A 56982-nucleotide genomic window follows, 5' to 3' on the forward strand; every position below is an offset into this window, starting at 1 on the left:
CGCGCGCGATCATTGCGGCACTGCGTGCGTCGTGGTCGAGCATCCAGGAGGCGAGACCCGCGGGCGAATCCACGAGTCCGTAGAGCGTCTGCGGCCGGTTCGACATCTCGATCGCGTAGCCGAGACCATGCTTGTAGAAATCGTCGAGCTGGTCGTAGGCGATGCGCTCGTCGGTCGAGAGATCCGGCGGCCGCACGCCGCCCGGCTGAAGTGCCTTGGCGATGTCGTCGGGGACGGTCGCGGGCATGTTGGTGTGAATGCCGAGCAGCTCGGGCGGTGCGATCAGCGCCATCTGCTCGGTGACGGCATTACCCCAGTCGCCGCCTTGTGCGACATAGCGGCTGTAGCCGAGCCGCTTCATCAGCTCGATCCACGCGCGCGCGATACGCTGGGGATCCCAGCCGAGCTCCGTCGGCTTGCCCGAGAAGCCGTGCCCTGGAAGCGAGGGGATCACCAGATCGAACGCGTCCGCGGCGCTGGCGCCGTGCGCGGTCGGATCGGTGAGCGGGCCGACGATCTTCATCTGCTCGATGATCGAGCCGGGCCAGCCATGTGTGACGATCATCGGCAGCGCATTCTCGTGCCGCGAGCGGACGTGAATGAAATGGATGTCGACACCGTCGATGTCGGTGAGGAATTGCGGCAGCGCGTTCAGCCGCGCCTCGATCCTGCGCCAGTCGTAGTCGCTCTGCCAGTAACGCACGAGCGCCTGCACCGTCTTCAGCTGCACGCCCTGCGATTGATCGGTGACGATCTCGCGATCGGGCCAGCGTGTGGCCGAGAGACGACGGCGAAGGTCGAGCAGATCCGCCTCGGGCACGTCGACGCGGAAGGGGCGGATTGCGCCGCTCGCAGCCGCTTTTGCCGGCTGCAGCGGCAGCAGGCTCGACACGCTGGCGGCAACCGCGACCATCGCGGCCTGGCTCAGCAACTGACGGCGGTCTGGTTTGAGGATGTCGGGCCGGATTTGGGTCGTCATTTCTGGATCTCCCTTGCTTCGACCGGTGTCGTTTCGAGCGCGACACGTCGGTTCGTCCTGTGCAAGACGTTGGCACGGGCCATTCCGATTTGCGCGTTATGGCTCGTTAGGCCGCGTTAGCCCTTGCGAGTCCGCGCGATGAACCAGAACGGGCGATACCGATGTGGCACGGCGCGCGACGACGTCAGTCGTCGCGCGCCGTATCGGCCAAGTCAGGAGATGCGCTGGCTGCAATTCACGACGGCAACGGCTGGCCAGCCTGCTCGCGGACGATATAGTCGGCATACCAGTCCGGCCAGTTCTCGTCGTGTCCGCCGGTCCGCGTCTCGTGCTCGCCATGCGCGGCCGCCGCGCGGCGCAGCGCCGCCGCCAGATCGGTCGTCGAAGCGAATGTCGTGGCGCCGCTCGCGATGCGCCCGGGCAGTCGTGTCGTGACCTCCTGGAACAGCCAGCCATTGCCGTCGGGGTCGCTGAACGATGCGAACGAGCTGTAGCTGCCGCGCTTCGGATCGGCCCCGCCGACCCGAACGCTGCCGAACAGATACGGCTCGTCGCGCCCGGCATGAACGTCGCCGGCACCGTGGAATGGCGCGCTGACCTCGACACCGCGGTCGAGCAGGTCCTGCCGGGCGGCTTCGAGATCGGAGACGATCAGGTACAGGCCTCGCGCCGAGCCGGGCGCTGCGGCCGTCACGTTCCTGCCGAAGATCACCGAGCAGGCCGAGCCCGGCGGCGTGAACTGGATCACGCGCCAGTCCTCGCCCGACGAGAAATCGGCGTCCAGCCGCCAGCCGAGGCGCGCGTAGAACGCCTTGGCACGGTCGACGTCGGACACTGGGATCACGACGACCTCGAGCTTCAAGTCAACGCTGCGCGATGTCGAGGGCCTGGTCCCGGTTTCGCGATCGATTTCGATGGCTGTCATGTTGAACTCCCTGATGTGAGACGCGGTTGCAGACGCTGAAGGGCTCATGGGACAGTCGGCATCACGATCGTCACCCGCGTGCCGCCCTGCCCCGCCTCGCCGTGCAGTCGCGCGTGGATGCTGCGTGCGAGCCCTTCGAGGATCCGGCTGCCGGTGCCCTGAAGCGGGCCGGTCGCACCAATGCCGTTGTCGGCCACCGTGCAGAGCCATGCGCCGTCGCGGTTCGCCAATTCGATGCGGATCAGCGCATCGGTTCTGTTCGGGAAAGCGTGCTTTGCCGCGTTGGTGACCAGCTCGGTGAGCATCAGCGCGAGCCGATGACATTGAGCGGCCGGCAGCCCGCCGCTCTCGATCGCGGCTTCGCAACAAATGCCTGCCGGCTCCAGCACCGCTTCGGAGAGGGCTCCACACAGGTTTTCGAAGAACGGCTCCACGGCGACCGCCGATGGATCATCGTTGTCGGACAGGAGCTGATAGAGCCGGCCGAAGGCGACGATGCGCCGCTCGAGCCGGTCCACCGCCTGCGACACATCCTTTTTACTTGCGCGCGTGAAGTCGCGGCGGACCGACGCACCGAGCAGCGTCAGCGTGTTCTTCATGCGATGGTGGGACTCGCGCAGCACGAGTTCCCAATCACGCGACTGATCATCGAGACTGGGCACGAATTGAGGTCGAACGACGTGGTCGTTCGGTCGAGCACCGATACCGGACATCATAGCCTCCCCGTTGAAACAGGATCTCTCTCGACGGCCATACTGGATGCACCGCGTGCGTTTTGCCCGTTAGACGTTGCAAGATTCTGTTATGATCGGCGGCGCCAGAATCTCGCGGCGGGCACCCGTGCCTCGAGGGTCAGGTGCGCTGACGAATTGTCGCGGTCGCGTCGTAAACTGCTCGCGTTTAAGCAAAATTTGCCACGCACGTCCCGCTGCGATCAGTGGTCGCCACGCGATTTCGCCACTTTCGGCCGGTTTACTGGACGCCTCGATCTGGTAATCAAATTGCAGACTTCAGCTCATTGATTGGAATTGTTGGCCCGTGCCGGACACTAACGAGCAGGATTCGGTTATTGCCTTCGGGCCGTTCCGCCTGTTCGTGAAATCGCGGCTGCTCGAAAAGGACGGCGCCCCGCTTCACCTCGGCGGCCGTGCGCTCGACATCCTGATTTTTCTCGCCGAGCGCGCCGGAGAGGTCATTGACAAGCGGGAGCTGATCAAGCGCATCTGGGCCGACGTGAACGTGGACGAAGGCAGCCTGCGCTTTCACATCACGACGCTGCGCAAGGCTTTGGGCGATGCCGGCGAAAGCTCCCGCTACGTCGTCAACGTCCCCGGGCGCGGCTATTGTTTCGCGGCTCCGCTGCTCCGGCCTGTCGCATCGGAGAGCCGGACGAGCCCGCCCGCCGCTTCGCCTTCCTCGCTGCCCTCGCCGCTCGCGAAGATGATCGGCCGGGACGGTGCGGTCGAGAGGATTTCGGCCGAGCTTGCCCAGCATCGCTTCGTCACGATCGTCGGCCCTGGCGGGATCGGCAAGACGTCGGTCGCACTCGCTGTCGCGCAGGGCGCACTCACGGCGTTCGGCGGCCAGGTGTGTTTCGTCGATTTCGGCGCGCTGACGGATGCCCGGCTCGTCCCCGGCACGATTGCAGCCGCGCTGGGCCTGACCGTCAGTTCGGAGGACCCGATACCGGATCTGCTGACCGTCCTGCGCAGCCGGCGCATCCTGCTGGTGCTCGACAGTTGCGAGCATATCCTCGACGAACTCGCCCCTCTGGCTGAGCGCCTGGTCCGCGAGGTGCCGCAGCTGCATATCCTGGCCACCAGCCGCGAATCCTTTCGCGCAGAAGGTGAACGGGTCCATCGGCTGTTTCCGCTGGATTGCCCGCCGGAGCGCGACGGGCTCGGCATCGCTGACATCCTTGCCTATCCCGCAACCCAGCTCTTCGTGGAACGCATTGCCGAGAGTCTGAGCGAATTCGAACTCCGCGAGGAGGACGCGCCGCTCGTCGCCGAGATCTGCCGGCGATTGGACGGCATTGCGCTCGCGATCGAGCTCGCGGCCGGACGTGTGAACGCCTATGGCATTTCCGGGACCGCCTCGCTGCTGGACAGCCGCTTCTCGCTGCTGTGGCGGGGACGGCGCACCGCAATTCCGCGCCATCAGACCTTGAGCGCGGCGCTGGCCTGGAGCTACGACCTGCTGCCGCCGGCCGAAAGCGCGACGCTGCGCGGATTGTCGGTCTTCGTCGGGCCGTTCACGCTGGAGGCCGCGCTTGCCATCGCGTCCTGCCAGGGGATCAGCGAGCCCGAAGCCACCGAGGCGATTTCGAACCTGCTGTCCAAATCCCTCATCGCGACCTCGCCTGCGGAGCGCAGGCTGCGCTACCGCCTGCTCGACACCACCCGCGCCTTCGCTGCGGACAAGCTCGGCGAGAACGGGGAGGCGGACCGCGTCGCGCGCGCCCACGCCGAATATTTCCGCGACTTCCTGCACGACATCGCCGTCAAATCCAGGGGCATGCAGAGCGCGGGCGGTTTCCTGCCCTATGCCGACCATTTGCCGAATGTCAGGGCCGCGCTGACCTTCAGCTTTTCGGAGAGCGGCGATCGGACGATCGGCGTGGATCTGGCGGCCTCGGCGGCGCAGTTCTTCCTCGAACTGACCTTGCTGACGGAATGCTACCGCTGGACCCGGCAGGCTCTGGCGTCACTCGATATGAGCGCCGTGGACGGCCGCCAGGAGATGACCTTGCAGGCCGCGCTTGGCGTCTCCGTGATGTTCACGCAGGGCAACACCGAAGCGGTCCGGTCGGCGTTCACGCGAAGTCTCCAGCTTGCCCGGGAGCTCGAGGACCTGCACTGGCAGCTCTGGCTGCTGCGCGGATTGCACATCTACCTCACCAGAGTCGGAGATTTTCACGGCGCGCTCGGAATCGGCGAACAGGGCGAGAGCGTCGCGCGAAAACTCAACGACCCCGCCGCCACGTTCAACGTCGAATGGATGCTGGGCGTCGCGCATCATCTGATCGGCAACCAGGACAAGGCGGTTCGGTTCTGCGAGAGCGCGATGGTGCACAATCCCGGCTCGCAACGGCTGAACATCGGCCATCTCGGGTATGACGACCGCATCGTTGCGCTGGTGGCGCTGGCGCGCGGACTCTGGCTCACCGGCCGGCCCGAGCGTGCGGTCGAGGCCGCCAGATACACCGTTCGCGAGGCCGAGTTGCTCGAACAGCCGCTGACCCTCGGCATCTCCCTGGTCTGGACGATTTACGTGTTCCTCTGGGTCGGCGACTGGGACAACGCCGAAATCCTGATCGAGCGGCTGATCGACCATTCGGCGCGGCACTTCCTCGGGCCCTATCACGCGGTCGGCATCGGCCAGAAGGGCGAGCTGTTGCTGCGCCGCGGCGACGTTGCCGCGGGCATCGAGCACCTTCGCCGCAGTCAGGCGACGTTGTACGCGACACGGCACCGGATCATGACGACCGTGTTTGCGACCGCGCTCGCGGAGGGTCTCGCTTCCCAGAATCAGCCCGACGAAGCCTTGCAGACGATCAACGAGGCGATCGCCCAGATCCCCGATCATGGGGAGTCCTTTGACATGCCGGAGATGCTCAGGGTCAAGGGCGACATCCTCGCCCGGTCGGGCAGCGCCGTGGAGGCCGAGAGCTGCTTGCGCGCATCGCTCGATCTGGCGCAGCGACAATGTGCGGTCGGCTGGGAGCTCCGAGGCGCGATCAGCCTCGGCCGCATCTGGCGCCAGGCCGGAAAAGCCGGCGACGCACGCGACTTGCTCGCCCCGCTCGTCGCGCACTACCAGGAGGGGCTCCAGACCCGCGATCTGGTCGCAGCAAAGGGCCTCCTCGCCGCCCTGAATTAACAGCATCTTCAACGAGATACCGCCGACGCACGCGCTCGCAAGTCCTAACAACTTCTAACACGCCAAGCCGCCTGCGCCCCGCCATGGTGGCGATACTTCATGGTGGATATGGCGGGACATGGCGCTTCTTGACGACGTAATCGATGCCAGCGGCGGCTTGGCCCACTGGAACAGCTTGAAGCGGTTTACGCTCCACCTTTCCGTCGGCGGATCGCTGTTCTCCAGCGCCGGACATGCCCGGGAATTCAAGGACGTGACCGCGGAAGGCTCGACCCGCGCGCAGTCGCTCCGGTTCACCGGCATCACCGGGGGCGAACACTCTGGCTCCTTTCAACCCGACGCGATCACGATCGAGAGCCCGGATGGTGAAGTCCTGCGGACCTGGCGCAACCCGAGCCTCGCGTTTGCCGAGGTCGGCCTGCCTGCGCTTGCGGACGAACTGCACCTGGTCTTCTTCTGCGGCGTTGCGATCTGGAACTATCTGACCAGCCCATTCCTGCTCGCCCACCCCGATGTCAAGGTGGAGGAACTGCCGCCCTGGCGTGAGGGCGCCGAAACGTGGCAGCGGCTTCGGGCACAATTTCCCCCGCACCTCATCACGCTCGCGCCCGACCAGGTTTTCTATTTCGACGAGAGCGCCCTGCAACGGCGGACGGACCACGATCTCTTCGGGAACAGAGTCGCGCATTACTCCTGGGCTCATGACAGCTTCGGCGGCATCGTGGTGCCGACACTTCGACGCGCGCAGACGCTGCAGCCTGACGGAACGGTGATCGCCAAGCCCGTGCTGATGGACGTGGAAATCTTCGACGCCGTCTTCGAGTAGAGACGAGCATCCACGGGAGCGGCGACCACTCTGCATCTCAACGCCTAACAATACATAACGAGCCAACACACGGCCTCGGGTGCAGATTGCAGGTGCGAGCAACCAACGACGTGTGCCATCGGAGCAATGACATGAAGGTTCCAGTTACCCTTGCAGTCTCGGCGGCCCTGGCCTGCGCGGCCGTACAGGCCTCGGCACAAGACCTGCGATCGAGCCGGCGTTCGATCAGCTATCATACCGTCGATATCCAGGGCCTCGAGATTTTCTACCGCGAGGCCGGGCCCGCCGACGCGCCGACCGTGCTGCTGCTGCACGGCTTCCCCTCCTCGTCGCGGATGTGGGAGCCTCTGCTGCCGCTGCTCGCCGACAGATATCACGTGATCGCACCTGATTATCCCGGCTTCGGCAACAGCAGCGCGCCGCCGCCGTCCGCTTTCACCTACACGTTCGACAACATCGCCGGCGTGATCGGCGAGCTCACGACGAAGCTCGGTCTCGGCAAATACGTGCTGTTCATGCAGGACTACGGAGGTCCTGTCGGCTTTCGCATGGCGCTGGCGCATCCGGAACGTGTCCGCGGACTCATCATCCAGAACGCGGTGTCGCACGAGCAGGGCTTGAGCCCGCTCTGGGAAGCGCGTCGCAGGTACTGGGCCGATCCGGCACACGAGCTCGAGGCGCTCAAGGCCAATTTCACCTCGCTGACGGCGACGCGTCAGCGGCACCTCGGCTCAACTCCGCACCCCGAACGCTACGACCCCGACACCTGGAGCGACGAATACGCCTTCCTGACGCGTCCCGGCCAGGCCGAGGTCCAGACCACGTTGTTCCTGGATTACCGGACCAACATCGCCTCCTATCCCAAATGGCAGGACTGGTTGCGCAAGACGCGGCCGCCGACGCTGGTGGTCTGGGGCAAATACGATCCGTCCTTCACCGTCGCCGGCGCCATAGCCTATCGCGACGATGTGCCGGAGGCCGAGGTTCACATCCTGGAAGCAGGCCACTTCGCGCTGGATGAAGCCACCGACGAGATCGCCGCGCTCGTTCGCCACTTCCTTGCGCGACTGGCCAACGGCTAGGCCCGGGTTTCGGACCGCGCGTGATCAGGCCGGCTGATCCAGCATCAGCCGTGCCGCCTTGAGATCGGCAGTCTCGAACCCCTCTGAGAAACGGGCGTAGGTGCTGGCGAGCCGCTCAAGCGAATCTGGCGCACCCTGCCGGTCTCGCAGACGCGCCAGCGACATCTCGGTTCGCAACCGCCAGGACAATGCGCCCTGGTGCTCGGCGAGCGTCGCCGACGCGATCAGACTTGCCTCGGCGGCTGCGAGATTCCCGTCATGGGCCTCGAGTTCTCCCCGCAGACGGAGCAGCTCCGGCATGTCGAAGGCTCCGCCTTCCTGCTCGATCCGCGCAACGGTCTCGTCCAACAGCTCCCGCGCTTCCGGCAGCCGTCCGAGTGCCGCCAAACCCTGCGACAGATCGGCGGCGAATGCCGATGCATAGAGTTCGTAGTGATCCGCGTGCAGACGCGGGAGCGCAGTTCGCAACAGATCGATAGCGCCGGTGACCTCGCCGCGGGCCAACATGGTCTGCGCCCGAAAGCCGCTCGCGACGGCTTCATAAGGGACGAGCCCGTGCAGGTTCGCATGCCTTGCAAGGCGGCCGGTCATGGTCTCGACGGAGGACCAGTCGCCAACCCAGCCGAACACCGAGGCGGACCAGCACAATGCGATACAATGCATGACCACGTCGCGCGGCGCTGACGCGCCGACGAGCGGGCGGACACATTCCAGCGCGCGATCGGGAAAGCCGCGCAGCCATAGCACGCGGGCGAGCGGAATCTGAGGCGTGCGCGAATAGGCGAAATGTCCGGGCTGCGTGCCGCGCAGCGCGTCATCGTCGCGCAGTCCCTCGTCGAGATGGGCCCGCGCCTCGAGCTGGTCTCCGGTGAGATGATAGGACACGCCGAGCAGCGCCTTGCTGCCGGCAACGCCCGCGGTATCGCCGATCAGGCGCGCGATCCGCTCGGCGTGACGCGCAGTTGGCACAAGATGCCGATAACCACCCGTCCGCCGGTAGAACATATTCAGCCGCGACAGCAGCCGGAATGTATTGGCATGGTCGGCGAGTGCTTCCGAAATCTCCAGCCCCCGCCTGAGGGCCGCTTCCGCCTGCTCGCCGTTGCGCTCGGTGAACATGAGGGCATGACCAAGCGTCGACTGGAGCTCGAGTTCCCATCTGCCGGCCCGCTCGGCCACGTCGAGCGTTGCGAGTGCCCGATCGGACCATATGCGCGCTTCGCTCAGCAAACTGAGCTCGACGAACAGCCTCGTGCAGCTGCCCGCCAGCGGAACGCGCAGGCCGGCGCCGTCAGCATTGGCGTAGCTCCATGCCAGTGCCGCGCGAGCGTCGGCGAGCAGGCCCGCCCGCTCCTGCGCCCGGGACGCCGGATCGCGGCTGCCCGGCTCCGTCATGCCGGCTTCGAGCATGCGTTGGACATATCCGGCATGGCGGCGCGCGATCGTGTTGGTCTCGCCGCTATCAGCCAGCTTCTGCATGGCATAGGCACGCGTTGCATCCAGCAGGCGATAGCGCCGCGACGCGCCGTCCGGCTGCGCCGACACCAGCGACTTGACCACGAGTTGCTCCAGCGCATGAACGACGCGATCCTCCGTCGTCGCCGCGTCAGCAGCCACCGCGACCGCGCCCTGCAACGTGAAGGGGCCCGCGAAGACGGCGAGACGCCGAAACACGATACGCTCGCTCTCGCCGATCAGACCAAAGCTCCAATCGAGCGTGGCGCCGAGCGTCTGCTGGCGCGGCGGCGCCGTTCGCCGCCCGCGCCATTCGAGCTGGAGATGGCTGTCGAGCAGCACCGCCATCTCGCGCAATCCGTAGAGACCGACGCGCGCGGCAGCCAGCTCGATCGCGAGCGCGATGCCGTCGAGCTTGCCGCAGATCCGGACCAGGACGTCGGCATCCTCGTCCGTGATGGCATCCCGATGGCCCGCCGCGACGGCACGGTCCACGAATAGCCGCGCAGCGGGATAATCCAGCACCTCGCCGACGGTGAGGCGGGCATCCTGCGGCGGGCCGGGCAAGGGCGCCAGCTCGAAGATCTGCTCCCCCTCCACCAGCAGCGATTCGCGGCTGGTCGCGAGAATGGCGACGCCAGGCGCCTCGCGGTAGATGGCTTCTGCGAGACGCGCGACCTCGTCGATGACATGCTCGCAGCTGTCGAGCACGAGAAGCAGCCGTTGGCCGCGCAGAAAATTGACGATGCTGCCTGCGGGGTCGTTGTGATGCACGACGAGGCCCAGCGCGGCGGCAACCGTGCTCGCGACCAGCGCGGCGTCCTGCAGCGGACCTAGTTCGAGGAAATGGACGCTGCCCTCGAACCTGTCGCACATGTCATGAGCGAGCGCGGCCGCAATGGTGGTCTTGCCGATGCCGCCCGGCCCTCGGAGCGTGACGAAGCGATCGCGGAGCAGGCGCGTTGCCAGCTGGGCCACGACGTCGTCCCGCCCCACCATCCGGTCCAGGCGATGCGGCAGAGACGGTGGAGGGGCCGACGTTTCGGGCGACCGCGATGCCGGCACAGGCAGCCCGGCGCGTTCGCCTCGCCGCACCGGCGCAACGAAGCAATAGCCCCGGCTCGGGATGTTGGTGATGTAGCGGACGCCATCCTTGCCGTCGCCGAGCGCCTTGCGCAGCTCCGCGACATGGACCCGCAAGCTGATCTCCTCGACGGAGAGGCCGGACCACGCGTAGCTGAGAATCTCGTTCTTCGGCACCACCTCGCCGGCACGACTGACGAGCAGGCGCAAAATGTCTATCGCCCGGCTGCCTAGCTTGACAGGAACACCGTCCTTCTCCAGCAGCCGCGAGCGGAGCGAGAATGGTCCGAACGAGACGGCATCGAGATCAAGGATGGGGCCCGTGCCGCCACTGGGGCGGCCATGTCCTGCCGAAAGCTCGGTCACATCGCGCTCATCTTGACTGCTTCTTCGAAACGCGGCGCAACTATACAAGGCGCCACTGCGAGGTCCAGCGAAGGCGTTGCAGCGGTCTAGCACCGGCGCGTCGGTCTACGCGATGCGCTCGCCTCAGGCCCCTCCTGTCCGCGCAAATGCATGACAAATTGGTTCTAATCAGCCCGTCTGCGACGAGCTGTCACACCTGATGCACGCCCACAGAATCTAACACTTCCTAATCACCCCTAACGGGCGTCCTGGCCAGCTCACGTTTATCCTCTCAGCATGGAAATCATTGGTTTGCGCGCCTGCCGGCCGTTGCAAGCGACGGCAAAACCAGGAGGGACGACGATGTCGAGCAACTTGCAAGTGGCGCATGCCTGGATTGATCTTCCGGCCTTCCCGCAGGATCATGGTGGTCTTCGCACTACACAGGCGATCGCCCGGGAGAGCCAATGGCGTCAGATCGATCGCGCTCCGGAGGACATGGCCGAAGACATCACGATCTCGCGATGGGATGATCCGCAGGGCACCTCGTCGCACGAAACGACGACACCGGACGATCGCTATTTCGTCGGCATTGCCCTGAAGGCCACGCGCGTGAAGCTGACACGGGATGGCCGGATCCTCTTTGAAGGCGCCATGCCGGCGGGGTCGCTTTACGTCACCGCCCCGTCGAAGCCGCTCGGCGCACAATTCCAGTCGCCGTGCGCATTCCTGCACGTGCACATCTCCACGGACCATCTTCCAGCGCACGCCGACGGGCTGAACGACCTCGTGCTGTTGCGCGACCCGCTCGCTGCCGAGCTCGCCAGGGCGCTGGTCGAACATGGTGATGCGGCGGATCGACAGTTTACGCGCTGCATCGGCCAGACCTTGGCGATGCATCTCACTCGGATGGAGTTGCCGCGCGTCAGGGTCAATGCATTGCCGAAATGGCGCTTGCGTCGCGTCGAGCAATACATCGCCGATCATTTCGACCGCTGCATCAGCCTGTCCGAGCTCGCCAATGTCGCCGGCCTGTCCAGGATGCACTTTGCGGCGCAATTCCGTGCCGCGACCGGTTATCGTCCCCGCGAATATCTGCTCACGCAGCGGGTCGAGCATGCCAAGATGCTGCTCGCGACCACCGAGCGGCCATTGGCGGACATCGCGCTTGCCGTGGGCTTCAGCACACAGGCGCATTTTTCGACCGTGTTCAAGCGCATCAGCGGTCAATCTCCGGCGCGCTGGCGCCTTGCCAATGTGGGCGGGCAGCTCGTGGTCGAAGCGCAGCCGAGGCGGCGCGCGTCTCCGGAGAGGGATTGGATCGCCAGCGCCGCTGCATAGCTGATCCGGCGAGCGACGAACGACGGGGATCCCGAGGCGTGTGCCTCAACTTGTCTGCGGCTCCCGATCTCGTCGCTGCAAATCCTCGTGTCCCGGACGAGCTGCAACGCGCGAGCGTTGCGGCGCAGAGCCGGGACACAGAACACTCCACTGTAGCTTGCGGTGAGATGGGCCCCGGACGCGGCGCATCGTCGAAGAGACGCTGCGCTGCGTCCGGGGCACGAAAGCGCAATACCGACGCCGCTACACCGGATCGAACGCCCGGATCGGCGGCAGATTGCCCGTGAACTTCTCGACCTCGACGGTCGTCAGCTGGCCGGTGCAGCCCTGCGCCAGGGACGAGGTGCCGACGTCGCGGGTCAGCACGTTCGGATTGCCGTGAACGCAAAGCGGCGCCTCGTCTTCGGGATCCATCGGATCGTACCACGCGCCGGTCGGAAGCTGAACCACGCCGGGCGCGATACCGTCGGTGACGTGGACGGCGGCAAGGCACGCGCCGCGCTCGTTGAACAGGCGAATGATGTCGCCATCCTTGATGCCGCGCGCGGCCGCATCAACCGGGTTCATACGCGCGACCTCGCGGCCGCGATGTTTTGCGGCAAGCGAATGTCCGCCGAAATCGAGCTGGCTGTGCAGGCGCGTCACCGGCTGGTTGGCGACGAGGAAGCACGGCGCTCCGGGCTTGGGCGTATCGGTCTTGTCGAGCCAGACCGGATGGCCGGGACAATCCGCATCGCCATGACCTGCGATCTTGGCCGAGAAGATCTCGATCAGCCCGCTCGGCGTCGGCAAAGCGTGATTGACGGGGTCCTCGCGGAAGCGGCGCAGCCGGCCGCCGTCGTCGGGCTGCTGCGGCACGACCAGGCTGCCGCGCGCCCAGAACTCGTCGAAACTTGGCGCCTCGAGGCCGCGCTTGGCCAGCGAGGCGCGGGTCGGCTCGTAGAGATGCTCCAGCCACTGCCGCGACGTGCGTCCTTCGGTGAAGGGTTCGCGCGCCCCGAGGCGTTCGGCAAGATCGGCAAAGATCTCGTAGTCGTCGCGCGCGAGTCCGAACGGCTCGGCGATCCGGTGCATCGCGACCATGAGCGGATCGTTGCTCGAATAGCCGATGTCCTCGCGTTCGAGCGTCATCGTCGAGGGCAGCACGATGTCGGCGTGACGGGCTGTGGCGGTCCATGCAAGCTCGTGCACGACGAATGTGTCTACTTGCGCGAACGCCTTGCGCAAGCGGTTGATGTCCTGGTGGTGATGGAAGGGATTGCCGCCCGCCCAGTAGACCAGACGAATGTCCGGATAGGTGCGCGTCTCGCCGTTATAGCGATACGTCCTGCCGGGATTGAGCAGCATGTCGGCGATGCGCGCCACCGGGATGAAATCGGCAACACCGTTGCGGCCCTGCCCCAGCGTCGGCCCCGGCACGTCGTTGACGCGGCGGCCGTAATAGCCGATCGCACCCAACGAATAGGCGTAGCCGCCGCCGGGAAGGCCGATCTGGCCGAGCGCTGCCGCCAGCACCATCCCCATCCACACCGGCTGCTCGCCATGCTCGGCGCGCTGAAGCGAATGGGAGACGGTGATGAGCGCGCGCTTTCCGGCAAGACGCCGCGCCAGCTTGCGAATCGCATCCGCCTCCACGCCGCAGATTGCGGCGGCCCATTCGGCGTGCTTGGCCTGCCCGTCGTTCTCGCCGGTGAGATAGCGCAGGAAGACCGGCCACCCCTCGGTGTAGCGATCGAGGAAGGCCTGGTCGTGCAGGCTTTCGCTCACGAGCGTGTGGACGATGCCGAGCATCAGCGCAGTATCGGTGCCGGGCACGCAGGTCATCCATTCGGCGCCGGCCTCGACCGGCAGATCGTCGCGGAGGGGGCTGACCAGGACGAATTCGCAGCCGCGCCGGCGCGCAGCCGCCATCGCGCCGCGCTCGACATGCTTGCTGATCGAGCCACCGGCCACCATCGAGTTCTTCAGCGCCATGCCGCCGAATGCCAGCACGACCTCGGTATGATCAGCGATCTGCTCCCAGGTGACGTTGCGCTTGGTAATATCCTCGTAGCCGGCCAGGATCTGCGGCAGCAGTACCGAGGACGCTCCGGAGGAATAGGAGTTGACCGAGCGCACATAGCCGCCCATCGCGGTGTTGAGGAAGCGATGCACCTGGCTCTGGGCGTGATGGAAGCGGCCGGCGCTCGACCAGCCATAGGAGCCGCCGAACACGGCGCCCGGCCCGCGCGTGTCGCGGATGCGGCACAGCTCGTCGCCGAGGAGGTCGAGCGCCTTCTCCCAGCTGACGGAGACGAACTCGTCGCGGCCGCGGCGATCGTCGGGGCCCGGGCCGCGCTCGAGCCAGCCGCGGCGGACCGCCGGCTGGGCGATGCGCGCCTGGTGCCGGAGCGCGCCGGGAAAATTGTCGATGATGCCGTTCGGATCGGGATCGCCCGCATAGGCCCTGACCTCCAGCCCGGCCGCGCCCTGACGCGCGGAGAACACGCCCCAATGCGAGGTATGCGGCTTGAACCCGTCCGACAGGTCGAGACCGGGGTCGGGAAAGCCAATCGTATCGTCCATCGTCTGATCCTTGTTCCGGTGCCGGCCTGCAATCGGGGTGGTAATATACCGATCCGTTCCGGACGTCGTCGAGATCAGCGTTGACGGAAACGCTGGCCTGCCCCGCGCAAAATCCAGCTGAAGGCGTCGCCAAGGCACCTGCCATGACGGCAGCGACCTGCACCAGCCGAGCGCGGAAGGACTGGCTAGAACTGTCGATTCGTGTCGCTGCGTCGGCAAGGAGAATTCGTTGCGGGGGCGATCGTCGACCGCGGCATCCGCCGGGCGCCAGAACCCGCACAGAGCGAATGCGTCATGCTGGCGGGCCTGACATCATCCGCGTGCGCAGCAGTCGACCAGCAGATTCCATATCCGCTGCGCCTCTTCTCTCTTGTGAGTCTCCGCTACTTGCTCCGCGCTCGACCGATCATCTGCTGCGATGGCGCGTGTTTCGCGCGGCGCGATCCACCGCTCCGAAATCGGGTCGTACCATTTTCCGATATGCATCTCAGTCACGTCGATCGGCTCACAGATCTGATCCAGGGGCGGGGGTGATTGCGCCTCCCGCGGCTTCATTCCAGCCATCCGGCAGCGCGCCACCCATTTCACCAATCAGGAGCTCGCGCGATCGTTCCCGCCCGCCGCGTCAGCTTGGCCGGGCCGGATGAAGTGTGCGCGGGTGCCGCTCGTGCAGTAACCGCGCAAGCTCCTCACGCTCCGTCGGACGTCCCTTCATGGCGGTCTCAAACAGCGCCTCCTGGATGTCGCGAGGCATGTCCCCCCACACCTCCATCGCCGCGCGTCCGAGCAGGCTCGCAAGATGGTCCACTCCATCGCTCATTTGGCTCTCCCGATCTGCACAAGGAATGGAACAGCGACGGCCGCGCGGCGTTCCACTGCCATCATTGTGAAAAGGAGGCGTCGTTTATGGGATTCTTCACCAAGGACATCAAATCGATGGAAGACCTGCTGCTGCACGGCATGCAGGACATCTATTACGCGGAACAGCAGATCCTGAAGGCGCTGCCGAAGATGATCGACAAGGCGACCAACAGGGATCTCGTCGCCGGGCTGAAAGCGCATCTGGAAGAGACTAACAAGCAGGTCGAACGGCTCGACAAGGTGTTCGCCAAGCTCGGCAAGGAGCCGAGCGGCACTCATTGTCCGGCCATTGACGGCCTCATCGAGGAAGCCGACGAGACCGCCGGGGAGATCGAGGACAAGGCCGTGCTCGACGCCGCGATCGTCGCGAACGCACAGGCCGTGGAGCACTACGAGATGTGCCGCTACGGTACGCTGATTGCCTGGGCGAAAGAGCTCGGCCACGACGACATCGTGCGCTTCCTCACGACCAATTTGAACGAGGAGAAGGCTGCCAATACCAAGCTGAACACGGTGGCCCTTCGCAAAGGTGTCAACGCCAAGGCCTCTGACGCAGCGTGATTGAGGCAGGCTGATCGAGACAGGTTGATCGGCGGCCCCCCTCGCGGCGCCGCCCGGTCCTCCCGAAGGTTCTCTTCTCCGCCGCGGACAGGCATGTTCGATCAGATGAACGGCTTGCCGCCGGTGACGGGCAACGTTGCTCCCGAAGTGTAGCTCGAGAGCGGATCGGCCAGCATGACATAGGCCGTCGCGAGCTCGGCGGGCTGGCCGGCGCGCTGCATCGGCACCTGCTTGCCGAAGTTCTTGACGGTTTCCCCCGGCATGGTCGATGGAATCAGCGGCGTCCAGATCGGACCCGGGGCCACTGCGTTGACCCGAATGCCCTTCTCGGCCAGCATCTGGGCGAGCCCGCCGGTAAAATTCTGAATGGCTCCCTTGGTGGTGGCGTAAGCCAGCAGGCTCGGGTTCGGCATGTCGGAGTTCACCGAGGCGGTGTTGATGATCGCGGCTCCCGGCCGCATGTGGGGGACGGCAGCCTTGGTCAGATAGAACATGGCGTGGATGTTGGTCTCGAACGTCCGCTGCCACTCCTCGTCGCTGATATCGGCGATGTCCTTGAACGTGGCCTGATGGGCCGCGTTGTTGACCAGGATGTCGATTCCGCCGAGCTCCTCGACGGTGCGATCCACGATGGCGCGGCAGTGCTCGGGATTGCTGATATCGCCTGGGATCAGGACGACCTTGCGTCCCTCCCGTTCCACCAGCGCCTTGACCTCGGCCGCATCCTCGTCCTCGTTCAAATAGGAGACGACGATATCCGCGCCTTCACGAGCGTAGGCGATCGCCACCGCGCGGCCGATGCCGCTGTCGCCGCCCGTGATGATGGCCTTCTTTCCCGCCAGACGTCCGGCGCCCTTGTAACTCTCCTCGCCATGATCCGGTCGCGGCTGCATCGCACGCGTCGAACCAGGCATCGGTTGCTGCTGCGAGGGATAAGGCGGCTTTGGATAGTCGGTCATGGACAACTCCCGGCGTTTGCTGCGCTAACGGGGCGCCGCCGAAAGTGTTCCTGGTGGTGCGTGAGCTCCGGCCTCGCGCCGGGAGGCCTGCGCCGCCGCTTGCAAGGACTCGCGCACCTCTATGGCGTTGGCGGAGTTCCGATTTGCGCGTCCGCTGATTGGGCACGACGATACACGTGCCCCGGCTCCGCCCACAGGAACCCGTTCGAGAAAGGCACACCCGGGTAGTCCGCCGCGAGGCGGCGGTTGCCGCCATCGACGTCCTCGCGACCGTCCAAGACGTCGCGAAATGTCCTGATGACTGCGACCATGTCGCAATCCTGCGGCGACAGGCGCAGCGAGCCGACGTTGCTGTCGCGCAATATGCCGGCATCGCCCAGCAGATTGGTGCAGGTATGAGACAGGGTCTGCACGCCGTTGACGGTCAGGAAATCCTGCTGCTCCAGCGTGTTCAGGAGCAGACCATCCGGGTCCTTCTCACAGACGAACCGGCAATTGTCCTTGGTCAGCTTGTGAAGGCGCGCATGATAGCAACGGGCGGAGATCGCGAGCGGCACCCTGCCGAACGCGAATATTTCGATCGTGACGTCGGGAACGGCTCGCGCGATCATCGCCACCGAGGCCAGCGGCAGCTCCGGCGGCAGGCAGATGCGCTTCGCCCCGCGCGCGGCGTGAAAGGCCGCACTCGCCTCGTTGTAGATGTTGACGAAGGGCCCGATCGCGTGCGGCCGGCCTGCGAGCGCCCTGAGACAGGTCAGATCATTCACCTCGACCAAGGCGCCCTCGGCCACCGCCAGCTCTTCGGTCTGACGGCGCTCGCGCCGCAGCGAGACCAGGATCAACGAGCCCAGCAGGACCTGCTTGCCAGCACCTTGCAGCCGTTCGACCACGGCCGGCAGGTGGCGCGCGAAGAATGGCGAGCGTTTCGAGCAGACGATCTCACCGACGGTTACGACGTCGACCGGCGCTTCGTCGGCGATACGGAAATAGAAGTCCCGCCAGCGATCCGGCGCCCAATTGTACAGAACCGGGCCGAGACTGAGTTGCATCGCAAGGACCTCACATGTTCGAAGGATCAGCGCCACGTCTTGCGATAGGCGCCGAGAGTTGAGGCCTGCCCCTCGGTGAACGGCTTCAGGCCGGCAATATCGGCCTCACTTCCGCTCTCGAGCGCCGCGAGCGCATGACGAAAATGACGCACCACGCTTTCGACATAGGCGCGGCCGCGCTGGCGGCCTTCGATCTTGAGCGCGGTCACCCCCGCCTCGCGCAAGCCCTTGAGCAGGGTCGTGGCATCGAGGCTGACGGGATCCTCGAAGATGTAGCCCGCGCCCTCTGCGGTCGAGAAGCGCCCCTTGCATAGCGTCGGATAGCCCGCAGGCTCGTTCGCCCCGAACCGGTTGATGGTGAAGCCGCCCAGCCTGGACGTCGTCCCCTCCGCGCTCTGTTCGTAGGCGACATGGCTTGGAGGCGAGCAGACGCCCTGCATGTTCGGCGACTTGCCGGTCGCATAAGACGACAGCGAGCAGCGCCCCTCGGCCATCACGCAGAGCCCGCCGAACACGAAGACCTCGGTCTCGCAGGTCGTCTCCCGGGTGATCTCGGCGATCTCCGGCACGCTCAGGACACGCGGCAGCACGACGCGCCGAGCCCCGAACGCCTCGGCGTAAAAGGCGATGGCATCCGGATTCGCGGCCGCGGCCTGAACCGAGACGTGCAGCCGCTGGTTCGGATGGCGCCTCGCCGCGTAGTCCATCAATCCGATATCGGCGAGGATCAGCGCATCGGCACCGGCACTCACCGCATCGTCCACCGCGCGCTGCCAGATGTCGGCGGCGGCGGCGCGCGGGAAGGTATTGATGGCCACCAGGATCTTCGCCCCGCGGCCATGCGCCAGCGCGATGCCCTTGCGCAGCTCGTCGCGGCTGAAATTCAGCCCCGGAAAATTGCGCGCATTGGTCTCATCGTTGAAGCCGCAATAGACCGCGTCGGCGCCGGCCTCGATGGCGCTCTTCAACGCCGCCGGCGTCCCGGCAGGGCAGATCAGCTCCATCATCTCCATTGCTCGCTTTGCTGCGATGGGCCGATCATGCGGCCGCGGGCGGCCTCGAAGGCGCGCCGCACCGGCGCGCCCAAGGGGCCAAACAGCGAGGACAGCTCGGCGGCAAGATCGAGCTGGGCGTCGTCGATCGCATTGCGGAGCGCGAGCACAGCCTCGACGTTGCCTTCGACGGCGAGATCGCGCGAAAACATCAAGGCATCGCCATCGACCCGGCCTTCGAGCAGGGCCAGGAGATTGGCGAGCGAGGCCGAGATCCGCGCATCGAGACTTCGCGGCAGGTCGCGCACCACGGACAGGCGCGGCGGCCTGGCCTCGACCACGAAGGCAAACGGCAGATCGATGGGCCTGATGCCGAACCGCGCCCGCGCGTGGTTGCCGAGCCGCTCGAACATCGCCGGATTGTGCCGGCGAATCCGCTGCAGGACGGCGGTGAGAACGAGCTGCAGCGGCAACAGCGGCAGCGGACGCATGGCAAGCGCGAGGAGCGGTGGAATCGTCGGCAACGGACCGGGCGATGCGGCGGAGGGATCATTCATGGACACACATCTGGACGGAATGCACGCCGCTGTATTTGAGCCGGAACAATGAACCCCGAAATCAACCCGGCTAGCTCTGTTTTTTTGAGGAGCTGGTCCAGTTGCAACGTGACGTCCCCCGCTTTCGCGGCTTGTCCGACTTCCTGCACTTCATTGAAAGCCGGGGCCAGTTGCGACGCATTCGCGAGAAGGTCTCCGTCGTCCACGAGATCACGGAAATCCACCAGCGCGTGCTCGAGGCACACGGACCGGCACTATTGTTCGAACGGCCCGTCAAGGCCGACGGTGGTCCGTCGGACATGCCGCTCCTCACCAATCTGTTTGGAACGATGGAGCGGATCGCATGGGGGATGGGCATCGTGCCCGATCGTCTCGAAGAGCTTGGCGCGCTGATGGCCGAACTACGCGCGCCGCGGCCTCCCAACGGCATCAGGGATGCGTTCAACAAGCTCCCGCTTGCGCGCGCCGCGCTGGCGACGCGCCCACGCACGCGCGCGGCGGCGCCGGTCCAGGACTGCGTCACGATGGGGCCGGATATCGATCTCGCAAAGCTGCCGATACAGATCTGCTGGCCCGGCGAGCCGGCGCCGCTGATCACCTGGCCGCTCGTGATCACCGTGCCGCCTGACTCCGCGACGGCCGATCAGGATGAAAATGTCGGCGTCTATCGCATGCAGGTGCTCGGTCGCGACAGCGCCATCATCCGCTGGCTCGCACATCGCGGCGGCGCCCGCCATCACCAGCAATGGAAGGCGATCGGACGCGATATGCCGGTCGCGATCGTCATTGGAGCCGATCCCGCCACGATCCTCGCCGCAGTGATGCCACTGCCGGAGACGCTGTCCGAGTTGCGTTTCGCCGGAATCCTGCGCGGCGAACGGTCCGACCTGACGCCATGCCTCACCGTCCCGCTCGAGGTACCCGCCGAAGCCGAGATTGTCGTCGAAGGCTTCGTCTCCGCGACCGAAACCGCGCCCGAGGGACCGTATGGCGATCACACCGGGTACTACAATTCCGTCGAGGCATTTCCCGTGATGCACGTGACGGCGATGACCAGCCGAAGCCAGCCCGTCTACCTCTCGACCTTCACGGGCCGGCCGCCGGACGAACCGTCGCGGATCGGCGAGGCGCTCAACCGCCTGTTCGTGCCGCTGATCCGGCAGCAATTCCCTGAGGTGACCGACTGCTGGCTGCCGCCCGAGGCCTGCTCCTACCGCATCGCGGTTGCGGCGATCAGAAAGCGCTATCCCGGCCAGGCGCGGCGCCTGATGCTGGGCCTGTGGTCGATGCTGCCGCAATTCAGCTACACAAAACTCCTGATCGTGGTCGACGACGACATCGACATCCGCGACTGGCGCGCCGTGATGTGGGCGGTCTCCACGCGCAGCGACTCCTCGCGCGATCTCGTCACACTCACAGACACGCCGATCGACTATCTCGACTTCGCCTCGCCGAAATCGGGCCTCGGCGGCAAGCTCGGCATCGACGCCACAACGAAGATTCCCCCGGAGACTGATCGGGACTGGGGCGTTCCCCTGGCCATGGATCCTGCCGTAGCCGCGCGTGTCGATGCGATGTGGCCGAGCCTCGGCCTTTCCGGCGTGCCCGCACGCGCTTCGGTCCTCACATGAGCGGGCGGCGAGGCATCGTCGTCGGCATCACCGGCGCCTCGGGCGCTGCGATCGGCGTTCGCGTCGTCGAACGGCTGGCGGACAATCCGCATTGCGCAGTGCACCTCGTGGTTTCGCCCGCGGCAGAGCGGACGTTGAACGAAGAAGTTGGCGCCGATGCGCTGGCGCGGCTGCGTGCCATCGCCTTCCGCTGCCATCCTCATTCCGACGTCGGCGCCTCGATCGCCAGCGGCTCCTATCCGATCGCGGGCATCATCGTGGCGCCGTGCTCGATCCGTACGCTCTCGGCCATCGCCTGGGGACAGCTCGACGACCTTCTGACGCGCACCGCCGACGTGCAGCTCAAGGAGCGGCGCCGGCTGGTGTTGCTGGTTCGCGAGAGCCCGCTGCATCTCGGGCATCTACGAGCGATGCTGCAGGCGACTGAGATCGGGGCGATCATTGCCCCGCCGATGCCGGCGTTCTACCTGAGACCACAGTCGCTGGACGAGGTGATCGACCAGGTCGCCGCCCGGGCGATCAACCTGCTCGACCTGACAAACCTTCGCACACCGGCAAAAGTCTGGTCCGGCTCCAGCCCTGACGGCGCGTAGCCAGCGATCGGTTTGGGTCGAAGCCGCCCTCAAGGATCAATTCACCTCGGCAAAGCCGAGCAACGACCTGACACCCGGCGAGATCATCGAGGGGTTCCAGGCGGGCTCGAACGTCATGGTGACGTCGACCGATTCCACACCCGGAACGAGACAAGCGCTGTTGGCGACCCCCTCCTTGAGAAAGGAGGCGGCAGGACAACCTCGCGTCGTCGCCGTCATCGTGATGTGCGCGACGCCGTCATTGACCGACACATCATAGACAAAGCCCAGATCTACGATGTTGTGTCCGAGCTCCGGATCGATCACGACCTTCAGCGCCTGCCTTATCTGGGCCACGAGATCGTCGCCGCTGGCAGTCATGCGCGGACCCTTACCGTCAGTTGATAGGCGTCCCTCTCAGATGTGAAGGCGCCGCGCCACTGATGGCCGCGCTTGGTCAACTCCCGAAACAGGAACACCGGTTCACGACTGAGCAATGCGGAGAGTGTCTGCCCGGGCGCAAGCTGCTCCACCGAGGCCAGAATCCGAACCATCGGCTCCGGCGGATCGAGGTCGCGGTTGTCGAGATGGACGGCGGGCTCCGGCCAATCGCTGTCGCTTGTCGCAGCGGGCGCTGGTTCGGCCGCTGCGAACGAGCCGTCGTCCGGCATGAACCGGATCTCCCATTCGCCGCCTTCGAGCTCGGCTTCGTGATGCGCGAAGCCCTTGCTCGCCATGACGTCAAACAGAGGAACCGGTCTGAACGGGGCAAAGAGCCGCAGGCCTTCGCCAGGCTCCAGCCGCTCCAGCGCCGCCATGATGATCGAGAACGGCTCGCCGCCTGCACGCAGGATCGGCCGGACGTCGACGTCGATGAATTCGGTCATTTGCAGTCTCCTCTCAGTTTCGCGAGACCAGAAGATGGGGCACGATTGCTCCCGCCGGCAGGCGCAACGGCTCCGCCACATCCGCAAGCCGCCTGGCCCTGACGAACTCCTCAGCGAGACCAAGTGTCGCAAGCGTCACGACCGCGACGGCAATGCGGAAGCCGAGTGCCGCATCCAGCAACAGCAACAACGTGGCTCCCCAGGTCCCGGCAAAGAACAGGCCGAACCATTTCGACGCGCGGCGTTCGGCGACGAGATCCTGTACGCGCGGCGTCGGCGCTCTGCCCATCACCGGACCGTAGGTCTCGAGCCAGGTCAGGAACGGGACGATCTTGTAGAGATTGGCGAGCACGAGGCCGCTGAGCCAGCCGACCGCGACGAGAAAGGCCAGCGCTCCGGCATGCGACTGCAAGGAACCGGTCACAGCGAACGCGGCGCCAAGGATTGCGACAGCGACGAGGCTCCCCAGCGCAAGCACGCTCATGCGCGTGTTGAGCTCGAGCGCCCGGCGTTTGCGGATCCTGTACAAGCCGAGCACATCACGGCCATAGGCGGCAAGCGATAGCAGGGCCGCAGCTCCAGCAAGCAGAAGCACACAAATTCAGTCCGGTCGCCTTCCAGAGTGCAAGCACGCCACCGACGAAGGTAACCGCCAGCGCGGCGGCTCCGCCACGCCGGGCAAGCCGACCCAGCCTCGCATCGCCATCGGGCGCGAGCATGAACATCGCAAGCAGGCGATAGCTGACGCCCATGGCCGTGAACGTCAGCCATCCGCCAAGTCCCGCAATCGCGTGGATCGGAACGCCCCATACCAGCAGGTCCGGCCACAATGCACCGACGGCCGTCCCGGACAGCACCAGAGAGAACATGCCGCCGAATGCCGCCGTGACACAGATGCAGGCAAGCCCGATTGCCGCGAACCGCGCAGGCTCCGGCAGCGGCCGGCCCGACCAGAGCGTCATGCCGAGATTGGCAACGACCAATGTAAAACCGGCCATCAGCAGGCCCGCGCCGACCGGAAGCAGCCAGCGCGGCCCGTCGAAGTGGCCGCCCAGAGCCAGAAAGCCTGCGAGCAGGACAATCAGCCCGAGCGTCAGCAGCGCCAGAGCCGGCAGCGTCCAGCACTCAGCATAGAGCGGCTTTGCGACCAGGACCGGCACGAACTGGAACAGCGCGCCGCACAAGACCATGCTCAACCAGCCGATGCAAACCATGTGGACGATGACGAGCGCGTCCGGCCCACCGATGTCGTCGTGCGGAAAGCCGAACCCGGCAACCATCAGAACTTCCGCAAGCAGCAGCCACACGACTGCGAGCGCGAAGTAGCTGACAGTCCATTTACAGAGGCTGGTTCCGATCACCGGCTTGCTTCCCATCGCCTGCGCGCAATTCCGTGGCAGCACTCGAAAAGGTAGGCAGCTGCAGCCACAACCTCTTTGTCGCGGCGCAAACTCCTCGCCTTTCGCGGCTCGCCCTATCAGAGTTCGACGTATGATTCGGATTTTCGGAATATCGGCTTGCCCGTCAGGCGTGCAATCGGCAGGCGCCGTGCTTCGCGGTGGATACATTGGTCATGGCGGGGAACGCGGATCGAATTGCCCTTCCCACCGGGCCGGCGGAGGTGCAGAGCGGATTGCCGAACTCTCGTCTAGAGACTCTCCCGAGGGCCGATCACCATGGCGTCATCTTTGATGACCATGCTGCGGAGAGCATTTTGAAACTCACAGGTGCTTTAAGTTTGCAAAGACATCTCATGCAAACGGACACCGGCTTGACTCCTGCAGCCAAATCGAACGAGCGGATTCTCGGATTCCTAAGCGCAGCCGGCGTGTTCTGCATCTGGTCCGGCTTTCTTGTCTTCTCGAGGGCCGGCATGCAATCCGGCCTGACGCCCTTCGATTTGGCGGCACTTCGATTCATGGTCACCGGCGCCCTGGTTCTTCCGTTCGCAAAGGCCTGGTGGCCGCGCCATCTGCCGCTGCACGCGATCCGATGTCAATCTTTGGCCCCGGCGCACTCTACAACATTTTGATGTACTTCGGGTTGAAGGGGTCGTCGGCAGCATATGGGGGAGCGTTCGCCAACGGTTCGTTACCGATCTTCACCATTCTGCTGGGATTGCTTTTCGCACGACGCGTGCCGTCCTGGCGGCAACTCATCGCAGTTCTCATCCTGCTCGTCGGGGCGATGCTCGTTGCCATTCCGGGCATGCGCGCCGGCGGCAGCAGCGTGGCATCAGCCATTGGGTTCTTCCTCGCAGCGTCAGCTGTGCTCTCGATCTACTTTGTAGGCGTGAAGCACTGGCAGCTCGAGGCGCGCCAGGCGTTGGTCCTGGTTAGCGTGCCGAACGCGTTGCTTTTCCTGCTGATCTGGTTTTTCTTTCTTCCTTCCACCATGCAGGATGCGCGGTGGTCGACGATACTGCTTCAGGCCGCCTTCCAGGGCTTGGGCCCAGGTTTCCTGGCGGTCATCCTGTTCTCCATTTCCGTGAGGATTCTCGGGCCTACACCCTCGGCCGGTCTGGCTGCGGCGGTACCGGCAAGTGCAACGCTGTTGGCGATACCGATACTTGCCGAGGTTCCAACAACCATCGAGTGGATCGGCATCGCGATCGTCACCGCCGGGCTCGTTCTGCTCCTCGGAGGCCAGCCCGAAACCAAGAGCCCATCCAAATAGCGAGGGCGATCTGTTCCAGCTACGTCAATGCCGGAGCGATTGCGTCCTTCCTTGGACCGAGCCGTGCACGAGGTCTGTCGGCTTCGGTTGCCGCGATCTGCACCTGCACGTCCCTCGGCTTCGCCAGATAAGGCGAGGACGTGACCAGGACATCGGCGCCGGCCTGCGCATAGGCCGCGGCATTTGCCGCATTGACACCGCCGGCGGCGGCGATGATCGGACGAGCGCGAGTATAGGCCATCGATGCCATGCGCTTGACCAATGCAGCTATCTCGGCTGGCGAGAACTTCTCGGCCTGAATCACGCGAAACCGGCGACCGCCGCGGCAAGTGCGGCATCGGCAGTCTTCACCTCGATCACGAGTTTCTTCTCCGGCGCGGCCCGGCGCAGCCGCTCGACCGCCTGAAACAGCGGCAGCTCGCCGAGGAACGCGCGATGCTCGGGAAACACCAGCACGGTCTCGGACAGGCCGAGCCGATGCATCACGGCGCCGCCCGCCTTCACGGCTGCCACCGCAAAGCGCTTGGTACCCGGCACGTTCTTGCGCGTGCAGGCGACCGGGATATCAGGTGCAACCGCCCTCGCCGCATCGACGATGGCGCGGGCCTCGCTGGCCACGCCCGACCAGATCTCGATCAGGGTCTGCGCCACCTTCCAGCTCCGCAGCAGGCCCGCGGCCGGACCCCGCGCCTGAAGGATCGGGGCGCCCTGCTCCAGCGCCGCGCCGGACGCGGCGAACAATTCCACCTCGCAGCCGGCGAGCGTGATGATCGCGGCGGCATCCTCGGCGAGCGCCAGCACCACGGGCGCACGCGCGGCGAACTTCATCACGCCGATGGTCCCGCCGATCCCGAGCGCCTCGGTGGTGAGATCGCCGTGCGGGACGTCGTCCTCCAGCAGGCGTTCCAGTTCGGCGCGTGATGCGACGGCTGCCATGTCGTGCTTCCCTTCATTGGTGTCGGCTTGCCGACGAATTGTCGGAAATCCGACGCGGATCATCGATCCCGCTGTCGCAAGAGGCGGTAAGCCCCCCTCTCTTGACGCTATTCCTGCAAGGTGCACACCAAACTGCGACCGCATATCCGGCACGCCGATTGCTGGGCCGCTTCTGGGCGGCGCCCTGCAGCAATCGGGCTGCGCGAACGCAGCCGCCCTCCGCTGGAGGCCATCATGAATCTCCTTCGCTCGATCACGGTAGTCGCAGGATTGCTGCTCGCATGCCCATCGGCGCAGTCCGCGCAGACCAACGTCGCCGTGGCCGCCAATTTCACCGACGCCGCCAAGGAGATCGCCGCCCTCTTCAAGCAGAAGACCGGACACGAGGCGGTGCTGAGCTTCGGTGCGAGCGGGCAATTCTACAGAAGCTCGTCGAGGAAGGTCTCGCTATCGCGGGCAGCCGCTTCACCTACGCGATCGGCAAGCTCGTGCTGTGGAGCAAGTCGCCGGGCGTCGTGACGGGCGAGGAGACGCTGAAGGCAGCCTCCTTTGCAAAGCTCTCGATCTGCAATCCGGCCGCCGCGCCTTACGGCCTTGCCGCCGTGGAGACCATGAAGTCGCTGAACCTTTACGACGCCCTGAAGCCGAAGCTGGTGGAGGGCGCGACCATCACCCAGGCCTATCAGTTCGTCGAGACGGGGAATGCCGAGGTCGGCTTCGTGGCGCTGTCGCAGCTGACGGGCAGCGAGGCCGGTTCGCGCTGGGTGGTACCGCAGGCGCTTTATAATCCGATCCGGCAGGACGCGGTGCTGCTGAAGACGGGCGCCGGAAACGAGGCTGCCGGCGCGTTCATCACCTTCCTCAGGGGATCCGAGGCGCGCGCCATCATCGAGAAATACGGCTACGTGCTGGACGGGCAGAGCTGACGCGCATGGAGATCTGGTCGGCGGAGATACGCCAGTCGGTTCTGCTGACGGTCGAACTGGCCGCGATCTCGACCGCGATCCTGCTGGTACTGGCGACGCCGCTCGCCTGGTGGCTGGCACGCGCCAGGGGCTGGTGGACCGAGATCATCGCGAGCCTGGTTGCGCTGCCGCTGGTGCTGCCGCCGACCTTACTCGGCTTTTATCTGCTGGTGCTGCTCGGTCCGGATGGGCCGGGCGGGTGGCTCGCGCGCCTCTGGGGTGGGCGCACGCTCGCCTTCACCTTCGAGGGCCTCGTCATCGGCTCGGTGGTGTATTCGATGCCATTCGTGGTGCAGCCGATCCGGAACGCCTTTGCCGCGATGGGCGAGCGTCCGCTCGAGGTTGCCGCCACCTTGCGTGCTTCGCCCTTCCGCACCTTCTGGACCGTGACGGTGCCGCTGGCGCGGCCCGGCTTCCTGACCGGTGCGGTGCTCGGCTTCGCGCACACTGTCGGCGAGTTCGGCCTCGTGCTGATGATCGGCGGCAACATTCTCGGCCGCACCAAGGTGCTGTCGGTCGCGCTCTTCGACTATGTCGAAACGTCGCGCTGGCGTGAGGCGAGCATGCTTCGGGCCTCATGGTGATCTTCGCCTTCGCCGTGATCCTCTCGATGACGCTCCTCGACAAGCGCTCCGCGAGGGCTGCGGCATGAGAACGGCCGAACCCGCCCGCATCAACGCGGCCTTCCGCGGCAGGCTCGACAGTTTCACGCTCGACGCCGAGCTCAGCCTGCCCGCCACCGGCGTCACTGCGATCTTCGGCCCGTCGGGTTGCGGCAAGACCAGTGTCGCGCGCTGTATCGCCGGCCTGCAGCGCATGGCCGACGGCTTTTGCGCGGTGGACGGCGAGATCTGGCAGGATCATCAATCGTTTCGGCCCGTGCACCGACGGCCGATCGGCTACGTCTTTCAGGAAGCCAGCCTGTTTCCGCATCTGTCGGTGCGGCGCAATCTGCTGTTCGGTGCTCCGAAAGCGGCGCGCGCGCAGATCGCGTTCAGCGAGGTCGTGGAGCTGCTCGGCCCTTGCCGCACTGCTCGACCGCTCGCCCTACCGCCTCTCCGGCGGCGAGCGGCAGCGCGTCGCAATCGGACGTGCCCTGCTGTCGCAGCCAAAGCTCCTTCTGATGGACGAGCCGCTGGCCGCGCTCGACCGCACGACGAAGGACGAGATCTTGCCGTTCCTCGAACGGCTGCACGAGACGTTGTCGCTGCCGGTACTTTACATCAGTCACGACATGGCGGAAATCGAGCGCTTTGCCGATCATTTGGTGCTGATGGAGAGTGGCCGCGTCGTCGGCTCCGGCCCGCTGCACGGCCCCCATCCGATACCGCCGGCCGGGAGCCGGGACCGGTACAGAGATTGCCCAGCTCGAGGGAACCGCGTAGAAAACCTGACGAGGATGACCTCCATGCCGATCGACTTTCACGACATCGACCCGAACCGCGTCGCCGCGGTCCTGTACCGTCCGCAGGACGACGTCGACGCCCTGCTCGCCGACTTTGCACAGAACCTCGCGCGGTCGGGCGAGCGGATCGGCGGCGTGGTCCAGCACAACGTCAAGGATGGCGCCGGCTGCCAGGTCGGCATGCAGGCCATCGACCTCATGACCGGCGCGGAGATCTCGATCTGCCAGCCACTCGGCTCGGGCGCCATGGCCTGTAAGCTAGACGCTGCGGGCCTTGCGGAAGCGGCGGTCGGCGTCACCCGCGCGATCGCGGCCGACGTCGATCTCGTCGTGATCAACAAGTTCTCCAAGCAGGAGGCCGCCGGCGAAGGTCTGCGGGACGAGCTGGCCTGCGCCATCGCCGCCGGTATCCCCGTGCTCACGGCGGTGCCCGAAAAATGCCTGGACGCCTGGAATGATTTTACCGGTGGGATCGGCACCCCCCTCTTGTGCGAGCGAGGAGCGATCGAGGGCTGGTGGCAGGAGCTGTCGTCGCGGATGAAACGGGCCCGCGCGGCGCGCGCGCCCGCCGACTGATGCGGATGCTTCGATCGACATGGCCTAATTCTCCATCGCCAGTGTTGCGTTTCCTTGGGATCACCGCCACGCGCGCGCGAGGCGGAAGGCGTCGCCGAACAGCCCGCTCCATGACCGCGCCTTGATGAAGGACTTGAACGTCGTCTTTTCCTTCTCGACCTTCGGCGTGCCGTCGACGCGCAGGAAGTTCTGCATCGCCTTGGAAACAAGCTCCGGATAGGTCAGGAAGAAGTTCTGCGACTGAGTATGCATCAGCGCAGGCATGTCCTTGTACTTCTTCAAATCCTTGATGACGAAGGACTCGTCCAGCATCTTCTTGTAGAGCGACAGGTTCTCCGCCGTCATCGGATCCTTGCGCGACTTGACCTGGAAGATCGCTTCCGCCGCGATCCGGCCCGAGGTCATCGCGAGATTCGAGCCCTCGCGGTGGATGGCATTGTTCAGCTGAGCAGCATCACCGACCACCACCCAGCCTTCGCCGTAGAGCTGCGGGATGGCCTTGAAGCCGCCTTCGGGAATGAGATGTGCGGCATATTCCTTCACCTCGGACCCTTCGATCAGCGGGGCGACCGAGGGATGCCGCTTGAAACGGTCGAGCAGCCCGTACGGTGTCTCGCCGGTGCGCTGGAAATCGGCGACGAGACAACCTATGCCGAGCGAGATGCACTCCTTGTTGGCGTAGATGAAGCCCATGCCGGTCATGCCGCGAGAGATCGTACCGGCCGCCTCGATCACCATGCCTTCGTCGCCCCTGAGATTGAAGCGGGCCTCGATGGTCTCGCGCGGCAGGAAATGCATCTCCTTCACGGCGAGCGCGACCTTGTCGGGCCTGGGCCGCTCGCGCAGGCCCGTCGGTCCTGATCTCGCCTGGCGCGATCGCATTGACGCGAATTCCGAACGGCGCGTAGTCGTGCGCCATCTCGCGGGTCAGGCGCGAGCACGGCCTTCGACGTCGCGTAGGCGGTGCCGGCAAGAGGGTGTACGCCGGAGCCCACGATCGAGGTGACATTGACGATCGCGCCGGCGGCTCGCCTCAGCTCATCGACCAGGCTTTGCGCGAAAAGAACCGGCGCGAGCAGGTTGACGTGGAACACGCTCATCCAGGTTTCGACCGGCGTCGTCAGCGAGTTCATCCGCGTGCCGTCGGCAGTCTTGGGCGAAATGCCCGCATTGTTGATCAGTGCATGCAGCCGCCCGCCGTTGAGCCGCTCCTTGATCTCGGCGACGGCCCGGGGCAGCGCGCGATGGTCGCTCAATTCGACCTGCACATGATTGTCCGTCCCGGCGTCCCAGGGACATCGACCGGTGTCGAATTTCTGCCGCGAGCAGGTGATGATCCGCCGGCCGGCTTCGGAGAACAGCTTTCCCGTTGCATGACCGATTCCTCTGGACGCGCCGGTCAGGACGAGCGTTTTCAGCTCGCCACTTTGTGCACGCGACCTGTCGCCATGAAACGGGCACAGTGCGACGTCGGGTGCCGACGTGCCACCCGGTGCACTATCGCGATCCAGAAGATCGAGCGCCACCAAAACTCCTCACCGCGTCCGCGCCGGACGGCAGACAATGACGATAGAGGCAACTTTGCAGGAATTGGGCCACACCATGCCGCCCAATCGCTGCAGTTTTCGCGACCGAATGTCGGCTTCACGACAGGCTGCAAGGTTCACAACACACGCATGTTCGCTTTCGGACCAGACTTCGCCAGTGCGGTGCGTCTCTGCTTTCTGAATGCTGGCCAGCAGTTGAGAGGTGTTTTTCAATCATTCCAAATGGCCCGGCTCTTGGTCACCGTGTTCCAAGCCTGATTGCGCCTTGCTGCACTTGTTCCGCAAACGTTGCTTCAGATGCCCCAACCGAACGACCATCGACCCTTTGCCGTTATCCTCGGCACCAATGAGATCGCATCTGCGATCGGCCTGCAGCTCGTGCGCATTGGATATTGTGTCGTACTGTCCCACGACCCCGATCCTCCGGTGATCCGGCGCAAGATGGCCTTTCACGACGCGCTCTTCACCGATACCGCGCAGCTCGAAAACGTCGTCGCCGAGCGCGTCGACGACGGCGTGCAGTTGTACCAGGCGATCCGCCGGCCGGCGCAAATCCTGGTCACCTGGCTTGGCCTACTCGATCTGCTTCCGGTCCGCCACATTGACCTCCTGATCGATGCGCGACTGCAGGAGCGCCGGGTTACGCCCGATCTGAGGCGGCTCGCCCGGCTCGCTATCGGGCTGGGCCCCGGATTCTCGTCGAACTCCAATTGCGACATCGCGGTGGAGACCCGGCCTGGCAGGATCGGGCTCGTCGCCGACGCGCGCTGGACCGACCCCTGCCGATGGCATTGCAAGTTCACTGGGCGATGTGGGCGCAGAACGGTTCGTCCATTCGCCGTTCGCAGGGCGATGGCACACGCCGGTCGAGATCGGCACCCGCGTCTACAAGGGTCTCGTGCTCGGCCACCTTTCCGGCGTTCCCGTGCTCGCGCCGCGCGACGGAGTTCTGCGCGGGATCGCTCGCGACGGCAGTGAAGTTCCGTCCGGCGTCAAGCTGCTGGAGATCGATCCGCGCGGGCGGGGCGCCCAGTGGACCGGAACAGATCAGCGCGGGCGCGCCATTGCCAATGCAACAGCCGCCGCCGTCAAGCTCCACACCGCACCTCGCATCACGCAGCGGAATCCGGCATGATCGTCTGCTCCTGCAACAACATCAGCGATCACGACATCAGGGGTGCGGTCGGCTCGACCGACGACGAACTCTTTTCAGCCGCGCAGGTCTACGACTGCCTGGGCTGCACTGTCAGGTGCGGGCGATGTTCGCAATCCGTACGTCAGATCCTCGAGGAACGGCCGCCGGGCTGCGGACGTTACGCGGAAATGTCAGAGAGTTGCTCCCGACCACAGCGAGCCTCGCATCTGGAGTGCTATCTCAGCGACCTTCATCGCGCATTGAAGCGGCGAATGGCCAGGCCTTGATGGCAGCGTACACAGTGGAACTGGCGACCGGCTGGGCACGGTCAATCTATGCGACCCGTTCCTCGTTCACAGCGCGCAGCCTCGTCGAGGCAAGCAGCCGCGCCTCATAGCGCAGCTGCCCCTACTTCCGACCGGCGCTCTCGTCCTTGCGCAGGCGCCATCTCCGATCAAGATTGCCAATCGTGCATCGTGCGGGGCTGGCGTCAGATCACACCTCCAGCCACTCCTGGCGCACTGCAGCGTTCAACTTGAGCTCGTCCGGCGTACCTTCGAAGACGACGCGGCCGTGTCCCATGATGTAGAGGCGCTTCGAGATTCGCATTGCGATCGAAAGCTTCTGCTCGACCAGAAGGATTGCGACACCCGCTTCCGCGATCCGGGTAATGAGATCGCCGACCTGTTGCACGATCAGGGGCGCGAGTCCCTCGGTAGGCTCGTCGATCATGATAAGGTCGGGATCACCCATGAGCGTCCGGCAGGTGGTCAGCATCTGCTTCTCGCCGCCCGACAGGACCCCAGCCGGCGTGTCGGCGCGCGCAGCAAGATTCGGAAACATATCGAGCATATCCTGCAGCCGCCATTTCCCCGGCCTTCGCGTGTCCTTGACGCCAAGCAGCAGATTCTGCCGAACTGTCAGGCTTGGGAAAATATCGCGATGTTCGGGAACGTAGCCGAGACCAAGCCGCGCGATCTTGTAGCTTGGCAGGCCGGCAATGTTCTTGCCCTTGAAGCGGATCGTACCCTGCGGACTGACCTCGCCCATGATGGCCTTGACGGTAGTCGACCGGCCGACGCCGTTGCGACCGAGCAGGCTCACCACTTCGCCGGCAGCGACATCGAGGTCGACGCCCTGGAGAATGTGGCTCTTGCCGTAATAGGCATGGAGATTCCTGACCTCCAGCATCAGTGCGCCTCCTCACCGAGATAGGCTTCCTTGACCTTCGGATCGCGCCGGATCTCCTCAGGCGTGCCGGATGCGATGATATGACCGTAGACCAGCACCGAGATGCGGTCGGCGAGCCCGAATACGACGCTCATGTCGTGTTCGACGATAACCAGCGTGCGACCTTCGGTCAGGCGCCGGATCAGGGACACCGCACGCTCGGTTTCGGCATGGCTCATTCCGGCGGTCGGCTCATCGAGCATGACGACGGTCGCGCCGCCTGCGATCGTGACGCCGATCTCGAGCTCACGCTGCTCGGCATATGTCAAAAGGCCGGCCGGAACGTCGCGCCGGTGAGTGAGGTGAATGTCTTCCAGAATCCGAGCGGTCTGCTCGCGGACTTCGGGCAGGTGGTCCACGTTCTTCCAGAACGCATAGCGATGCCCTGTGGCCCACAACACGGCACAGCGAACGTTCTCCCATACCGTCATGCGGGCGAACACGTTCGTGACCTGGAACGAGCGCGACAAGCCGCGCCGGTTGATCTCGAACGGCCGCAGGCCGGAGATCACGTCGCCGTTGAGACGGACCTCGCCCGAGGTCGGCTTGATGTGCCCGCTGATCAAATTGAACGTCGTCGACTTTCCGGCACCGTTCGGCCCGATGATGGCATGCCGTTCGCCCTGCGCGATGCTGAGATTCAGGTCGCGGATGATGCTGACATTGCCGAAGCGCTTCTCCACGGCACGGACTTCGATAGCTGCCGTCATGCCAGATACCCCCGATCACGCGCGATCGTGGCTGCCCGATCCCATGCTTCGCCGATCCGCCGCCATGTCAATCGCGCGATGACGAAACCACCGGCCACGAGAACCGCTGCGGCAATCCACGTGGCTGGAGACCTGGGATTGAAGGCAATGCCGAACAGGTTGATCGCACTGGCCTCCCCGCCGGAATAACGCGCGATCGTCTCGATCATCAGAACGACGCCGCAACCGAGCGCCACGGTCGGCACGATCGCGACGAGATAGGATGGAATGACCGTCCATAACGTTCCGGCGCGAAGCAGCGGTCGATGCATCATCAGCAGCCCGGCAATGCCGCCGGGCGAGAACATCACGATGCCGATGAAGATGATGCCGAAGTAAAGCTGCCAGACGCTGGTGACGCTGGTCAGCCCGAGTTGCAGGTAGGTCACCAGGATTGCGCCGAGGATCGGCCCGAAAAAATATGCGGTGCCGCCGATGAAGGTCGCGAACAGCACGAGGCCCGACTGGATCGCACCGAGATAGGCCGAGTTCGCGATTTCGAAACTGATCGCGGCGAGCCCTCCGGCAATGCCGGCGAAGAACCCTGCGAAGCAATAGGCGAGATAACGGACCACGTGAGGATCGTAGCCGATGAACTGAACGCGCTCGGGATTGTCACGGACGGCATTGCTGATCCGCCCCAATGGGGTTCGGGTCAGTGCGTACATTGCGATCGCCGATACCACCAGCCAGAACGCAATCAGATAGTAGACCTGGATCTGCGGCCCGAAGGTCCAGCCGAACATCCGCGGCAGCGCTGTGCGGTCCGTCGTGATGCCCGCTTCGCCGCCGAAGACCGACCGGAGGATCAGAGACGAAGACGCCACCAGTTCGCCGATACCCAGCGAGATCATGGCGAACACGGTACCGGCGCGCTTGGTCATGAGCCAGCCGACGAGGATGGCGAACGCGAGGCCACCGAGGCCGCCGAACAACGGGATGAATGGAAGTGGGATCGGCCAACCGTGCGAGACGACCGCGTTCATCATATGGCAGGCCATGAAGCCGCCGAGGCCGTAGTGCACGGCATGGCCGAACGACAACAATCCGGTCTGTCCAAGCAGGATGTTGTAAGAGAGCGCGAACACGATCGCGATCCCTATCAGGCTGAAGGACGTGAGGGAGCCGCCGGAGGAGAACACCAGCGGCAGCACGACAAGGACGATCACGCCGACCAGCCAGACACCATAGAAGCGCATGTTCTCGCCGGCCGCGTTCGCTGCGGGACCCGATACCGATGTCGTTGCCGTAGTCATGATTCGCGCGTCCCCATCAGGCCCATGGGGCGAACGATCAGGATGATGACCAGCAGAAGATAGGGAATGATCGGCGCGACCTGTGCGATCGTGACGTTCCAGATGTCGGAAAGAGCGGAAGGTCCCCCCGCCGAATCGAGCGGACCGAAGACGCTGGCCAGCGAGCCATTCAACGCAACTGCAAAAGTCTGCACCAGGCCAATGACGAGCGAGGCGACAAAGGCGCCGGGCAAGGAGCCGAGGCCGCCAAAGACGATGACCACGAACAGGATAGGCCCGAGCGAGGCCGCCATGTCGGACTGCGTCACCAGTGCGGGTCCGGCTATGACGCCGGCAAGGCCTGCCAGCGCACTGCCCACACCGAATACCACCATGAACACGCGCCCCACGTTGTGGCCGAGGTGTCCGACCATATGAGGATGCGTCAGCGCCGCCTGCACGATCAGACCCACCCTGGTACGCTTCAGCACCAGCAAGAGCGCGACGAAGATAACGACCGATACCGCGAGCATGAAGATCTTGTAGGCGGGATAGTTGGTGGAGAAGATCGTAAAGGCGGGGAAGTCGAGCAGCGCCGGCACGCGATAGTCGACCGGGCTTCTGCCCCAAATCATCGATACGATCTCTTCGATCGCGAATGCGAGGCCAAAGGTCAGCAGTAATTCCGCGACATGACCGTGCTTGTGGGTGTTGCGCAGGCCATAGCGTTCTACCACCATGCCGATCGCACCGACCAGCAGCGGGGCGAGCACGAAAGCCGGCCAGAACCCGATCCATTTCGTCAATTGAAAACCGAAGAAGGCGCCAAGCATGTAGAAGCTGGCGTGAGCGAAGTTGAGTACGCCCATCATGCTGAAGATGACCGTCAGCCCACTCGACAGCAGAAACAGCAGCATGCCGAACAGCACGCCGTTGAGGCTCGATATGACAATGAGTTCAAGCACAGCGCACTCGTGAACCATCCGAGGCAGGGCCCCGGTTTCCATCCATGAAGCATTTCGGCCGCCACCTGCCCGCGACGGGATTGCCGCGGGCCGGCGGCGTGTATGGCCGTTACGGTCGCGTCATCTTGCAGGTCGTGGAGACCATGGCCTGCGGGGTATCGACCTTGGTGACCAGATGCCAGCCCCAACCGGTGTTCTCCTCGTCGAACGGCTCGTTCGCGGCAAGCTTGCCGAAGGAGGAGATGTAGATCGGCTGGAAGAACTGATGGTCATCCTTGCGCATGAAGCCGGTACCGCCATCAAGGACCTCGAGCTTCAGGTCCTCGAGCGCCGCCGCCACCTTCACGGGCTCAACCGAGTTGGCCTTCTCGGCCGCGGCCTTGAACATGCGCATCTCGTTGACCGCACGCGGATACCAGAGCGACATGTTGACCTTGGCACGGAAGGCCTTCTCGTAATCCATCGCAGGCTGGTGGCCTGAATTGGCAAAACCTTCCGTCAGCTGGAATACCTGATGGTCGAGACCCGTCTGCTTGATCGCGGTCGGCCCACCGGCGCCACCGGCATAGTAAGTGTACCAATTGACCTTCAGACCGGCATCAGCGGCGGCCTTGAGCAGCAGCGCGATGTCCTGACCCCAGTTGCCCGTAATGACGCTGTCGGCACCGGAAGCCTTGATCTTGGCGATGTAGGGCGAGAAGTCCGTGACTTTGAGCAGCGGATGCAACTCGTCGCCGACGATCTGGACGTCAGGCCGCTTCGCAGTCAACATTTTGCGCGCATCGCTGCGTACCGACTGGCCGAAGGAATAGTCCTGGTTGATCAGGTACACTTTCTTGATCGAAGCGACGTCCTTGATGTAGTTGGTGAGCGCCTCCATCTTGATGTCCGAGCTGGCATCCCAGCGGAAATGCCAGTAGCTGCACTTCTCGTTGGTCATGGCCGGATCGACGGCAGCATAGTTGAAGTAGAGCACTTCCTTGCCGGGATTGCGCGTATTGTATTTCGTGACGAAATCCTCGAGGGCCAGGCCGACGGATGAACCGTTGCCTTGTGTGATGTAGCGAACCCCAGCGTCGATCGCTTTCTGGGCCTGCACCAGCGTCTCTTGCGGATTGGTCTTGTTGTCGAACGGGACGATCTCGACTTTTCGGCCGAGAATGCCGCCCTTGGCGTTGATCTCCTCGGCCAGATACTGGAATGTCTTCAGACCACCCTCGCCCACGCTGGCTCCGCCTCCGGACAGCGGGTCGATGTAGCCGAGCTTGATCGTGTCCTCCGCCCGCGCCGCGGAGCCGATCATCGGAGCGATCACGGCCAGGGTCCAAATCAGTTTACGCATTATGTTTCCTCCTAATCCTCGACTTTAGTCGATGCATGCATGCGCGTATCGCGGCAAAGTTTGGGGGGACACTGAGCAGAATAAACTCTGGCTGACAAGCTCGGCCCGGCATAGCTCGGGGCGCAGATACGGCAAAATGTGAAGGCGCCAGGCGAATTTGGGTCAAGAGGTTCCCGCGCCCCGCCATCGCTGCCCACGGGACATATCAATCTAATCACCGGCCAGGGGGCGGCCGGCTTCGACGCGCCGAACGATGCGTGTCCCCGCTCCGAGCGCGCGAGCCCCCTACAGAGCGGCATAGATGCCACGCTGGTCGGCAAGGCGCGACGACCGGCTGTGCTGCGTCCGGTCGCGATTGTCGCTCCCGAACTTCCCGACACCTGCACCTGGTGCGGGATCAGGTAGATCATGACCAGGTCGTTCACGGGATCCGCCTGCCACCAGGTGCCGAATCTCGGGAATCCACCGCAAGATCGGGTCGGCCAGCGCGATCCTGCCCTACTCGACAAGCGTCAACGCCGTGACCGAGGTGATCTGCTTGGACATCGAGGCAGTGCGGCGGTCGCACCAGCGCCCGCACCCGCAGGAAGCCGCGTTGAATTCCCACTGGCGCGCGGCTTCAAGTCTGGAGCCAGGTCGCTGCCTGCTCCTACTCCTCTAACTGTAGAATATGCCGCCGTCTACATTGAGAGCCTGCCCCGTTACGAACGCGGAATCGTCCGATGCGAAGAACGCCACAGGACCGACGACGTCGTCCGGTTGCCCTAGCCGATGCAGGTCCGTGACCTTCTCGAAATAGGCAACTCGTTCGGGATCGCGGAGATTGTTCATCCCCATCTCGGTCACGATGATGCCTGGACACACGGCATTGACGGTGATGCCGTAACCTCCGAACTCCATGGACGAGACGCGCGTGAAGCCGACCACGGCCGATTTCGATGCAGCATAGTGGGACTGCCCCGGACCGCCCGTTCGGGCGGCGAGCGAAGCGATGTTGACGATCCGCCCGTACTTGCGTTCCTTCATATGCGCCACCACGGCCTGGGTCATCTGGAAGACACCGCGCGTGTTGACGGCGAAGGTCTGATCCCACGTGTCGGGCGTCAGCTCGTCGATCGTCGCCAACCTCAGTATCCCTGCGTTGTTGACGAGAACATCGATATGCCCAAGGCCACTCACCGCTCCGGCCACGGCCCGCCTGCAGTCGCCGATGTCGCTGACATCGCCCAGCACCGGGATGCAGCGGCCGCCCAGCTCCCTGACCTCGGCGACGGTCTCAAGGAGAACCTTCTCCTGGGCAGCGATGTCGGTCAGCGCGAGATCGTAGCCGCGCTTGGCGAGGCCAATGGCTATCGCGCGGCCAATTCCGCGGCTCGCTCCCGTCACGATCGCATGTCGGGCCATGTTGCGTTCTCCCCTGTTGTTCGGATGAATGGTTTTCACTGGAGTGAAGAGATTAGGCGCGAGCAGGCTTGCGGACCGGGAGGGTGTTCATGGCATTCACGGTGTCCTCGAACGATACGAGATTGGCGCCTGAACCCAGGCCCGTCGCGACGATCGCGGACGTCGCTGTCGCAAGCTTGGCGCAGTCGAGCAGATCCCAGTCGCGGACGAGACCCGCGATGAAGCCGCCGGTGTAGGAATCGCCGCATCCCGAGGTATCGCGAACCGCGACCTCGAAGGCCGGCACGGTGAACTGGCGTCCGTCGCGCGTCATCACGAACGAGCCGTCGGCGCCCATGGAGATAGCGCAGGCTCCCGCGCCCTTCTCGATGAAGAACCGCGCGCATGCGGCGGGATCGGCGGTCCCGACCATCGCATTGGTCTCGTCGATGCTCGGCATGAAGAAGTCGACATAGGGCATTAGCGGCTCGACCAGCGTCAGCGTTTCACTCCGGGCCTGGATCAGATCGAGCGTCGTCGTGCATCCGGCCGCCTTCGCGTCTCGCAGCAGCGCGACGGAAGGCGCGCCGTCCATCGCCAGCAGGGAGCCGACTCCCCCGAGATGCAGGACCTTGCTCCGGCAAGCCGCCTTCTGCACCTCGGGCGAGATGCGCCAGCGGGCCGAGGCGCCTCTTGCATGCATGACCGGACGTGAGCCGTCGGGCCGGATAGGCAGAATGGTTGCAGACGTCGGGCTGTCGGCCATCCGCTCCATGAGCGAGGCGTCGATGCCCTCGCGCTCCAGCGCGTTCAGCATCCAGTCCGCCTTCTCGTCGGAGCCGACTGCGCCAATCGCGAGCGCTTTCAGACCGAGACGCGCGCAGGGCACAACCGTGCCGCCGGCGGTGCCGGCGACCGCAAGCCGGATCTCGTCGATCAGCAGACGACCGCCACCTGGCGGAATCTCGGTCACTGGCACGCCCAGAATATCCAGAATGTAGGTGCCGCAAACGCTGACGTCGTGAGAGTAAGCCATGAATTTCTCGCAGAGATTTTTGGATTTGATCTGATCTAGCCGGACTGCGCGGGAGCCTTGGATGCGCCCTCGCGATCACGCAAGCCGTACTGCCCCCATCGCCTCAAAATGCTGTCGATTTCCTCGTCCGGCAGCAGCGGAGGAGAACCAAGCTGAAGACAGCCGTGATACTGCTTGGCGAGCACCTCGACCTCCACCGCGAGCCACATGGCCTTGCGCAGGTTGGAACCGACGGCGATCAGCCCGTGATGTGCGAGCAGGCAGGCACGGCGATAGCGAAGCGCGTTCAGGGCCGCCTGCGACAGCTCCGCCGTGCCGTATTGCGCATAGGGCGCGCAAGGAATGTCGTTGCCGCCGGCAGCGGCGATCATGTAGTGAATCGCAGGGATCGAGCGATTCATGATCGCGATGATCGTGCAGAAGATCGGATGAGCGTGAACGACGGCGCCAACCTCCTGCTTCGATCTCAGGATGTCGAGGTGAAAGCGCCATTCGGTCGAGGGAACGTTGCCGGCCGATGCGGTCCAAGAGCCGTCCCATTTCATGGCCACGATGTCTTCGGGCTTCATGCGGTCGTAGGGAAGTGCGGACGGCGTCAGCAGGATGCCGTCGTCGGTTCGAACGCTGATGTTTCCGGACGTTCCCTGGTTGATGCCCTGCGCCGCCATCTCGCGACAGGCATCGATAATGGCTTGACGAAGTTCGAGCTCCGTATCGCAGCCGCTCATGCCCTGTCTCCGATTCGCGTTCATGCACTTGCTCCGAGCTGGACTTGGCGGTCGACCAACAGCCACGTGGCTCGCGCGGTCGCCAGCACCTCCCGCTCCGCATCGAGCAAGGCGCTTTCGGCAAAGAGCTTGCGGCCTTCCCGCCCGGTCGGCCACGCCACCACCACGCATCGATCTCCGGGACGCGGCCGGCGATCGATCCGAGCGGCCATGCGTCCGAGCAGGGCCGTCTCGTCACCGTTCAATCCGAGATGACGGGCGCCCACGCTGCAATAGCCGGTCGGGCAATCGAGAGCGGCCCAGACGAATTCCGGCGCGACATAGCCATCCTCACCGGATAGGCTGCCATGAGGTACCCAGGAAGCCGCGAACACGACGGGCTTGCCCGGGACTGCCCCCGCCTGCAGCGGACCTGCGAAGATCCGAAGGCCGTCGCCATGGCCACGTGCGGGACCGCAGACGAAGCATCCCGGAAGGTTGTGAGTCTGTTCGTCGTAGGGCGTTCTGCCGACCGCTTCTTCGGCCGCCGCATAGCTCACCCGGGGAATGCCCGACACATCAATGCCTGCTGCACGCGCCGTCGCGAGCAGCCCGCCGTTTTCGCGCAACTCGATCGCGCCGTCGGCCTTCGTCAGCACGTCGAGCGGCTGCTCCAGTGGCGGCGGGGCGCGCAACGTCACTTCGGCGTCTCCGCCAACGTGTCTTGCGAGACATCCGCAAACGTAGCCTCCGTTGCCGGAGTTGGGCGGGCCCCGGAAGCGTCTGTCGATGACCAGAGATACCATTGCAGTTCTCGTCCGCGGCGCTCAGCGTCCCATCGCGAAGAACTCGTCGTTCGGACGCATGCTGGTGACGTTGGCGAGGCGGTTCGACATGCCGAAGAATGCAGCGATGGCGGCAATGTCCCAGACGTCCTCCTCGGTGAATCCGTGTCCCTTGAGATCGACGATGTCGGAGTCGTCCACCTCATAGGCGCGCGCCGAGACCTTCATCGCGAAATCAAGCATCGCCCTCTGCCGTGCCGTGATATCGGCCTTACGGTAGTTGACGGCGATCTGGTCTGCGATCAGCGGATTCTTCGCGCGCACGCGCAGGATGGCGCCGTGTGCGACGACGCAATACTGGCATTGATTGGCGCTGCTGGTCGCGACAACGATCATCTCGCGCTCGGCCTTGGTGATCGGTCCGGGCTTGTCCATCAGAGCGTCGTGATAGGCGAAGAACGCCCGGAACTCGTCAGGACGATGCGCGAGTGTCAGGAAGACGTTGGGGACGAAGCCGGACTTCTCCTGAACCGCCTCGATCCGCGAGCGGATATCCGTAGGGAGCGTTGCGATGTCGGGGACGGGAAAGCGGCTGATGGCGGGCGCAGACATGTTCCAAGCTCCTGTTAGACTGCCGCGAGCGCGACGAGCGTTTCCTGATAGGCCTCGAACGCATCGCGCCGATCGGCGGCGTACGGCTCGACTCGCACGAGGCTGGTATGGGCCGAACAGCCCTGGCCGAATTGGGACGTGCCGATATCGAGCGTGAGCACGTTCGGATTGCCGGCGATTTCCAGGCCGCTATTACCTGTCGGCGTGAACCAGGCACCGGTCGGAAGCACCAGTACGCCCTGACGGACCCTGTCGGTGATCTCTGCCGTCGCAAGGCACTCCCCGCGATCGTTCCAGATGCGGATCGTTCGGCCGTCAGCGATGCCGAGAGCCGCCGCGTCGTCAGGATGAAGGCGAGCCTGTTCGCGGCCATTGCGCTTCATCGCCCGGCTCGATGCGCCGGTTTCGAGCTGACTGTGAAGACGGCCGGCCGGCTGGTGCGAGATGAGGTGCATCTGGCCGGCGTCGGCGGCGTTGCCGAGCCATTCGGCCGGCTCGATCCACGCGGGATGCGGTCGGCAGTCGGCATAGTCCAGCCTGGCCAGAGTCTCGCTGCCAAGCACGATCTTTCCGCTTTCGGTCCTGAGCGCATGCGCCTCCGGCTCGTTGCGGAAGTCGGCCAGGAAGGTATGCTCTGCCTTGACCGGGCAGCGGGCATAGCCGGCTTCCCAGAACGCATCGAAATCCGGCATCGCGAAGCCGAAGCGCTGCGAGGCGTCGCTGCGGCAGGCTTCGTAGAGATGGCGGACCCAACCCATCTCGTCCCGGCCCTCGTTGAACCGATCGGCCACCCCAAGCTTGCCTGCGATCGCGTCGAAGATCGCGAAGTCGGAGCGGGATTCGCCCAGCGGCTCGATGGCCTTCTTCATCGCCAGGATGAAGTCGGAGCGCCTGTTGCCGGCGAGATCGTTGCGCTCGATCGACGTCGTGGCCGGCAACACGATGTCGGCGCGCTGGGCCGTCGCGGTGAACATCGGATCCTGCACGATGATCGTCTCGGGCCTCGTCCAGGCTTCCGACAGGCGATTGAGGTCCTGATGATGGTGGTAGGGATTGCCGCCCGCCCAATACACCAGCCTCGTATCCGGATAGGTGCGGATCTCGCCTTCGTAACTGAACGGCCTGCCGGGATTGAGCAGCATGTCGCTGATCCGCGCCACCGGAATGAAGCTGTCGATGGGCCTCATCAGCTGTGAAATGGCAGGAGACTTGCCGAGGTTGATCGGAGCCCCGACGCCGCCAAGGGACGCGTAGCCGTAGCCGACGCCGCCGCCCGGCAATCCGATCTGGCCGACCACCGATGCAAGTCCGAGCGCCGCCCAGAACGGCTGTTCGCCATGATGGGCACGCTGCAGGCTCCAGCTCACGGTCAGCATGCTGCGCGTGTCGACCAGTCGGCTTGCAAGCGCCACGATCTTGTCCGCATCGAGGCCGCAGATGTTCGCGGCCCACACAGCGTCCTTGCGTCGGCCATCCGCCTGGCCTTCGAGATAGCTGAGAAGGCGATCCGCACCGCTGGTGCAGCGCTTAAGGAAATCCGTGTCGTGCCGGCCCGCCTTCACGATCTCGCCGGCAAGGCCGAGCATCAGTGCCGTGTCTGTGTTCGGCCGGATCGGCCACCATTCGGCGTTGACCAAGTCGGGCAAATCGTCCTTCAGCGGCGAGACGTGGATGATCTTGACGCTGCGTTCGACGATCTGCTTGAGATAGGTCTCGAGCCGATGGCTGCCGATGCCTCCGGCCTCGTTTTGCGCGGTTCGCGGCGACAGAGCGCCGAACACCACCAGCGTCTCGGTGTGCTGCGCGATGGTGTCGAGCGTATTGGCGCGGCCACCGCATGCATCGTCGTTGCCGAGCGTGTGCCGCAAGATCACGGGACCTGCCGCGATGGAATAGGTGTCGACGTGCCTGGTGAAGCCGCCAACCAGGTTGAGCATGCGCTTCAGAAGCGATGAGGCATGGTGCAGGCGGCCCGAGTTGGTCCAGCCATAGGAGCCCGCGAAGATCGACGCGTTGCCGAACGTGCCCGCCACACGGCGCACTTCGTCCGCAACCAGCGTCGTCGCCTCGTCCCAGCTGACCGGCACGAATTTCTCGCGGCCACGTCCGCGGCGATCGCTCCTCTCGCGCTTGTCGAGCCAGCCCGAGCGAACCATCGGCCGCAGCACGCGCCGCTCGGGATTGGCCCATTCGGCAATGGAATGGATGATCGGGGAAGGCGCCCGATCGTGCTCGAACGGCTCGACGCCGACGATGCGATCGTCCTCGACGAGGATGGTGTAGGCACCCCAATGGCTGCAATGCGGGACCCGCTTGATCCTGCTCATGCGTCGACCGCCACAAGATCGCGCCGCATCTGCGCGGCAAACTCGGGATAGGTCTCGGCGAGCTCGTCGAACACGCGGCCGCGAAGCAGATCGAGCGTCGCTCGACCCGGCAGCGGGGTCTGCCGCGGCGCGGCGTCATGGACGAACCGAAAGCCGGTCGCCTGCTTGATCTCCGCAAGATCGTGCCCGGGATGAACGCTCTCCAACTCGAACCCCGGCCGCGTCTTGTCGAATCGAAAGAGTCCCTTGCCGGTCAAGAGAGCAACGGGGCCGCCGCTCCGGAAGACTCCCTCAGGACTGACGCCCGGGGCACTGATGAAGTCCACCTTCTCGACGAAGACGCGCGGCGTATGCTCTTCGCGGAAGAGGATGACCCGCGGCACGACAAAGTAGAGATAGGCCGACCCGAACGAGCCGGGCCAGCGCACACTCGAACGCGGATAGTCGCCGGCGCCGACGAGGTTCACGTTGCCGAAGCCGTCGATCTGGCCGCCGCCGAGGAAGAACGCATCGATTCGGCCCTGACCCGCGCAATCGAACAGCTCGGCCGACCCGTTGGTGAAGAAATTATGCTCGACAGAGCCGAGAATGGAGATGCGAGGACTGACGGCGCCGCCCGCTTCCTTCATTGCACGCAGCAGCATCGCGCCGGCCGCAGGAATGGGAGATGACGCTCCGACCGCGACATGCCTGACACCGTCGAGCAGCCGCGCGATCGTGCAGATCAGCACTTCGCGAGGGAGAACTTCGGCCATCACGCGGGCTCCATCTGCGCCTGCGCCATATAGGCAGAGAAGCCGTCGGTCGTTCGCGCCGCCTTCGCATAGCGTGCGATCTCCGCGCTGTCGGCCGGATACTCGCCCCACAGACCGTAGGGCCATGCGCCCTTCGGTGCGCGCGCGACTGCCGTGACGTAGAGTGCCGGCAGCACGCCGGCAGCGCTCATCTCGTCGGCGAGCAGACTTTCCTCGACGATGCGCTCCACCGTGACCAGAACGGTGCGCGAAGCGTAGGCCATGGCGGCAAGCTCGCGGCGCCGTCCGATCCAGACATTGCCGAAGCGATCAGCTATGGGCACGTGGAAGATCGTGACGTCGGGCTTGATGGCTGGGATCAGGACGATCGGATCGCCCCCGTCAGCCAGCGGATTGTCAATCACGCGCCAATCGTCGCGATGGCGGAGCAGATCCGTTCCGATCAGCCCCCGGAGCGGCATGAAAGGACTGCCCTTCTGCGCCGCCATCAGGCCCGCATGGATGGCGGGGCACGTCGCGTCCTTCAGTCGAACCGCGCCATCCTTAACGGCCGCATTGAACCGGGGCGCTCCACCCGCTTCGCCGAGCGAGACGGCGCTGGTCTCCACCGTCCGGACCAGACCTGCTCCGACAAGCTGGTCGACCTGCAATCCGCCGGTCGGCACGCAGACGAGGTCGAGATCGCCCGCGCCATGCTCGATGATCGGCCGCGTCATGGCCATGGAGACGCCGGCGTAATCGACCGGCAGCGCCACGCGCATGCCCGGCTCGATATGCTTCGCCATTGCGCGAGGCTCGCTCAACACCATCATCCTCCCCAACGTTGTTCTATATTGTAGAACAGTATTCCAAATAAATGTTAGACGGATCTGAACGCGACTGTCAATCTGGGTTTACCGGGGAGGCCTTTGTTTGCAGGGCATCTCGCCTGCACAGGCGATCGCGGCGGCGCGCCTCTGCGCCGCGACTGAACGGCGCGACTTGACAAGCGCGCGCGGCGCGCCAACAATAATTGGAATATCGTTCTACAATATAGAACAGACGGGGAGGAGAAAATGGGTGAGCCCGCGGCTCTGCGCACGACGCGCTCCGGCGAAGTAGGCGCTCGGACGGCGCCGAGCGGCCGCCCCCTGGAGCGCGGCACCATCGGATCGAGCATCGCAGTCCGCGACGCGGTGAAGCGATACGGCAGCTTTCATGCGGTCGACCGGATCAGCATCGACATCGAACCGGGCGAATTCATCACGCTTCTCGGCCCTTCCGGCAGCGGCAAGACGACGCTGCTCAACCTCGTGGCCGGATTCCAGAGCCTCGACAGCGGCGAAATTCTCGTTGACGGAAAGCCCGTCCACAATGTGCCCACGCACAAGCGCGGCTTCGGCATGGTCTTCCAGAGTTACGCGCTGTTTCCGAACATGACGGTGAGCCAGAATGTCGCGTTTCCGCTCCGCATGGCGGGCGTCGATCGGGCAACCACGGATCGACGCGTCGCCGAGACGCTGGAAATCATGCGCCTGACGGAGCACGCGACGAAGTCCCCCTCGCAGATGTCGGGCGGACAGCAACAGCGCGTCGCAATCGCGCGCGCCATCGTCAGGAGGCCGAGGGTCGTGCTGATGGACGAACCGCTCAGCGCCCTCGACAAGCGGCTGCGCGAGTCGATCCAGATCGAGATTCGCGACCTGCACCGGACCATCGGCAGCACGATCCTGTTCGTCACCCATGACCAGGGCGAAGCCCTGACCATGAGCGACCGCATTGCGGTGCTCAACGCCGGCAAGATCGTCCAGATCGGCCGTCCGCTGGACATCTATCGACATCCGACCGATCGCTTCGTCGCCTCGTTCGTCGGCGAGAGCAATCTGATCGAGGCGGAGATTCTGCAGAAGCGCGGATCGACGCTGACGATGAAGAACCGCGCGGGATACGTGTTCAACGCCGAAAGCCGGGACACGATCGACGTCGGGCGCGCAACCGTGCTGGTGCGCCCGGAACGCATCGCCGTGTCGAACGAGCCAACCGCAAACTCCACGCGCGTCAGCGTCACGTCTGCGATCTTCCTCGGCGAGATCCTGCGGATCGAGGCGAACATGGAGGGCGGAGAGCCGCTCCTGATCAGGTGTACCGACATGGCCGTTCGGCCCCTGCCCTCCGTCGGGGATCGCCTGCACGTGAGTTGGGGCGCCGCGGACTGCTGGGTGCTTGCATGACCTCGGCATCGATCGGCGTCCAGGCGGACCGTCCTGCGGAGCTTGATCTCGTCAGGAGGTTGAAAGATCCGGCGCTGCTGCTCCTGCCGGCGCTTGCCTTCCTGGCCTTCATCTATCTCCTCCCGCTGATCGATCTCATTCGCATCAGTGTCAGCGGACCATCGTGGTCGTCGTATTTCGCTCGGGTGTTCGCGATCCCGCTCTATTGGGATTCGCTGGTCCGCACGATGCAGATCTCGGTGACCGTCGCGGGTCTGTGCCTGCTGTTCGGATATCCGACCGCGCTGCTGATTCACCGCAGTCGCGGCATTGCCCAGGTCCTGATCGCGACCGCGATCGTGTTGCCCTATTTCATCGCCATCCTGATCCGGACTTACGCGTGGATGGTCCTGCTCGGCCGCAACGGGCCCGTCAACAAGCTGCTGGTTTCGGTCGGCATATTGAGCGAGCCGGTGCAGCTTCTCTTCAATCGCGGCACGGTGCTTCTCGGCATGACCGCGGTGCTTCTGCCGCTGATGGTGCTGACGATCTATTCCAGCGTGGCGCGCCTCGATCAAAGCCTGACCCGCGCAGCGCTGGCCAGCGGCGCCGGGCCCATTGCGGCTTTCTGGCGCGTGTTGCTGCCGCTGACCCTGCCCGGGATGGGCGCCGGCTTCCTGCTGGTCTTCGTCGCTGCCATCGGCTTCTTCATTACGCCGACCCTGCTCGGGGGGCCCGGCGACCAGATGTTTGCCATGCATATCACCCAGCAGGCGGACTCGGTCACGTCGGAAGGATTCCTGCAGGCCTTGGGCGTGGTGCTGCTGACGATCACGTTGGCTGTGGTCGCGGTGGCCGGACGCTTCCTCGGCTTTGAGTTCATCTGGGGCGGCCGCAAGCTGACCGAGGCCGCACCGACGACGACTGATCGCCACGCCGCCGATGCCGGGCGCCGCAGTTTCGGCGCCTCAGCTGCCGACCTGATCGGCTGGCCGCTTCTGAGACTGTTCGGACGGCTGCCGGCGAGCTTCGGGACCTGGACGGTTCGCCTCATGGGCGGACTGGTCATTACCATTCTCATCCTGCCGATCATCGTGGTGATGATCATTTCCTTCAGTAGCGCAAGCTATCTGACCTTCCCGCCGCCGGGCTTCTCATTTCGCTGGTATGAGCAGTTCTTTTCCGATTCGAACTGGATGCGGGCGTTCTGGACGTCCCTGGTCGTCGCGGCGATGTCGGCCGGAATCGCGATCGTGCTGGGCGCGTCGGCCGCCCTCGGCATCGTCAGGAGCAGCATTCGCGGCAAATCCACCATCATGCTGCTGCTCGTAAGTCCGATCATCGTCCCTCCGGTCGTGCTCGGCCTGTCGCTCTACAGCCTGTTCCTGCGTTTCGATATGGTCGGCTCGGTCTTCGGCCTCGCCGCGGCGCATGCGATCGGCGGCCTTCCGCTCGTCGTGGTGATCCTGTCCGCCTCGCTTCAAGGCGTCGATACCAGGCTCGAACAAGCTGCTGCCGTCCATGGCGCATCGTCCCTGACGGTGTTCCGCCTGGTGACGCTGCCGGCCATCATGCCGGGCCTCGCCGCCGCGACATTCTTCGCCTTCCTGCACTCGTTCGACGAGCTGGTGCTGACGCTGTTCCTGTCGAGCGCCGAGTTGAAGACGCTTCCGCTGATGTTGTGGGGCGACGTCAACTATCGGCTCAATCCGGTGCTGGCCGTGGTTTCGACGCTGGAGGTGCTGCTGGTGGTCGCAGGGCTCGTCCTTGCACGACCCGTTCTCGCGACGTCGCGCAAGGCGACGTGACGCGGATCGATTTCAACTGGAGGAAAGAGAAAATGCTCGGAATGAAACGCTGGCGACGATCGGCTTCAGTATTGGCCTCGGCCCTGTTCGTCGCGATGGGGACGGGCCTGGCTCAGGCGCAGAGCAACATCGTGATCATGCAGGATCCGGGCGGCGGATATGGCGATGCATTGCGCAAGGTCATGTACGATCCGTTCGAGAAGGCGACCGGCATCAAGGTGGTCACCGTCCAGGAGGCGCGTAGCGGCCCACGCATCAAGGCTCAGGCCGAGGCCGGCAAGGCGCAATGGGACCTGACGTTCATCTTCGATCAGGAGACCAAGCTGCTCGGCGACTGTTGTCTCGCCGACATCGACTATTCCAAGCTGTCCGACGCGGCCAAGCAGACGCTGGCGGCCATGCCGGACAATCTGAAGCGCAAGAAGGGCGTGGCGCTCCAGGTCATCGGCGTCGGCCTCGTCTACAACAAGGACAAGTACAAGGGCGAGAACGTGCCGACCAGCTGGGCCGACTTCTGGGACGTGAAGAAATTCCCCGGCCGGCGCTGCATGCCCGCCTGGCCGCGTTTCGTCTTCGAGGCGGCGCTGATGGCCGACGGCGTGGAAAAGAGCAAGCTCTACCCGATCGACATGGAGCGGGCGCTGAAGAAGGTCAAGGAGATCAAGCCGCACATCGCCAAATGGTGGACGACGTCCGCACAGCCGCCGCAGCTTCTGCTCGACGGTGAGGCCGACATGTGCATGGCCTACACCGGCTCGATGAGCAAGCTGGCCCTGGAGGGCGCCCCGATCGAGCTGACCTTCAATCAGGGCTTCGTCTACTACGACTTCTTCTCGATCCCCAAGGGAGCGCCGAACTACGATAACGCGCTGAAGCTGCTGTCCTGGCGGCTCGAGCCCAAGCGCGCGGCGCAGCTCACCTCGACCTTCCCGGTCGCCCTCCCCTCCCAGGTCGTGTTCGAGGCTGCGACCGACAAGAAGCTCGCCCGGTACTGGGCCAACAACCCGGACAACGTGTCGAAGGCGATCGAATGGAGCCCGGATTATTGGGGCGCAGCCTCGCCGGCCGGAAACTCGACCAACGAGGAGTACGGTCAGGAGAAGCTCAACGCCTTGCTGGCCCAGTAGGCAGCCTGATCGGCCCCGATCCAGAAGGGATCGGGGCCGATCCACACACGGGCTATTGCCGATCGCGCGACCATGCTAGATCGAGTGAAAGATCATTCTATTTTGGCCGGTGGATGGATAAGGCTTTTACCAAGGGACTGCGTCTCCTGGAGGCACTTGCTCTGAGCGAGCAACCCCGTGGGGTCACAGACCTCGCGGGTGAGCTGAAGCTCACCAAGAGCAACGTGCATCGGCTGCTGATGACCTTGCAGTCCCAAGGCTATGTGCGCCAGATCCCTCCGCACAGCACCTACGAGCTCACGACCAAGATCTGGGCGCTCGGCAGCCATGTCATCCACCGGATGGATCTCATCAACGTCGCGCGACCGGCAATGACGAAGCTTGCCGAGATCACCGGCGAAACCATTCACCTGTCCGTGCTCGAAGATACCGACGTCGTCTACGTCGACAAAATCGAAAGCGCCCACCATATCCGCGCCCATACGAGCGTGGGCATGCGCGCACCCGCTTTCACCATGGCGACGGGGAAGGCGATGCTCGCACATATGCCTGATGACTACCTGGAGCGATTCAGGCCGCATCTCAGGCGCTATACCGAGACCACGCGAACGACGATCAAGGAACTGCGCGAAGACATCAAACTGGCACGCGCGCAAGGTTACTCCGCCGTGCTGCACGGCGAGTGGCGCGAGGGCATCGCGGCCTGCGCTTGTGCTATCCTCGGCCGCTCGGGCGAACTCGTTGGGGCGATCGGCATGTCCGGCCCCGACACTCGCGTCAAGCGCAAGCAGATCAGGGAATATTCGGTTCACGTGATGGAGGCAGCGCGAACCATCGGCGCCGCCCTCGGCTACTCCAACAGGCAGACGGCCTACTCCGGCGTCAGAAGCACTCCTGCGGATTCTCCGCCTTCACATCAGTCACGACGCGCGCCCTGATCCTGCTGCCGCTGCTGGAGCAGCATCGGAGCAAGCGCGCGTCTTGCCCGTGCAGCGCCCTCGTCCGGATGTCACGGCTGCCAGATATTCGCATGGTTTCGACGCGGCGGATGCCGCTGTGCCCCTTGATCGCTGGCGCTTCATCCAGTCGGAGTTGAGGTATGCGGGCCGCGAGCGCCGCCAGGCTCTCCTCAAGTTCGATACGCGCCAGCGCCTCACCGATGCAGCGATGGGCACCGGCCCCGAAGGCGGGCAGCAACCGTGGTTGATCGGTTCGACGGATGTCGAATACGTCGGGCCGTTCATAGGCCTCTTCGTCACGCGCGGCGGACATGGTCGACAAGATGACGAGTTGCCGGGAGCGCAGCGCCGCCAACCTCGATGTCTTCAGCCGTCACCCTGATGAACGATGCCACGCTCGGCTCGAATCGCATCGCCTCCGCAACCGCGCCCGGAATCAACGAGGGATCGCGGCATACCGCCTCCGCCGGCGCTTACCACCGGCCGCGGCGATTTTGGTCTCGACCAGCAGGCGATCAATCGTGGCTGCGCTGACGCCGAGCACCAGCGCGCGATCGGCCTGGTCGAGCTTGAGCCGGCCATGCCGCTCCAACGATGGCAGCGGAATCATTATCTCTAACCGTTTGCCGCAGATTCGATCCGAGGCCCCCACAGCCACCAGCGCATCCCTGATCGTGGCGTCATAGGTCGGCCTTCGATGCCGCCAGGCCTCCGGCGAAATTGCGACAAGGCTGGCAAGCGCCCGAACCACGTGCTTGCGATGCCAGCCGGTCACCGCGCAAAGCTCGTCGAGAATGCACCCCTTATCTGCGCGCCCTGCTGATCAATAGCGCTCGACCACCGCCGCCGTGAGTTCGCGCCGCGCACCCATGCTGATCCGTCCTGCCATCGGCGACACCGATCCGATTCGGTATCGTCGCCCCAATCCTGACGGTCAGTTCTCCGGTAACATTCTGGGTGAGGCAATGCGCCCCTTTGCGCGGCGAGCTTTGCTGGTAGCGCTCGACTCGTCTGAGCTGGCCGGGATAGCGGAGGCGAGACGAGCGCAGGTGGCGTGATCGTCGTCTCGGCTCTTGAATGAGCGGCTCGACGTATGGTCCCCGCAATATCAAAACGCCGCGCGCGAATCGCAGGAGCTCGATGCGATAAGTTCATGAACGAGACGACACCGCGGATCAGTTGTCTACGAATAGGCAGAGGTGCCAGCCGGCTCTCCACCCTATTCGCCCCTGTCATGTGGCCGTTGGTTCGCCAGCCGATTGCCGTCCCTCTTCTTCCAGCCAATCGCAAAACACTGCTGTCTGTGAATCGCTCTCGCTCCCTGCGGGCAGGTACGCGAAGTAGCTCCTCGCTGGAAGGCTGACGTCTGGAAACGGAGTGATTAGGCGGCCCGCGGCGACATCATCGCCGATCAGAGCGGTCGGTCCCATTGCTACGCCCAAGCCATCGATCGCCGCCTGAATCGTCAGGAAGAAGTGATCGAATGTTAGCGTCGCCGTCGGGATAAGGCGGGAATGCCCGGCTTTCACCAACCAATCTTGCCAAAGCCGCGGCATCGACGTGTTCGGATTTGACTCCGCCTTCATGGTGAGGGAATGGGTTAGACTTACGGCATTCACTGCGATACCAGAGATCATGAGGGTTCGTCCGCCCTACATTGCTGTTCTGCTTCGGCACGATATCGGCGCTACTTCCGACTACACACGCGATCGCGCAACGTCGAACGATGCACACCTAGCGTGCCAACCCCCGAATGGCACGTTGGTATTTGCGAATTTTTATAAAGGAACCGCAAGCCGGTTGGCTTCGCCAGCTTAACAAACGGAGCTACTCGTTTTCCCTCGACGCTGTCCGGGACGCCAAAAGTCGCCGGCGTCGGCTCGCAATGGTGCGGGCACGGCGCCACACGACCAGTCGCTGCTCGCGGTCCCGTAGACTGTTTGCCAACCGAGAGGGCCATCTCGGCGGCTACCTTTGGAAGAGTTTTGGTCAGGAAGTGCGTCGCTCCCACGCGTGTCTTCATCGTGCCGAACGGATGCCCGACAGGCTGGAGACGAAGGTGCATAGCGAGCGGATTCGTGTCGAGCCGCTGCTGCACAACGTCGAGCAGATCCTCATACTCCCATCGCATGATCCGTCGCTCTGACCCGGGCGTGCACTAGGGTTTGATCGAACAATTCTTACAGGGGTTCGTCCAGTAGCGCCGCAGCATCTGTCGGCTTCTTCGTTTGTATAGCGATACGGCAGTCGCTCCCCGGCCGGACAACGATAGGCGTCTTTCTCCGGCAATAGACAAAGTCCTGCTTACCGAAGCGTCGTCCGACTTGGCGCCCGAAGTCATCGGTTTGGGCAGAGTTACTGTGATGCCGGCCTCGTGGCAGGCGAGGATCTCCGGGCTGCTGAAGTAGCCGCGGCCGGCGCGGCCGCACGCGCAAAGATGTCCAATGTGGTCTTTGCGGTGAACATCGTTCCGATGATTGCGCCAGGCGTCGGAGCCGCGCTCCTTGGCCGGTGGCGGACCATCTACCTCGTGCCCATCGCGGCTGGTTGGATCGCCTCTTCCTGACTCGAAACTCATGCGCCCGACGCAAGCAGCGCGCTTGCTTCCCACGCGTCACGATTCGCACCGGAAGAGATTGCATCACCTGGCCCTCATTTCCGTACGCGCCGCCCCGGGTGGATTACGAACTGACGCCGCTCGGCAGCACCCTATGGCAGGCGATCGAGCCATTGGGCGCGAGCGCATGTCGGCGAGATCATGGCGGCCCGGAACGACTTCGACACACGCGAGGGCGGCGCTTGATGCAGACGGTAGAGTCCCGTTGACGGCAGTGCGCTTTAGCGGTTGCCCGGAGCCGCTATATCCTCGCAGAACGCAAGGAAGGCCTCGACTTTGGCAGGCGGCAACCGCCGGGACGGTCGGACAGCATAGAGAGGGAAAGTCTCGTCGGGCCAATCCGGAAAAAGCTCTAGCAGCGTCCCGGAGGCCAGAAGTCCTCCGACCGCAAAGGCGAGGACTTGGGCTATCCCAATCCCGCCAGACACGCTTCAACCATCGTATCCGCGTCCGTAAAGGTAAACCGGCCACTTGCTTTCACCATGACCGTCTCGGGCGAACGCTGAAACTCCCATTCTAACGGCCTGCCACGCTGCGGGTCCAAGAACTGGATGCATTCGTGGGTTGCAAGGTCCATCGGACTTTGGGGGCGGCCCTTCGCCACTAGATAGGTCGGAGAGGCGACGGTCAGCACCCGCGTCTCCAGAAGCAAGCGTGACGACAGGTTGGAATCCGGCTGAGGACCGAAGCGGATCGCCACATCCACGCCCTCAGATCCGAAGGGCACTCCTGGTACGGACGAGTTAGACTACACCGAACGACCGAACGATCTGAATCGGTATCTTCAAGTTAAATGGGCCTTGGACAAGCAGGCACGGGATGCCGCCCGACACGGACTTCCCGTTGTCATCGGTATTCCGACAATGACCTTCGGCGAATATGATGCGGGTCGAACAACGGGCCGACTTATCCTGGAACTCGCGAACCGTACTTTACGAGGTTTTGTTGAGGGACAACGAAACGTAATATCTGCGGGTGACGCCGGACGAGGCCTTGTCCGGGTCTGCGAGGACGGCCGAGTGGGCGAGCGTTATCTACTCGCGGGTGAGAACCTCACCATGTCCGAACTCATGGTGAAAATTTCCAGCCTTGTCGGCGCACCGATGCCGAAATCGATACCACTTCCAAGGCCCGAGAGGATGCAGCCACCCTACTCTTCGACGGAGGTCGCGGCGGCGATTGGCGTCTCTCTGGATACATTCTATCGCACGCGCCGCCAAAGGCACGAGCGCGACGGCTTGCCTTCACCGATCAGCGAGCGAGGACCGCTGAAATGGGAAACGCACTGGCTTTGATGCTTGGCTTACCCGACATCATCCTATGCGCCCAAAGACGATTGCTAACGACGCATTCGCGCCGTCGCCGGCAGCAAGCGACGAGGATCACCGCGAGCGGCTGCGGAGAGCTTACGGCCAGCACGACTCTTTACAGACGAGATCGCGCTAGATTCCAATGGGCGCCATCTCCTACTGGCACTGAGGCTTTTTATGGCCGATCCAAAGTTTCCCCATGTGAAGTGGCGTGATGGCCGTCCTCGGTCGTCGCACGGCGCGTATGCCTGAGCTCTCGGCTTTGTCGATGCCGACTTGCGCCATCCGCCCTACGATCAAAAAGGACGTCCAGTCGGTGCGTGGTTCAATCTCAAAGAAGCATCGGACTTTTCAGACAAACGAAAGTCTGAAATCGAGGCGGCGCGCCGCGCCGGCAAGCTGCCGAAGAAAATTACGATCCGGAAGCGCTCTACGATCGAAGACCTATTGGACGATTGGAGTAAGTCGGTTGAGTTCAAGGTGCTGTCGTCCGCATCACAACCTTCTTATCGCAAATGTATCTCCGCCATCTTGTATCGACCGCAATCACGTGAATCCGCGGCTAGGATGCGTGCCGAGATCCGTGCCGCCAAGCTGCTTGGTGTAGCTGAGCCCGTATGAGAACTCGAGGCGATTGCAACGGCCACGCCGACATCAATTGGCACACCGGAAATCCGCGCCTTCTACAATTACGCGAAAACGGCTCGCGGCCATCATATGGCGCTCTCGATGATAGCGACGCTCTCGGCGGCATTCACTTGTGGGCAGGAAAGCACACTGTGGCGTCTCGGACCCAATCCGCGAGAAGGCATGGAGTTCGATCATCCAGAGGGACGCATCGTGCAGGTTACGATGTCCGAATTTTCCGCGTGGGTCGCCGCAGCCGATGCGATCGAACGGTCTTCGATCGGCGATAGCTTTCACCTGGCATTGTTCACCGGGCAGCGCCGGACCGATCGTCTAATTATGCGCAGTGAGAGCGAAGTCGAGGGCCGCCACGCGTTCCGGCAGAGCAAAACTGGCGAGCTTGTCGACATAAAAGAGGCGCCGCAACTCAGCGCGCGGCTGAATGCCTCGCGTGCACGAGTAAAGGAGCTAAAGCTTCGGCTTCAACTGGATAGGGTGCCACCCGAGCTGGTGGTCAATGAGGACAATGGCGAGCCTTATGACGAGAGTACCTACCGCCACTGGGTGTCGACCGCCCGAGCTGTCGCTATATTCGGCTTTCTGAAGCGCGACAACGCGCGCCAGGCAATCGTACGCGCAGAACGATCGAACGCCGAGCTGATTAAGGATGTCGACAAGCTCTTCGCGCCGTTCCCTCTCGAGGAAAATGAAGCGCAGCCCGCTCGAGCGGTCGATCAGCGCAAGCGCGCATTAGCGGAATGGCTGGATGCGCAGATCGCTCGCGACAGCAATCGCGACGAGACAGCATGGCACGTGAAGCCTTGCCCCACCCTAATGTTCGTCAACGGCGCTGGGGAACTCGGCCAAAAGCATGACCAAGACCTACGCGATACCTGCGTCATGCTTCTCGATCGCGCTGGCTGCGACTTGCTGATGATCTGCGACGTCACCGGGCATTCATATCGAAGCGCGCAGACTATCGTGAAGCACTACCGCGCCCGCAAAGCGACTCGAGCTGATTCCGGTATCGACAGGCTTGAATTGCAGGTCCGAAAGGAAGGCATGAAGAGCTGAACGCAGGCCGGTGGGTCTCATTTGGCCGCTCGTGTCAGCGGCGGAATCCTCGCGCCTAATTATCCGACTCGTCGCACGGCGTACGACCATCAAAAGCGTCGCACGAGACCCGGTTTGTTCTGCCGAGGAATTAAAAAAAGCCCTTGCGGGCCAATCTTTTAAGGGTGGTGGGCGCACCAGGGCTCGAACCTGGGACCCGCTGATTAAGAGTTCAGTACTATCCCTTCGCCACAGTTTCTAGATGCACGCCGCTCTACGATGAGTGTTCGAGAAGCCCTTTGTTTATAGGTGTTTCTCGCATAGGTTCGCGCTCCGTCGAACTCAAACCTTCCAACTCGTCAATCCGCCAACAC

Annotated in this window: 48 protein-coding genes and 9 pseudogenes (1 of these 57 only partly in view); 22 read left to right on the top strand and 35 right to left on the bottom strand. The window is 64.2% G+C overall.

Annotated features, from left to right (window positions below; translation table 11 throughout):
• The 3 genes from ABIG06_RS01840 to ABIG06_RS01850 all read right to left on the bottom strand — a co-directional run.
• Positions 1 to 979: the 5' portion of an epoxide hydrolase family protein gene (locus tag ABIG06_RS01840; protein WP_370133697.1), read on the bottom strand. The gene continues 335 nt to the left of window position 1, outside the view; the window shows 979 of its 1314 coding nt (coding positions 1-979); the start codon lies at positions 977 to 979; its stop codon lies beyond the left edge, outside the window.
• A gap of 235 nt (positions 980 to 1214) precedes the next feature.
• A complete protein-coding gene (locus tag ABIG06_RS01845; protein ID WP_370133700.1) occupies positions 1215 to 1904 on the bottom strand; it encodes a VOC family protein in 690 nt (229 codons plus the stop codon).
• A 44-nt stretch (positions 1905 to 1948) separates the two neighbouring features.
• Positions 1949 to 2617, bottom strand: a complete 669-nt coding sequence (locus ABIG06_RS01850) for a sensor histidine kinase (RefSeq protein WP_370133703.1) — start codon at positions 2615 to 2617, stop codon at positions 1949 to 1951.
• 325 nt (positions 2618 to 2942) lie between these two features.
• On the opposite strand from ABIG06_RS01850, the gene ABIG06_RS01855 reads away from it, so the two are divergent.
• The 3 genes from ABIG06_RS01855 to ABIG06_RS01865 all read left to right on the top strand — a co-directional run bounded on the left by ABIG06_RS01855 (position 2943) and on the right by ABIG06_RS01865 (position 7694).
• Entirely contained in the window at positions 2943 to 5786 is a 2844-nt protein-coding gene (locus ABIG06_RS01855; protein WP_370133706.1) for an ATP-binding protein, read from the top strand.
• 118 nt (positions 5787 to 5904) lie between these two features.
• A complete protein-coding gene (locus tag ABIG06_RS01860) occupies positions 5905 to 6612 on the top strand; it encodes a hypothetical protein (protein ID WP_370133707.1) in 708 nt (235 codons plus the stop codon).
• Between the two features lie 131 nt (positions 6613 to 6743).
• Positions 6744 to 7694 carry an alpha/beta fold hydrolase gene (locus tag ABIG06_RS01865; RefSeq protein WP_370133709.1) on the top strand — a complete coding sequence of 317 codons (951 nt, stop codon included), beginning with the start codon at positions 6744 to 6746 and terminating at the stop codon, positions 7692 to 7694.
• A gap of 24 nt (positions 7695 to 7718) precedes the next feature.
• Here ABIG06_RS01865 and ABIG06_RS01870 read toward each other — a convergent pair whose 3' ends face one another.
• Positions 7719 to 10598 (bottom strand): ATP-binding protein, encoded by a 2880-nt coding sequence (locus tag ABIG06_RS01870; protein WP_370133711.1) that lies wholly within the window; start codon positions 10596 to 10598, stop codon positions 7719 to 7721.
• 342 nt (positions 10599 to 10940) lie between these two features.
• Between ABIG06_RS01870 and ABIG06_RS01875 the strand changes: the two genes are divergently transcribed.
• Positions 10941 to 11918: a helix-turn-helix domain-containing protein gene (locus ABIG06_RS01875; protein WP_370133714.1), complete on the top strand. Its 978-nt coding sequence runs from the start codon at positions 10941 to 10943 to the stop codon at positions 11916 to 11918.
• Between the two features lie 243 nt (positions 11919 to 12161).
• Here the strand turns inward: ABIG06_RS01875 and ABIG06_RS01880 are convergent, their stop codons facing one another.
• The gene (locus ABIG06_RS01880; protein ID WP_370133716.1) at positions 12162 to 14483 is read right to left on the bottom strand and encodes a molybdopterin guanine dinucleotide-containing S/N-oxide reductase; all 2322 of its coding nucleotides are present in this window, start codon (positions 14481 to 14483) and stop codon (positions 12162 to 12164) included.
• A 625-nt stretch (positions 14484 to 15108) separates the two neighbouring features.
• Positions 15109 to 15303, bottom strand: a complete 195-nt coding sequence (locus tag ABIG06_RS01885) for a hypothetical protein (RefSeq protein ID WP_370133718.1) — start codon at positions 15301 to 15303, stop codon at positions 15109 to 15111.
• 86 nt (positions 15304 to 15389) lie between these two features.
• Between ABIG06_RS01885 and ABIG06_RS01890 the strand changes: the two genes are divergently transcribed.
• Positions 15390 to 15905 (top strand): ferritin-like domain-containing protein, encoded by a 516-nt coding sequence (locus tag ABIG06_RS01890; protein ID WP_124161877.1) that lies wholly within the window; start codon positions 15390 to 15392, stop codon positions 15903 to 15905.
• A 101-nt stretch (positions 15906 to 16006) separates the two neighbouring features.
• Here ABIG06_RS01890 and ABIG06_RS01895 read toward each other — a convergent pair whose 3' ends face one another.
• From ABIG06_RS01895 to ubiT, 4 genes are all read right to left on the bottom strand, one after another.
• Complete coding sequence (locus ABIG06_RS01895) at positions 16007 to 16864, bottom strand: SDR family oxidoreductase (protein WP_124161878.1); 858 nt, start codon at positions 16862 to 16864, stop codon at positions 16007 to 16009.
• Between the two features lie 119 nt (positions 16865 to 16983).
• A complete protein-coding gene (gene ubiV / locus ABIG06_RS01900) occupies positions 16984 to 17913 on the bottom strand; it encodes a ubiquinone anaerobic biosynthesis protein UbiV (protein ID WP_124161879.1) in 930 nt (309 codons plus the stop codon).
• A gap of 26 nt (positions 17914 to 17939) precedes the next feature.
• On the bottom strand, positions 17940 to 18917 hold the full coding sequence (gene ubiU / locus ABIG06_RS01905) for a ubiquinone anaerobic biosynthesis protein UbiU (protein WP_370140761.1): 978 nt from the start codon (positions 18915 to 18917) through the stop codon (positions 17940 to 17942).
• A complete protein-coding gene (gene ubiT / locus ABIG06_RS01910) occupies positions 18917 to 19462 on the bottom strand; it encodes a ubiquinone anaerobic biosynthesis accessory factor UbiT (protein WP_124161881.1) in 546 nt (181 codons plus the stop codon). The genes ubiU and ubiT overlap by 1 nt, the downstream gene beginning before the upstream one ends.
• Positions 19463 to 19563: 101 nt before the next feature.
• On the opposite strand from ubiT, the gene ABIG06_RS01915 reads away from it, so the two are divergent.
• A complete protein-coding gene (locus ABIG06_RS01915; protein WP_199751870.1) occupies positions 19564 to 21093 on the top strand; it encodes a UbiD family decarboxylase in 1530 nt (509 codons plus the stop codon).
• Positions 21090 to 21686, top strand: coding sequence for a UbiX family flavin prenyltransferase (locus tag ABIG06_RS01920; protein ID WP_370133723.1), 597 nt, complete (start codon positions 21090 to 21092; stop codon positions 21684 to 21686). Before ABIG06_RS01915 ends, ABIG06_RS01920 begins: the two co-directional genes overlap by 4 nt.
• 36 nt (positions 21687 to 21722) lie before the next feature.
• On the opposite strand, the gene ABIG06_RS01925 is transcribed toward ABIG06_RS01920, so the two are convergent.
• From ABIG06_RS01925 to ABIG06_RS01940, 4 genes are read right to left on the bottom strand one after another with little or no spacing between them, the layout of a single operon-like run.
• The gene (locus ABIG06_RS01925) at positions 21723 to 22046 is read right to left on the bottom strand and encodes a metal-sulfur cluster assembly factor (protein WP_124161884.1); all 324 of its coding nucleotides are present in this window, start codon (positions 22044 to 22046) and stop codon (positions 21723 to 21725) included.
• Positions 22043 to 22552: a DUF2249 domain-containing protein gene (locus ABIG06_RS01930; protein WP_370133726.1), complete on the bottom strand. Its 510-nt coding sequence runs from the start codon at positions 22550 to 22552 to the stop codon at positions 22043 to 22045. Before ABIG06_RS01930 ends, ABIG06_RS01925 begins: the two co-directional genes overlap by 4 nt.
• 13 nt (positions 22553 to 22565) lie before the next feature.
• Positions 22566 to 23147, bottom strand: a complete 582-nt coding sequence (locus ABIG06_RS01935) for a hypothetical protein (RefSeq protein ID WP_424578065.1) — start codon at positions 23145 to 23147, stop codon at positions 22566 to 22568.
• Complete coding sequence (locus tag ABIG06_RS01940; protein ID WP_424578066.1) at positions 23092 to 23913, bottom strand: hypothetical protein; 822 nt, start codon at positions 23911 to 23913, stop codon at positions 23092 to 23094. Before ABIG06_RS01940 ends, ABIG06_RS01935 begins: the two co-directional genes overlap by 56 nt.
• A 212-nt stretch (positions 23914 to 24125) precedes the next feature.
• On the opposite strand from ABIG06_RS01940, the gene ABIG06_RS01945 reads away from it, so the two are divergent.
• Together ABIG06_RS01945 and ABIG06_RS01950 are read left to right on the top strand one after the other, a co-directional pair.
• Positions 24126 to 24584 carry a hypothetical protein gene (locus ABIG06_RS01945; RefSeq protein WP_370133731.1) on the top strand — a complete coding sequence of 153 codons (459 nt, stop codon included), beginning with the start codon at positions 24126 to 24128 and terminating at the stop codon, positions 24582 to 24584.
• Positions 24545 to 25228, top strand: a complete 684-nt coding sequence (locus tag ABIG06_RS01950; protein ID WP_370133734.1) for a DMT family transporter — start codon at positions 24545 to 24547, stop codon at positions 25226 to 25228. The genes ABIG06_RS01945 and ABIG06_RS01950 overlap by 40 nt, the downstream gene beginning before the upstream one ends.
• A gap of 19 nt (positions 25229 to 25247) precedes the next feature.
• Here the strand turns inward: ABIG06_RS01950 and modD are convergent.
• Positions 25248 to 26164, bottom strand: a pseudogene (modD, locus tag ABIG06_RS01955) (ModD protein).
• Positions 26165 to 26398: 234 nt separating this feature from the next.
• On the opposite strand from modD, the pseudogene modA reads away from it, so the two are divergent.
• The 4 genes and pseudogenes from modA to ABIG06_RS01975 all read left to right on the top strand — a co-directional run bounded on the left by modA (position 26399) and on the right by ABIG06_RS01975 (position 29110).
• Positions 26399 to 27090: pseudogene (gene modA / locus ABIG06_RS01960) on the top strand (molybdate ABC transporter substrate-binding protein).
• 5 nt (positions 27091 to 27095) lie between these two features.
• Positions 27096 to 27781: pseudogene (gene modB / locus ABIG06_RS01965) on the top strand (molybdate ABC transporter permease subunit).
• A pseudogene (gene modC, locus ABIG06_RS01970) lies at positions 27778 to 28477 on the top strand (molybdenum ABC transporter ATP-binding protein); the annotation flags it as partial. The pseudogenes modB and modC, both read left to right, overlap by 4 nt.
• Complete coding sequence (locus tag ABIG06_RS01975) at positions 28454 to 29110, top strand: DUF2478 domain-containing protein (RefSeq protein WP_424578567.1); 657 nt, start codon at positions 28454 to 28456, stop codon at positions 29108 to 29110. The pseudogene modC and the gene ABIG06_RS01975, both read left to right, overlap by 24 nt.
• A gap of 60 nt (positions 29111 to 29170) precedes the next feature.
• On the opposite strand, the pseudogene ABIG06_RS01980 reads toward ABIG06_RS01975, so the two are convergent.
• A pseudogene (locus ABIG06_RS01980) lies at positions 29171 to 29959 on the bottom strand (FAD-dependent oxidoreductase); the annotation flags it as partial.
• Positions 29934 to 30636: pseudogene (locus ABIG06_RS01985) on the bottom strand (SDR family NAD(P)-dependent oxidoreductase); the annotation flags it as partial. The pseudogenes ABIG06_RS01985 and ABIG06_RS01980, both read right to left, overlap by 26 nt.
• A 318-nt stretch (positions 30637 to 30954) precedes the next feature.
• On the opposite strand from ABIG06_RS01985, the pseudogene ABIG06_RS01990 reads away from it, so the two are divergent.
• A pseudogene (locus tag ABIG06_RS01990) lies at positions 30955 to 31792 on the top strand (xanthine dehydrogenase).
• On the top strand, positions 31789 to 32079 hold the full coding sequence (locus tag ABIG06_RS01995; RefSeq protein ID WP_370133739.1) for a (2Fe-2S)-binding protein: 291 nt from the start codon (positions 31789 to 31791) through the stop codon (positions 32077 to 32079). The pseudogene ABIG06_RS01990 and the gene ABIG06_RS01995 overlap by 4 nt, the downstream one beginning before the upstream one ends.
• A gap of 208 nt (positions 32080 to 32287) precedes the next feature.
• On the opposite strand, the gene ABIG06_RS02000 is transcribed toward ABIG06_RS01995, so the two are convergent.
• From ABIG06_RS02000 to ABIG06_RS02060, 13 genes are all read right to left on the bottom strand, one after another.
• Positions 32288 to 32983: an ABC transporter ATP-binding protein gene (locus ABIG06_RS02000; RefSeq protein ID WP_124161889.1), complete on the bottom strand. Its 696-nt coding sequence runs from the start codon at positions 32981 to 32983 to the stop codon at positions 32288 to 32290.
• Entirely contained in the window at positions 32983 to 33732 is a 750-nt protein-coding gene (locus ABIG06_RS02005; protein WP_124161890.1) for an ABC transporter ATP-binding protein, read from the bottom strand. The genes ABIG06_RS02000 and ABIG06_RS02005 overlap by 1 nt, the downstream gene beginning before the upstream one ends.
• Complete coding sequence (locus ABIG06_RS02010; protein WP_370133743.1) at positions 33729 to 35027, bottom strand: branched-chain amino acid ABC transporter permease; 1299 nt, start codon at positions 35025 to 35027, stop codon at positions 33729 to 33731. The genes ABIG06_RS02005 and ABIG06_RS02010 overlap by 4 nt, the downstream gene beginning before the upstream one ends.
• Positions 35024 to 35971, bottom strand: a complete 948-nt coding sequence (locus ABIG06_RS02015) for a branched-chain amino acid ABC transporter permease (protein WP_370133745.1) — start codon at positions 35969 to 35971, stop codon at positions 35024 to 35026. Before ABIG06_RS02015 ends, ABIG06_RS02010 begins: the two co-directional genes overlap by 4 nt.
• Before the next feature lie 109 nt (positions 35972 to 36080).
• Positions 36081 to 37313, bottom strand: a complete 1233-nt coding sequence (locus ABIG06_RS02020; RefSeq protein WP_124161893.1) for a branched-chain amino acid ABC transporter substrate-binding protein — start codon at positions 37311 to 37313, stop codon at positions 36081 to 36083.
• A 657-nt stretch (positions 37314 to 37970) separates the two neighbouring features.
• On the bottom strand, positions 37971 to 38717 hold the full coding sequence (locus ABIG06_RS02025) for an SDR family NAD(P)-dependent oxidoreductase (RefSeq protein ID WP_124159827.1): 747 nt from the start codon (positions 38715 to 38717) through the stop codon (positions 37971 to 37973).
• A 52-nt stretch (positions 38718 to 38769) separates the two neighbouring features.
• Entirely contained in the window at positions 38770 to 39732 is a 963-nt protein-coding gene (locus ABIG06_RS02030) for a carbohydrate kinase family protein (RefSeq protein ID WP_370133750.1), read from the bottom strand.
• A gap of 35 nt (positions 39733 to 39767) precedes the next feature.
• Positions 39768 to 40460 carry a class II aldolase/adducin family protein gene (locus tag ABIG06_RS02035; protein ID WP_370140762.1) on the bottom strand — a complete coding sequence of 231 codons (693 nt, stop codon included), beginning with the start codon at positions 40458 to 40460 and terminating at the stop codon, positions 39768 to 39770.
• A 20-nt stretch (positions 40461 to 40480) separates the two neighbouring features.
• Positions 40481 to 41140 (bottom strand): hypothetical protein, encoded by a 660-nt coding sequence (locus tag ABIG06_RS02040; protein ID WP_370133753.1) that lies wholly within the window; start codon positions 41138 to 41140, stop codon positions 40481 to 40483.
• 126 nt (positions 41141 to 41266) lie between these two features.
• Positions 41267 to 41836: a peroxidase-related enzyme gene (locus ABIG06_RS02045; RefSeq protein ID WP_370133756.1), complete on the bottom strand. Its 570-nt coding sequence runs from the start codon at positions 41834 to 41836 to the stop codon at positions 41267 to 41269.
• Between the two features lie 14 nt (positions 41837 to 41850).
• On the bottom strand, positions 41851 to 44163 hold the full coding sequence (locus ABIG06_RS02050; protein WP_370133758.1) for a molybdopterin-dependent oxidoreductase: 2313 nt from the start codon (positions 44161 to 44163) through the stop codon (positions 41851 to 41853).
• Positions 44160 to 44918: a CoA-transferase gene (locus tag ABIG06_RS02055; protein ID WP_370133761.1), complete on the bottom strand. Its 759-nt coding sequence runs from the start codon at positions 44916 to 44918 to the stop codon at positions 44160 to 44162. The genes ABIG06_RS02050 and ABIG06_RS02055 overlap by 4 nt, the downstream gene beginning before the upstream one ends.
• Positions 44918 to 45703 (bottom strand): CoA transferase subunit A, encoded by a 786-nt coding sequence (locus ABIG06_RS02060; RefSeq protein WP_370133764.1) that lies wholly within the window; start codon positions 45701 to 45703, stop codon positions 44918 to 44920. The genes ABIG06_RS02055 and ABIG06_RS02060 overlap by 1 nt, the downstream gene beginning before the upstream one ends.
• A 270-nt stretch (positions 45704 to 45973) precedes the next feature.
• Here ABIG06_RS02060 and ABIG06_RS02065 point away from each other — a divergent pair, with 270 nt between their 5' ends.
• The 4 genes from ABIG06_RS02065 (at position 45974) to ABIG06_RS02080 (ending at position 50980) form a co-directional block, all read left to right on the top strand.
• The gene (locus ABIG06_RS02065) at positions 45974 to 47128 is read left to right on the top strand and encodes an ABC transporter ATP-binding protein (RefSeq protein WP_370133766.1); all 1155 of its coding nucleotides are present in this window, start codon (positions 45974 to 45976) and stop codon (positions 47126 to 47128) included.
• A complete protein-coding gene (locus ABIG06_RS02070; protein WP_370133769.1) occupies positions 47125 to 48915 on the top strand; it encodes an ABC transporter permease subunit in 1791 nt (596 codons plus the stop codon). The genes ABIG06_RS02065 and ABIG06_RS02070 overlap by 4 nt, the downstream gene beginning before the upstream one ends.
• Positions 48916 to 48947: 32 nt before the next feature.
• Positions 48948 to 50042 carry an extracellular solute-binding protein gene (locus tag ABIG06_RS02075; protein ID WP_370133772.1) on the top strand — a complete coding sequence of 365 codons (1095 nt, stop codon included), beginning with the start codon at positions 48948 to 48950 and terminating at the stop codon, positions 50040 to 50042.
• A 113-nt stretch (positions 50043 to 50155) separates the two neighbouring features.
• Positions 50156 to 50980, top strand: coding sequence for an IclR family transcriptional regulator (locus ABIG06_RS02080; RefSeq protein WP_370133775.1), 825 nt, complete (start codon positions 50156 to 50158; stop codon positions 50978 to 50980).
• On the opposite strand, the gene ABIG06_RS02085 is transcribed toward ABIG06_RS02080, so the two are convergent.
• The 5 genes and pseudogenes from ABIG06_RS02085 to ABIG06_RS02105 form a co-directional block, all read right to left on the bottom strand.
• A complete protein-coding gene (locus ABIG06_RS02085) occupies positions 50925 to 51356 on the bottom strand; it encodes a cytochrome P450 (protein WP_370133777.1) in 432 nt (143 codons plus the stop codon). The two genes, ABIG06_RS02080 and ABIG06_RS02085, sit on opposite strands and share 56 nt — an antisense overlap.
• Positions 51357 to 51437: 81 nt before the next feature.
• Entirely contained in the window at positions 51438 to 51776 is a 339-nt protein-coding gene (locus ABIG06_RS02090) for a hypothetical protein (protein WP_370133780.1), read from the bottom strand.
• A 457-nt stretch (positions 51777 to 52233) separates the two neighbouring features.
• Positions 52234 to 52638 carry a LysR substrate-binding domain-containing protein gene (locus tag ABIG06_RS02095; protein WP_370133783.1) on the bottom strand — a complete coding sequence of 135 codons (405 nt, stop codon included), beginning with the start codon at positions 52636 to 52638 and terminating at the stop codon, positions 52234 to 52236.
• A 308-nt stretch (positions 52639 to 52946) separates the two neighbouring features.
• Positions 52947 to 53420, bottom strand: a pseudogene (locus ABIG06_RS02100) (transposase); the annotation flags it as partial.
• A gap of 419 nt (positions 53421 to 53839) precedes the next feature.
• Positions 53840 to 54345, bottom strand: a pseudogene (locus ABIG06_RS02105) (substrate binding domain-containing protein).
• Between ABIG06_RS02105 and ABIG06_RS02110 the strand changes: the two are divergent.
• The 3 genes from ABIG06_RS02110 to ABIG06_RS02120 all read left to right on the top strand — a co-directional run bounded on the left by ABIG06_RS02110 (position 54311) and on the right by ABIG06_RS02120 (position 56629).
• Entirely contained in the window at positions 54311 to 54913 is a 603-nt protein-coding gene (locus tag ABIG06_RS02110; RefSeq protein WP_370140763.1) for an NAD-dependent epimerase/dehydratase family protein, read from the top strand. The pseudogene ABIG06_RS02105 and the gene ABIG06_RS02110 sit on opposite strands and share 35 nt — an antisense overlap.
• Before the next feature lie 291 nt (positions 54914 to 55204).
• Positions 55205 to 55549 (top strand): hypothetical protein, encoded by a 345-nt coding sequence (locus ABIG06_RS02115; RefSeq protein ID WP_370133785.1) that lies wholly within the window; start codon positions 55205 to 55207, stop codon positions 55547 to 55549.
• Between the two features lie 189 nt (positions 55550 to 55738).
• Positions 55739 to 56629 carry a hypothetical protein gene (locus ABIG06_RS02120; RefSeq protein WP_370133788.1) on the top strand — a complete coding sequence of 297 codons (891 nt, stop codon included), beginning with the start codon at positions 55739 to 55741 and terminating at the stop codon, positions 56627 to 56629.
• Positions 56630 to 56982 lie beyond the last annotated feature (353 nt).

This window comes from Bradyrhizobium sp. USDA 326, from assembly GCF_049739485.1.
Classification (GTDB): Bacteria; Pseudomonadota; Alphaproteobacteria; order Rhizobiales; family Xanthobacteraceae; genus Bradyrhizobium.

What these genes read in the sequence shown, in the direction of transcription:
- ABIG06_RS01845 (WP_370133700.1), bottom strand. Translation starts at nt 1,904, where the DNA reads ATGACAGCCATCGAAATCGATCGCGAAACCGGGACCAGGCCCTCGACA.
- ABIG06_RS01850 (WP_370133703.1), bottom strand. Translation starts at nt 2,617, where the DNA reads ATGTCCGGTATCGGTGCTCGACCGAACGACCACGTCGTTCGACCTCAA.
- ABIG06_RS01860 (WP_370133707.1), top strand. Translation starts at nt 5,905, where the DNA reads ATGGCGCTTCTTGACGACGTAATCGATGCCAGCGGCGGCTTGGCCCAC.
- ABIG06_RS01865 (WP_370133709.1), top strand. Translation starts at nt 6,744, where the DNA reads ATGAAGGTTCCAGTTACCCTTGCAGTCTCGGCGGCCCTGGCCTGCGCG.
- ABIG06_RS01875 (WP_370133714.1), top strand. Translation starts at nt 10,941, where the DNA reads ATGTCGAGCAACTTGCAAGTGGCGCATGCCTGGATTGATCTTCCGGCC.
- ABIG06_RS01880 (WP_370133716.1), bottom strand. Translation starts at nt 14,483, where the DNA reads ATGGACGATACGATTGGCTTTCCCGACCCCGGTCTCGACCTGTCGGAC.
- ABIG06_RS01885 (WP_370133718.1), bottom strand. Translation starts at nt 15,303, where the DNA reads ATGAGCGATGGAGTGGACCATCTTGCGAGCCTGCTCGGACGCGCGGCG.
- ABIG06_RS01890 (WP_124161877.1), top strand. Translation starts at nt 15,390, where the DNA reads ATGGGATTCTTCACCAAGGACATCAAATCGATGGAAGACCTGCTGCTG.
- ABIG06_RS01895 (WP_124161878.1), bottom strand. Translation starts at nt 16,864, where the DNA reads ATGACCGACTATCCAAAGCCGCCTTATCCCTCGCAGCAGCAACCGATG.
- ubiV (WP_124161879.1), bottom strand. Translation starts at nt 17,913, where the DNA reads ATGCAACTCAGTCTCGGCCCGGTTCTGTACAATTGGGCGCCGGATCGC.
- ubiU (WP_370140761.1), bottom strand. Translation starts at nt 18,917, where the DNA reads ATGGAGCTGATCTGCCCTGCCGGGACGCCGGCGGCGTTGAAGAGCGCC.
- ubiT (WP_124161881.1), bottom strand. Translation starts at nt 19,462, where the DNA reads ATGAATGATCCCTCCGCCGCATCGCCCGGTCCGTTGCCGACGATTCCA.
- ABIG06_RS01920 (WP_370133723.1), top strand. Translation starts at nt 21,090, where the DNA reads ATGAGCGGGCGGCGAGGCATCGTCGTCGGCATCACCGGCGCCTCGGGC.
- ABIG06_RS01925 (WP_124161884.1), bottom strand. Translation starts at nt 22,046, where the DNA reads ATGACTGCCAGCGGCGACGATCTCGTGGCCCAGATAAGGCAGGCGCTG.
- ABIG06_RS01930 (WP_370133726.1), bottom strand. Translation starts at nt 22,552, where the DNA reads ATGACCGAATTCATCGACGTCGACGTCCGGCCGATCCTGCGTGCAGGC.
- ABIG06_RS01945 (WP_370133731.1), top strand. Translation starts at nt 24,126, where the DNA reads ATGGCGGGGAACGCGGATCGAATTGCCCTTCCCACCGGGCCGGCGGAG.
- ABIG06_RS01950 (WP_370133734.1), top strand. Translation starts at nt 24,545, where the DNA reads ATGTCAATCTTTGGCCCCGGCGCACTCTACAACATTTTGATGTACTTC.
- ABIG06_RS01995 (WP_370133739.1), top strand. Translation starts at nt 31,789, where the DNA reads ATGATCGTCTGCTCCTGCAACAACATCAGCGATCACGACATCAGGGGT.
- ABIG06_RS02000 (WP_124161889.1), bottom strand. Translation starts at nt 32,983, where the DNA reads ATGCTGGAGGTCAGGAATCTCCATGCCTATTACGGCAAGAGCCACATT.
- ABIG06_RS02005 (WP_124161890.1), bottom strand. Translation starts at nt 33,732, where the DNA reads ATGACGGCAGCTATCGAAGTCCGTGCCGTGGAGAAGCGCTTCGGCAAT.
- ABIG06_RS02010 (WP_370133743.1), bottom strand. Translation starts at nt 35,027, where the DNA reads ATGACTACGGCAACGACATCGGTATCGGGTCCCGCAGCGAACGCGGCC.
- ABIG06_RS02020 (WP_124161893.1), bottom strand. Translation starts at nt 37,313, where the DNA reads ATGCGTAAACTGATTTGGACCCTGGCCGTGATCGCTCCGATGATCGGC.
- ABIG06_RS02025 (WP_124159827.1), bottom strand. Translation starts at nt 38,717, where the DNA reads ATGGCCCGACATGCGATCGTGACGGGAGCGAGCCGCGGAATTGGCCGC.
- ABIG06_RS02030 (WP_370133750.1), bottom strand. Translation starts at nt 39,732, where the DNA reads ATGGCTTACTCTCACGACGTCAGCGTTTGCGGCACCTACATTCTGGAT.
- ABIG06_RS02035 (WP_370140762.1), bottom strand. Translation starts at nt 40,460, where the DNA reads ATGAGCGGCTGCGATACGGAGCTCGAACTTCGTCAAGCCATTATCGAT.
- ABIG06_RS02045 (WP_370133756.1), bottom strand. Translation starts at nt 41,836, where the DNA reads ATGTCTGCGCCCGCCATCAGCCGCTTTCCCGTCCCCGACATCGCAACG.
- ABIG06_RS02050 (WP_370133758.1), bottom strand. Translation starts at nt 44,163, where the DNA reads ATGAGCAGGATCAAGCGGGTCCCGCATTGCAGCCATTGGGGTGCCTAC.
- ABIG06_RS02055 (WP_370133761.1), bottom strand. Translation starts at nt 44,918, where the DNA reads ATGGCCGAAGTTCTCCCTCGCGAAGTGCTGATCTGCACGATCGCGCGG.
- ABIG06_RS02060 (WP_370133764.1), bottom strand. Translation starts at nt 45,703, where the DNA reads ATGGCGAAGCATATCGAGCCGGGCATGCGCGTGGCGCTGCCGGTCGAT.
- ABIG06_RS02065 (WP_370133766.1), top strand. Translation starts at nt 45,974, where the DNA reads ATGGGTGAGCCCGCGGCTCTGCGCACGACGCGCTCCGGCGAAGTAGGC.
- ABIG06_RS02070 (WP_370133769.1), top strand. Translation starts at nt 47,125, where the DNA reads ATGACCTCGGCATCGATCGGCGTCCAGGCGGACCGTCCTGCGGAGCTT.
- ABIG06_RS02075 (WP_370133772.1), top strand. Translation starts at nt 48,948, where the DNA reads ATGCTCGGAATGAAACGCTGGCGACGATCGGCTTCAGTATTGGCCTCG.
- ABIG06_RS02080 (WP_370133775.1), top strand. Translation starts at nt 50,156, where the DNA reads ATGGATAAGGCTTTTACCAAGGGACTGCGTCTCCTGGAGGCACTTGCT.
- ABIG06_RS02095 (WP_370133783.1), bottom strand. Translation starts at nt 52,638, where the DNA reads ATGATCTCTGGTATCGCAGTGAATGCCGTAAGTCTAACCCATTCCCTC.
- ABIG06_RS02120 (WP_370133788.1), top strand. Translation starts at nt 55,739, where the DNA reads ATGGAGTTCGATCATCCAGAGGGACGCATCGTGCAGGTTACGATGTCC.